This is a genomic window from Flavobacterium akiainvivens (assembly GCF_001278115.1).
GTDB lineage: Bacteria > Bacteroidota > Bacteroidia > Flavobacteriales > Flavobacteriaceae > Flavobacterium > Flavobacterium akiainvivens.
This window is the reverse complement of record NZ_LIYD01000005.1, coordinates 1579593-1637263: the sequence shown is the minus strand read 5'-3', so window position 1 is coordinate 1637263 and position 57671 is coordinate 1579593. Positions and strand designations below refer to the sequence as shown.

Annotated in this window: 31 protein-coding genes (2 of these 31 cut by a window edge); 19 read left to right on the top strand and 12 right to left on the bottom strand. The window is 45.1% G+C overall.

Features of this window, described 5'->3' with window-relative positions:
• Both AM279_RS07205 and AM279_RS07200 read left to right on the top strand, forming a co-directional pair.
• On the top strand, positions 1–1449 hold the 3' portion of the coding sequence (locus tag AM279_RS07205; RefSeq protein WP_054407118.1) for a glycoside hydrolase family 95 protein. Its footprint begins 888 nt before the window's first position; 1449 of the gene's 2337 nt are visible here — the last part of the coding sequence; its start codon lies off the left edge, out of view; its stop codon occupies positions 1447–1449.
• 3 nt (positions 1450–1452) lie between these two features.
• Positions 1453–2658, top strand: a complete 1206-nt coding sequence (locus tag AM279_RS07200) for a glycoside hydrolase family 27 protein (RefSeq protein ID WP_054407116.1) — start codon at positions 1453–1455, stop codon at positions 2656–2658.
• Between the two features lie 51 nt (positions 2659–2709).
• Here the strand turns inward: AM279_RS07200 and AM279_RS07195 are convergent, their stop codons facing one another.
• From AM279_RS07195 to AM279_RS07180, 4 genes are all read right to left on the bottom strand, one after another.
• On the bottom strand, positions 2710–3177 hold the full coding sequence (locus AM279_RS07195; RefSeq protein WP_054407114.1) for a YcxB family protein: 468 nt from the start codon (positions 3175–3177) through the stop codon (positions 2710–2712).
• Between the two features lie 85 nt (positions 3178–3262).
• On the bottom strand, positions 3263–6574 hold the full coding sequence (locus AM279_RS07190) for a DUF5107 domain-containing protein (protein ID WP_054407112.1): 3312 nt from the start codon (positions 6572–6574) through the stop codon (positions 3263–3265).
• An 11-nt stretch (positions 6575–6585) separates the two neighbouring features.
• A complete protein-coding gene (locus tag AM279_RS07185; protein ID WP_054407110.1) occupies positions 6586–7995 on the bottom strand; it encodes a sugar porter family MFS transporter in 1410 nt (469 codons plus the stop codon).
• A gap of 129 nt (positions 7996–8124) precedes the next feature.
• Entirely contained in the window at positions 8125–9012 is an 888-nt protein-coding gene (locus AM279_RS07180) for an AraC family transcriptional regulator (protein ID WP_054407108.1), read from the bottom strand.
• A 262-nt stretch (positions 9013–9274) separates the two neighbouring features.
• Between AM279_RS07180 and AM279_RS07175 the strand changes: the two genes are divergently transcribed.
• The 7 genes from AM279_RS07175 to acs all read left to right on the top strand — a co-directional run bounded on the left by AM279_RS07175 (position 9275) and on the right by acs (position 23484).
• Positions 9275–10285: an aldose epimerase family protein gene (locus tag AM279_RS07175; protein ID WP_054407107.1), complete on the top strand. Its 1011-nt coding sequence runs from the start codon at positions 9275–9277 to the stop codon at positions 10283–10285.
• A gap of 1061 nt (positions 10286–11346) precedes the next feature.
• On the top strand, positions 11347–13539 hold the full coding sequence (locus AM279_RS07165) for an alpha-galactosidase (RefSeq protein WP_054407103.1): 2193 nt from the start codon (positions 11347–11349) through the stop codon (positions 13537–13539).
• Positions 13540–13614: 75 nt separating this feature from the next.
• Positions 13615–14631, top strand: a complete 1017-nt coding sequence (locus tag AM279_RS07160) for a GntR family transcriptional regulator (RefSeq protein ID WP_054407101.1) — start codon at positions 13615–13617, stop codon at positions 14629–14631.
• A gap of 5 nt (positions 14632–14636) precedes the next feature.
• On the top strand, positions 14637–16229 hold the full coding sequence (locus AM279_RS07155) for a solute:sodium symporter family transporter (RefSeq protein WP_054407099.1): 1593 nt from the start codon (positions 14637–14639) through the stop codon (positions 16227–16229).
• Positions 16230–16484: 255 nt separating this feature from the next.
• Positions 16485–19511: a SusC/RagA family TonB-linked outer membrane protein gene (locus AM279_RS07150; protein ID WP_054407098.1), complete on the top strand. Its 3027-nt coding sequence runs from the start codon at positions 16485–16487 to the stop codon at positions 19509–19511.
• A gap of 18 nt (positions 19512–19529) precedes the next feature.
• Positions 19530–21059 carry a RagB/SusD family nutrient uptake outer membrane protein gene (locus AM279_RS07145; protein WP_054407095.1) on the top strand — a complete coding sequence of 510 codons (1530 nt, stop codon included), beginning with the start codon at positions 19530–19532 and terminating at the stop codon, positions 21057–21059.
• A 514-nt stretch (positions 21060–21573) separates the two neighbouring features.
• Positions 21574–23484: an acetate--CoA ligase gene (gene acs, locus AM279_RS07135; protein WP_054407092.1), complete on the top strand. Its 1911-nt coding sequence runs from the start codon at positions 21574–21576 to the stop codon at positions 23482–23484.
• Positions 23485–23511: 27 nt separating this feature from the next.
• Here the strand turns inward: acs and AM279_RS07130 are convergent, their stop codons facing one another.
• The 8 genes from AM279_RS07130 to AM279_RS07095 all read right to left on the bottom strand — a co-directional run bounded on the left by AM279_RS07130 (position 23512) and on the right by AM279_RS07095 (position 42233).
• The gene (locus AM279_RS07130; protein ID WP_054407090.1) at positions 23512–25119 is read right to left on the bottom strand and encodes an alpha-glucosidase; all 1608 of its coding nucleotides are present in this window, start codon (positions 25117–25119) and stop codon (positions 23512–23514) included.
• Positions 25119–26831 (bottom strand): hypothetical protein, encoded by a 1713-nt coding sequence (locus AM279_RS07125; protein ID WP_054407088.1) that lies wholly within the window; start codon positions 26829–26831, stop codon positions 25119–25121. Before AM279_RS07125 ends, AM279_RS07130 begins: the two co-directional genes overlap by 1 nt.
• A 13-nt stretch (positions 26832–26844) precedes the next feature.
• On the bottom strand, positions 26845–28137 hold the full coding sequence (locus AM279_RS07120) for an MFS transporter (RefSeq protein WP_074961580.1): 1293 nt from the start codon (positions 28135–28137) through the stop codon (positions 26845–26847).
• On the bottom strand, positions 28137–29195 hold the full coding sequence (locus tag AM279_RS07115) for a glycoside hydrolase family 130 protein (RefSeq protein WP_054407087.1): 1059 nt from the start codon (positions 29193–29195) through the stop codon (positions 28137–28139). The genes AM279_RS07120 and AM279_RS07115 overlap by 1 nt, the downstream gene beginning before the upstream one ends.
• A gap of 77 nt (positions 29196–29272) precedes the next feature.
• Complete coding sequence (locus AM279_RS07110; protein WP_054407085.1) at positions 29273–30745, bottom strand: RagB/SusD family nutrient uptake outer membrane protein; 1473 nt, start codon at positions 30743–30745, stop codon at positions 29273–29275.
• Between the two features lie 12 nt (positions 30746–30757).
• Positions 30758–33835, bottom strand: a complete 3078-nt coding sequence (locus AM279_RS07105) for a SusC/RagA family TonB-linked outer membrane protein (protein ID WP_054407083.1) — start codon at positions 33833–33835, stop codon at positions 30758–30760.
• A gap of 183 nt (positions 33836–34018) precedes the next feature.
• The gene (locus tag AM279_RS07100; protein ID WP_236688506.1) at positions 34019–38149 is read right to left on the bottom strand and encodes a hybrid sensor histidine kinase/response regulator transcription factor; all 4131 of its coding nucleotides are present in this window, start codon (positions 38147–38149) and stop codon (positions 34019–34021) included.
• Between the two features lie 184 nt (positions 38150–38333).
• Positions 38334–42233 (bottom strand): hybrid sensor histidine kinase/response regulator transcription factor, encoded by a 3900-nt coding sequence (locus tag AM279_RS07095; protein WP_236688505.1) that lies wholly within the window; start codon positions 42231–42233, stop codon positions 38334–38336.
• Positions 42234–42649: 416 nt separating this feature from the next.
• Between AM279_RS07095 and AM279_RS07085 the strand changes: the two genes are divergently transcribed.
• The 10 genes from AM279_RS07085 to AM279_RS07040 all read left to right on the top strand — a co-directional run.
• Positions 42650–45676 carry a SusC/RagA family TonB-linked outer membrane protein gene (locus tag AM279_RS07085; protein ID WP_054407075.1) on the top strand — a complete coding sequence of 1009 codons (3027 nt, stop codon included), beginning with the start codon at positions 42650–42652 and terminating at the stop codon, positions 45674–45676.
• A gap of 19 nt (positions 45677–45695) precedes the next feature.
• Positions 45696–47225 carry a RagB/SusD family nutrient uptake outer membrane protein gene (locus AM279_RS07080; RefSeq protein WP_054407073.1) on the top strand — a complete coding sequence of 510 codons (1530 nt, stop codon included), beginning with the start codon at positions 45696–45698 and terminating at the stop codon, positions 47223–47225.
• A 62-nt stretch (positions 47226–47287) separates the two neighbouring features.
• Positions 47288–48325: a glycoside hydrolase family 43 protein gene (locus AM279_RS07075; RefSeq protein ID WP_054407070.1), complete on the top strand. Its 1038-nt coding sequence runs from the start codon at positions 47288–47290 to the stop codon at positions 48323–48325.
• A 103-nt stretch (positions 48326–48428) separates the two neighbouring features.
• Positions 48429–49613 (top strand): glycoside hydrolase 5 family protein, encoded by a 1185-nt coding sequence (locus AM279_RS07070; RefSeq protein ID WP_054407068.1) that lies wholly within the window; start codon positions 48429–48431, stop codon positions 49611–49613.
• Positions 49614–49688: 75 nt separating this feature from the next.
• Complete coding sequence (locus AM279_RS07065; RefSeq protein WP_054407066.1) at positions 49689–50714, top strand: glycoside hydrolase family 43 protein; 1026 nt, start codon at positions 49689–49691, stop codon at positions 50712–50714.
• Positions 50715–50725: 11 nt separating this feature from the next.
• Positions 50726–51820: a glycoside hydrolase family 2 TIM barrel-domain containing protein gene (locus tag AM279_RS07060; RefSeq protein ID WP_082344191.1), complete on the top strand. Its 1095-nt coding sequence runs from the start codon at positions 50726–50728 to the stop codon at positions 51818–51820.
• A 3-nt stretch (positions 51821–51823) separates the two neighbouring features.
• Entirely contained in the window at positions 51824–52996 is a 1173-nt protein-coding gene (locus tag AM279_RS07055) for an aldose epimerase family protein (RefSeq protein ID WP_054407065.1), read from the top strand.
• Positions 52997–52999: 3 nt separating this feature from the next.
• On the top strand, positions 53000–53935 hold the full coding sequence (locus AM279_RS07050) for a glycoside hydrolase family 43 protein (RefSeq protein WP_054407063.1): 936 nt from the start codon (positions 53000–53002) through the stop codon (positions 53933–53935).
• Between the two features lie 269 nt (positions 53936–54204).
• Positions 54205–56970 carry a carboxypeptidase-like regulatory domain-containing protein gene (locus tag AM279_RS07045; RefSeq protein ID WP_143090390.1) on the top strand — a complete coding sequence of 922 codons (2766 nt, stop codon included), beginning with the start codon at positions 54205–54207 and terminating at the stop codon, positions 56968–56970.
• Positions 56971–56979: 9 nt separating this feature from the next.
• Positions 56980–57671: the start of a TonB-dependent receptor plug domain-containing protein gene (locus tag AM279_RS07040; protein ID WP_054407058.1), read on the top strand. 3823 nt of this gene lie beyond the right edge of the window; the window shows 692 of its 4515 coding nt (coding positions 1–692); the start codon lies at positions 56980–56982; its stop codon lies beyond the right edge, outside the window.

Sequence of the window (57671 nt, the reverse complement as noted above, 5' to 3'; positions counted from 1 at the left end):
AACCATATTAAGAACTTCCAAAAGCTGTTTAGCCGTGTGAGCGTTAACCTTGGCGGGAACACAAAGCAAAACCTGCCTACCAACGAGCGTCTTGATGCTTACATGAAAAACCCGGATGCCGATAATGCGCTTGCGGTATTGTTCTACCAGTACGGTCGTTACCTGGGTATTTGCAGCACGCGTGTAGGGCTGTTGCCACCCAACTTACAGGGGCTTTGGGCGCCACAGATTCAAACCCCTTGGAACGGCGACTACCACCTTGACGTAAACATACAAATGAACCTGTGGTCTATGGAAACCGCCAACCTGGGCGAACTGAATCTGCCGCTGGTTGACCTTATGGCGGGTATGGTGCCATACGGCGAAAAGACCGCAAAAGCCTACTACAATGCAGAAGGATGGGTGGCCCACGTAATTACCAACGTATGGGGCTTTACCGAGCCGGGCGAAAGTGCCTCATGGGGCATAGCCAAGGCAGGCAGCGGCTGGATGTGCAATAACCTGTGGCAACATTACCAGTATACTAACGACAAAAAATACCTCAAGGAAATATACCCCATAATAAAAGGGTCGGCGCAGTTTTACAACAGCATGCTCATGAAAGACCCTGAGAGCGGCTGGCTGGTAACATCGCCATCGGTATCGCCGGAAAATTCGTTTAAGATGCCCGATGGCAGCGGCGATGCCCACGTGTGCATGGGGCCTACTATTGACAACCAGATTGTACGCGAACTGTTTAATAATGTGATAACGGCTTCTGAAGTTTTAGGTGTGGATGCTACCCTGCGTGCCGAGCTTCAGCAAAAGCTGAAAGAACTACCGCCTCCGGGTGTTGTAGGTCTGGACGGGCGCGTTATGGAATGGTTGAAACCTTATGGCGAACCCGATCCGCAGCACAGGCACATTTCGCACCTGTACGGGCTGTATCCGGCATCGCTCATTACGCCTGAAGTCACTCCTGATTTGGCTGAAGCCGCCAAGAAAACCCTTGAGGTGCGTGGCGATGACGGCCCAAGCTGGTCTATTGCCTACAAGCAGTTGTTCTGGGCAAGGCTTAAAGATGGCAACCGTGCCTACAAGCTCCTGAAAACCATACTAAGACCTACACTGGCTACCGGAATAAATTATGGCGCTGGTGGCGGGGTGTACCCCAACCTGCTTTCTGCCGGGCCGCCGTTTCAGATAGACGGTAACTTTGGCGCTGCGGCAGGCATTGGCGAAATGTTTATACAAAGCCATGCCGGATTTATTGAACTGCTGCCAGCAATCCCAGATGCGTGGGCAACAGAAGGCACCATAAAAGGCCTTAAGGCACAGGGCGGCTTTACTGTAAACTTTGCCTGGAAAGATGGTAAGATAACCAGTTATGAAATACGCTCTGAAAAGAAACAGCCCGTTACCGTAAAAGTAAACGGCGAACTGAAACAACTAACCTCAAAACCTTTATAAACAATGCATAAATTCACAAAAGTGGCAACGGCTGTACTGGCCGCGCTGCCCTTATTGGCTACAGCCCAAAAGTTTGATAACCTGGCGCAAACCCCGCCCATGGGCTGGAACAGCTGGAATAAATTCCATTGTGATATAAACGAGCAGCTTATCCGCGAAACGGCCGACCAGATGGTGGCAACCGGTATGCGCGATGCTGGTTACGTGTACCTTAACCTTGACGATTGCTGGCAGGGGCAGCGCGATGCACAGGGCTTTATTCAGCCTGACCCGGTTAAATTCCCCAGCGGGATGAAGGCATTGGTAGATTATGTACACTCAAAGGGGCTGAAGTTTGGCATTTACAGCGATGCCGGTGCCAAAACCTGTGCGGGCTATGCGGGTAGCCGTGGCTACGAATACCAGGATGCACTGCAGTATGCCGCCTGGGGTGTGGATTACCTAAAGTATGATTGGTGCAACACGGGCGAGCTTAACGCCAAAGAAGCATATAAAACCATGCGCGATGCATTGTATGCAGCCAAAAGGCCGGTGCTGTTCAGTATGTGCGAATGGGGCAGCAACAAGCCGTGGGAATGGGCCGGTGATGTATCGCACATTTGGAGGACTACAGGTGATATACACAACTGTTTTGACTGCGAATCGCCAGCTACCTATGAGCACGGCGTAATGCAGAATTTCGACAAACAAAAGGAACTGCGCCGCTATGCAGGCCCCGGCCATTGGAATGACCCTGATATGCTTGAGGTAGGTAACGGTATGATGGTTGAAGAAGACCGCTCTCACTTTACAATGTGGTGCATGCTGGCTGCCCCGCTTATTGCCGGTAACGACCTTACTAACATGACTAAGGAGACCAAGGCGATATTAATGAATAAAGACATGATAGCCGTAGATCAGGATACACTGGGCGTACAGGGTTTTATGCACAGGTATGACAACGGACTGGAGTACTGGCTTAAGCCGCTTAGTGGCGACCGTTGGGCAGTGGTATTCCTTAACCGCAATATTGGCGAATACAAGCTTAGCCACAACTGGGCTGATGACAAGGTTATTAAAGACGAACTTTCTAAAACGGAAATAGATTTTAGTACTACCTACAACATTTACAACATTTGGCAGGGTAAAAACGAAGGTACTACGGCCAAAGCATACAAAGCCACGCTTGCAGGCCACGGTGTTGTGGCGCTGATACTGGAAAAGAAATAGTTCTTGTTTAAGTTATAGAAAAAACCGCGTAGGAAACTGCGCGGTTTTTTGTTACCATTTTTTTAATGAGGCAAGTATCTTGTTTTCAAACCAAAGCTTGTCCTGTAGAGTACCAAAACAGTCTTTTGGTATATAAATAAACTGTGTTTTTGAAACGTATAGCATGTAACAATGCTTCAGTTCAATATACTTTATAACCGTATGCAGTATTGTGCGACTCTCTGAGCCATCGTTTATGTAGCCTGTGATTTCACTTTCAGTCATTTCATAATACCTTGCAGCATACAGTATTGCATTTTCCTTATCATTTGCAAACCGCCAAATTCGGTATACAATAAGTACGGGATATAAAACAGCTATTACAATAAGAGGGGTTCCACCTTGAACATCAGGCGAAGAAACTATTGCTGCCCATATCCAAACAAGTACAAGCAGCCACCACCTTTTTTTAAGGTAAATAGATAGTAAGGCTTTAAGAAGGTTATTGGGTGTAAGGCTGAATTGCTTTGTAGTAACCATATGAGGATTTTAAGTGTGGCAAATATAAAAAAAATCCCCTCCTGTGCTGATAGGAGGGGATAAAGGTGTTAACACCAAACCAAACTTAAACCTTAGCGGCTTCTTCTTTTTTAAGCATATTGTTGTGCACTGTTACGCCCGAGTGGCTTTTTTCCTGGCCTAACACCTGCTGAAAGTTATCTTCAGCGGCGTTGTTTTTGCCAAGGCCAAAGTAGCCCAGCCCCTGCATGTACAGGCAGTGTATGCGGTTACGCTTGTCCAGGTCGTCTTCCCAAATCATAAGGTCAGGCAGCGATACGGCAAAGTAATCTATAGTAACGTGGTCGTTTATGTGCTTTTCGCCATAGGCGGCCAGCTTTTCAAAACGGGTATTTGCCTCATCAGGGCGGTTTAGCTTAAGCAGCGCAAGCCCCTGGTAGAAAATCTTATCCGGCTGCTGGTCGTTGTAGAAAATAGCGGCAGCGGGCTCACTAAGGCCTTCGCTGGCTTTTTGCCACCATTCGTTAGCCTGCTCGGTATTGCCTGCTTTATCATACGCCACGCCCAGCCAATAATGGATATCGTTTTCCTGTGTGCCGTGCAGTTTGCCTTCGCCCAGGTTATCAGGGTAGTACTGTGCCTGTGCCAGGTAGGTAATGGCAGTGTCATATTCGCCGTTTGCAATGGCTTCCTTGGCCATTTCGGTAAGGGCGGTTAGGTACTGGCCGGTAACCTTGCCTTCACCACCTTCCCATGGGTGGAAAATACGGTTTTGCAGCAGCGTAAATGCCTTTTGGTGCTTGCCCAACAGGTTGTACAGGGCAATCCTTTCAAGGTACACGTCATCACGCTGTATAACAAGCTCCAAATGCTTTTCAAGAAAAGCCAGGCGGTACACAAGGTCTTTGTTAAGGCGCTTGTACAGCTGGTCGAGTTCCATTAAAATGCGGGCATCCTGTGTATCTAATGCAAAGGCTTTTTCAAGGCTTGCAAGGGCTTTTTCAGGGTCGTTAAGCTTGTTGTAATAGGCCAGCGACAGGTTGCGGTGTACGGTAGGGTAGGTGTCATCTATTGAAACCGACTTCTCCCATGCGGCAATGGCATCGCTGTATTGGCGTGTGGCGTACCAAAAGTTACCCAGGTAATAATGTGCCTTGGCATCAGCCGGATTATTGGCTGTAGCCAATGTAAGTGCCTGCACAGCCTCAACCTGGTTAGGGAAACAGTATTCAGGGTTGGCAACTGCGGCTTTTTGCCAGGCTTCATTTGCTTTTGTTGTATCGCCTTTGCTGTTGTAGAAAGAGGCAAGGTAATAATACGCCAATGGATATTCGGCGCTTACGCTGATACCCAGTTCCAGCAGCTTGACGGCTTCATCATAAAAACCGGCAGCAGCATAATCAAGCGCATATTCAATGTAATTGTGTATGTTGTTGCGTAGCAATTCCTGTAGCGTTTGTAGGACTTTGTTATCATTGCTGATGAGGTATTTTTCAAACAGCACGCCATAATTAAAGTGGTCCTCAATTAAATGCACATCAGCCAGCATGATAGTTTTTTTCAAACCAAGCTTACGCGACAGCACAACCTGCAGGTGCAGTGCCTTGTGGTCTTGCGTGTTTTTAGAAATGGCTTTTTCCACGTGTGTAAGTGCTTCTATATAATCTCCGTTAAGGGCATCAAGCTGTGCCACATTAAAGTAAGCCTGGTTTTGCCATGCGGCGTTCCACGCTGATTTATAAAAATGGTCGTATGCCTCGCTGTTCTTGCCCTGAAACTTAAGGCTTAAGCCGAGGTTGTACAACGGTTCGCCATCATACGGGTTAGGATTGCGCTGGGTCATGGTTTTAACCGCCGCCCGGAAGTAGTGTTCCGCTTCGGCAAACTTGGCACGGCGCATCAGCCAAAGGCCCATGGCGTTGTTGCAACGCACGTCTCCCGGGTCGCGGCGCAGCGCTTCTTCATAATACGGAATAGGGCTGTAGGTAGCGTGGCGGTACTGCTCCAGGTGCTGTGCAGTAAGGAACAGCTGCTCTGCGTGCTCAATATCAGCCGGGGCAAGGGCAGGCTTGGCAGGCTCCGGAATTTCATTGGTGTTTTCACCTTCCCACTGCCAATCTACCAGTATATTGCCTTTTTCATCGGTTACCGAAATTGAAAGGCCTTCAAGGGCATCGCTTCCGGTAAAGTCGATTTCTTTTTCGTAAGATGTTTCAGGAGAAGCATCATATTGCTTTTTAAGCAGGATAAGGTCGCCATCCTTAACCGTAACGGTAGCGTTAGGGTAAACGCCTGTTGTGTAGGCTTTCACTACCAGCTTGCCGTCAATCTTCTCAAGGTTAACCATGGCATTTTTGGTAGCGTTTTTCACTATGCCAAGGTCTCGGTAGGGCATAAAGTACTGAACGAAATCCTTTTGTTCGCCCGGCATCAGCCATGAAAAATCCGGCTGGTTATCGGTATACACACCGCACATTAGTTCGATGTATGGCCCGTCTTCATCGGTAAGGTTACGGTCCCATGCCTGGCCGAAATCGCCGTGGCCCCAAGTCCACTGTTTTTTACCGGGTGAAACATGGTGGTTGGCCACGTGCAACAGGCCCCCTTTTGAGTCGTTTTCATAGCCGCCCACAAAGTTATACTTAGAGGTTATGGCCATGTATGATGTAGGAACCGGGATGTTTTTGTAACGCGAAATATCGGTGCCGGGAGAGTAATCTACTTTGTAATACGTGCCTTTTGCTATGGGGAACGACGATACATCGCGTTTACCGTGGTCGAACACCGCATTTACATCGGGCGGGAAAACCGACTGGTAATTGTCGTTAACCTTAACGGCTGGGTTGGCCCACCACAGGAATGTTTGCGGGAACGGTGTGCGGTTGTACAGCTTGGCCTTTATTTCAAGGTATGATTTATCAGGGTGCAGGGTAAAGCCCGCCATACCCTTAGTGCGGAACATACGCTCCAGCTCACTACACCAAATGGTGGCGCTGCCGTCAGGGTATTCTTCAATAGTAAAATCTACCGGGTCAAATGTGCTGGGGCGGTGGTGCTGCGGCCAGTTGAACTCAATACCGCCGCTTATCCACGGGCCGGTAAGCCCCACAAGTGCGGGCTTTACTACCTGGTTGTAGTATACAAAGTGGCGCTGCTTAGTTTTGTCATATGCCATGTGCACGCGGCCGCCAAGTTCAGGCAATATCATGATTTTTACAAAGTCGTTTTCAAGAAAAACGGCGTTGTAAGCTTTGTCGGTTTTTTCATCGGCAATCTTCTCAATTACAGGATATGGGTATACCGAACCTGAGCTGCCCTGGTACACGCGCTTCTCGATAAACACCGGGTTCTTTTCAGGTTTGCCTACCTCATATGTGGGAAGGATAACGGTTTCCTTCCAAACATTTACTTTTTTCATAACAGGGAATTTTATTTTTTAGAAGTGTTGTTTTTTCCGGAAAGCAGCTCTTCTTCAATCTGCTCAAGCGATTTGTTTTTGGTTTCGGGTAGTTTGGCCCATACAAAAAGGAAGCCCAGTGCGCAGATTACGCCATATATCCAGAAGGTGCCATAGGTGCCCAGGCTTTCGTTAAGGAAAGGGAAGGTTTGCACCAAAAGGGCCGAGGCTATCCATAAGGCAAAAGTGGAAATAGACATGGCAAGGCCACGGATTCGGTTAGGGAAAATTTCCGACAGGATAACCCAAACAATAGGTGCCAGCGACATGGCGTAAATAGCTATGGCAAGCAGTACCAGAATCATAAGTGGCATGCCGGTTACGTTTGTGTAATACAGGTAACCCATTACAGCATAAATGATTGCAAGTCCGCCCGAGCCTAAAAGCATGAGTTTTTTGCGTCCAAGTCTGTCTACCGTGCCCATGGCTACTATGGTGAATACCAGGTTGATGCTGCCGGTAATAACGATGTTCATAAAGAGGTCGTTAATGCCATAACCCGCCGATACAAATATTTCCTGAGCGTAGTTAAAGATGATGTTGATGCCGCACCATTGCTGGAAGGCTGCTAAAACTATACCGATAAGTAGTATGCCTAATGTACGCTTGTCAAACAGCGTTTTAAGGCTTGTACTATGGGTTTCGTCTTCAAAGGTTTCTTTGATTTCGCTAATGGCTGCTGAGGTGTATTCTGCACCGCCTATTTTGGTAAGGATAGCACCGGCTTTATCGTACTTGCCTTTTTTTGCAAGGTAACGTGGGCTTTCGGGTATCAGGAACATCAGTACAAAAAACAACACAGCCGGGAATAATCCTGCCCAAAACATCCAGCGCCAGCCGGTTTGGCCGTTCCATGATGCAAGTATCTGGGCTTGAGTAAAGCCGTCAGGTATCTCTTCTGTAATAAGCATATTAGTAATTTGTGCCCCAAGGATACCTAAAACCACTGTTAATTGGTTGATAGACACAAATAAACCACGGTATTTAGGCGGGGCGATCTCTGCAATATATAGCGGCGAAATGGTACTGGCAATGCCAATGCCCACACCACCTATTATACGCCATGCAATAAAGCCATTGAAGGTTTCTACAAGGCCGGTGCCCAATGCACAAAGACTAAATAATATGGCGGCTATGATTAGCAACGGTTTGCGCCCGTAACTATCAGCCAGACGGCCTGCAACAGCAGCTCCACCCACACAGCCCACAAGGGCGCTACTCATAGCCCAACCCTGCAATGCGGGCGACTTGGTTATACCAAAATAGACTTCATAAAAGGGTTTTGCGCCTCCAATTACTACCCAGTCATACCCAAAAAGCAAACCGCCGAGGGCTGCTACAAGGCTGATAGACAGTAAGAAAGCGTAGTTGTAATTTTTCATACCAATATTTTTATCACTTTTTGGTAAAATTACACCCCTACAACCTTTTCGCTATGGACATTGTTTTTACATACATGGACAATAATATGGTTTTAATATAACTTTGTCAAAATTCCGAAAACGGTTGCGTTAATGACGGTATTCATTACGGTATTGCAGGGGAGGAGTGCTCATGATTTTTTTGAACAAACGTGAGAAATACAACGGGTCGTTAAAGCCCAGGGCAAAGCTGATTTCTTTTACGCTCATGGTGGTAAAGCTCAGGTATTGGCAGGCTTTCTGAATTTTTAGATAATTGAAGTAATGTATGGGCGAATACCCCGTGCGCTTCTTGAATAGCGTAAAGAAATGCGACGGCGAGTAACTGAAATTTCCCGCTACATCGTCTATCTTCAATGGGGAGTCGAGGTGTTTCTTCATGTATTCAATAGCGGCTTCAACAGTATTATTCTCTGACAGCTGTTTACCCACCTCTGTAAAGAACCGGTCGTACAAAAAGGCATTAAGCAGTTGTGTGAGCGACAGGTTAACAAACTCCAGGTTGGCCTCGCTGTAGCCGCTTTCCAGTACACCTATAAGGCTTTCAAACAGGCTCAGGCGGCGCTCTTCAAGCGAGAGCAGTGGGGCGCTTTCGGCAAACCGGGAACTGAATTTATCATAAAAATGAACGGCCTGCGCACCGGTAAAGTGCACCCAGTAAATGCTCCAGGGGTTGGTTTCGAGTGCATAATAGGAGTGCGGCACCCCCGGTGGTATTATATAATAGGTGTTGGCTTTAAGCGTTACCACGCTACCGCCCACCTCAATAATACCCTCACCTTTGTAGCAGTATATTAATATGTGCTGCTTGCTGCCATTCTTGCGGCGCACCTCATGATGGCTGGCGTGCGGAAAGAACCCAATATCAGTAAAATACAGCGGCGCTATAAGTGGGTTCTTTTTAATGCCCTGGGTAATGTTTTTGGGCAAAACAATCATGCGTTGGCCCAAAAAGCCCTGTTTTATGGAGGTATCCATTTCTTTGGATTGAAAGATTTAAAAATTTAATGATTGAAAGGTCCGTGTCATCCGTGTTTCTACATCAAATATCGGAATTTAATCCATATTTTTAAAACGAAAGTCCATTTTGCCTATAAAAATCAAAAGTATTTTTGAATTTACTAAAACGATTGAAGGAGCACAAGCTTCTAAGCCTCTGAGCTACTTAGCTTCTTAGCTTTAAGAAGTGCTGAAGTTTAGCTAAGTAGCTCAGGGGCTTAGAGGCTCAGTAGCTATCTCAATGACAACATCAGAATACATAGCCCATCATAACGGCAAGGCGGTGTTTGAGTTCCGCCTCACAAATATACACGGCAATTATGTTGAGCTTACCAATTATGGTGCCATAGTAAAATCCATAGTAGTGCCCGATAAGTATGGCGATAAAGCCAATGTGGTGCTGGGATATCCTACCTTTAAAGGCTATTTTTTTGATAAATGCTATATAGGTGTTACCGTGGGCCCATTTGCCAACCGCATTGCTAATGCCTGTTTTGAGGTTGACGGCCAGGTGTTTAACCTCGACAGGAACGATGGTCCCAGCAATAACAACCACAGCGGCAGCGCGGGCTGGCACAACAAGGTGTGGGGCTTTACTGCGGCTGATGATGCCGTAACTTTTACGCTGCGCAGTACCGATGGCGATGGTGGTTTTCCCGGGAATATTGAGGCTAAAACCACGTATCGTTGGACAGATGATAACCAGCTTTTGATTGATTATCATGTGGTTACTGATAAGCCCACGCATGTTAACCTCACAAATCATTCCTACTTCAACCTTTCGGGCTGTGCCGAAACCATCCACAACCATAAGCTGGTCATAAGGGCGGAGCAAATGCTGGAAAGCACGCCTCATTACATCCCCACAGGGCAAATACTACCTGTTGGCAATCAAGGTTTTAACGGTACTGCCATGGCTGAGGTTATGAACGGTGGCGGGCTGAATAACTACTATATTTTTGATAATCAGTTGCTTGAAAATGAGCCGCTTTGCACACTGTGGCATGAATGCTCTGGCCGCGTTATGGAAACCTACACCACCTATCCCGGTGTGCAGCTGTACACCGGCGATTACCTTGGTGGCGACTGCAATTCGGCGCACGGCAGCCCCTACAAGCCGTTTGACGGGCTTTGCCTGGAGTGCCAGTTTTACCCGGATAGCCCTAACCACGGGCATTTCCCGAGTACTTTGCTAAGGCCGGGGCAGGAGTACAGGCACTCTATTACATATAAATTTGATGTTTTATTTTAAATTTTGAATTATAAATTTTTTGAAGACGCTGTGCTTGGCATTTAAAATTTATAATTCAAAATTTAAAATAATTATATGATGATTTTCGACCCAGTAAAATCTTACATTTTAACAATATTTTAACGCTAATTTTTCACTTTCGGAGTTTGAAATTCAGTTTTTGTGTAAGATGGTACTGATTTCCTTATTAAATGTCAATTTATGGACTATAGTGCTATTTTGTATCATGCATATACTTTTGTCTAATTGCTAAAGTTACCCTCCGCCTTTTAGATGTTTTTTAAACGCAAGGTTCACAAAGCCGTCAAAGTTTTGTTTGCCATTATAGGAACAAGATTTACTGGCCTCCAGGACTAAAAACAAGAGTGTCCGGAAGATCATATTTTCTATTCATGAACCCCGTAGGGGTGGCATATTTATAGAAACATTGGTGGTATAGTTGCCAGAGCTCCGTAGGAGCGGCATATAAGCAACATCTATATGCCGTCCCTACGGGACTCAAATTCGTTTCGTATTACGTTATGATATAAATATGCCGCTCCTCCGGAGCTTTGAGGTTGTATCCCTTTTATACTTGTATCTGTGTGAATCTGTGAAATTTGTGGCGAACCTCTATCGGGTGTAAAAGAAATCATTTTGGTTTCAACCGTTAAATCATCCACATTCCATAGTAACCTCAAAATCTTTGTGAATCTTCGCGCCTGCTTTGCGCATCTTCGCGAAACTGCCATCTGAAAAAGTTTCATTTCGAAGCAAAAGGAATCATCATCAAAACACACTCCTTATTAAGTATTGTGCAAATTTTACTGCCAATAATCGCATTATCAAAAAAATAAATCCGCTTAAATTTTCAAAAAATTTAACCAACCCTTTTTTTATAAAGAAATTGTTGTATTATTGTAGAATAGAATAGTATAATAAAAAATACTGTTTTTATGGGTTAAGCCGGCACATTCACAGTTTGCATTTCAATCGTTATCGTCTTATTACACAGTTGGGTAGCTTGCAAATAAGGCGGCAATTGTAACGAATAGTATAAACCAATAAAACACAAAACATCTATGAAAAATATAAAGCAGTCGGTAGCGACGTTGCTCTTTATTCTTTCAGGCAATGGGGCTGCGCTCCTCGCGCAGCAGCTAATACCGGTAAATACCAAAACCAATGCGGTGGTATTTGAGGTAAACAACAACAAAGAGGTAAACACCATATACCTTGGCCAGAAACTGGCAAACGAATCTGATTATAAAAACGTGGCAGGGCAATACCGCCAGGGCACTGATTATACCGGTATTTACAATTCGGCCTATACACCTTCGGGTTCTAAAAACCTGTTAGAGCCTGCCATTGCGGTGCGCCATGCCGATGGTAACCTGTCGCTAAGCCTTCAGTATGTTTCGCATAAAACCACAACCATAAGTGCAGGGGTTTCGCAAACCGAAATAGTGCTTAAAGACCCTGTATATCCTGTAGAAGTGCACCTGTTTATCAAGTCGTTTTTCGATACCGATGTAATAGAGCAGTGGGCCACCATACAGCACCAGGAAAAAGGCAGCATTACACTAAACAAGTATGCATCGGCCAACCTGTACCTTAAAGGTAATAACGATTTTTACCTGTACCAGCACCAGGGCGACTGGGCGCGCGAAATGAACCCAGAAGAAACCCGTCTTACACACGGCATCAAGGTGCTGGATTCTAAGCTGGGTACCCGCACCAACCTGTTTCAGCCTACCGTATTTATGGTGTCGCTCGAAAAACCGTCTACCGAAGACGAGGGCAAGGTGCTTATGGGCGGCATAGAGTGGGCCGGTAACTTCCGCAATGAGTTTGAGGTAGATGCCCTAAACAACCTGCGCATTATCTCGGGCATAAACAACGCTGCGGCGGCCTATACGCTTAAAAAGGGCGAGGTATTTACTACCCCTAAATTTTGGTATACGCTATCGCAAACGGGCAAGGGCACGGCCAGCCGCAACGTGCACAACTGGGCGCGCGACCATAAAATTCTTGATGGGCGCGGCGACCGTATGACGCTGCTAAACAACTGGGAGGCAACCTATTTTGATTTTGACGAAGCCAAGCTGAAAACGCTTATTGCCGATACTAAAAAACTGGGTGTAGATATGTTTTTGCTGGATGACGGATGGTTTGGCAACACTCACCCGCGCAACGGCGATAATGCTGCACTGGGCGACTGGGATGCCAATAAGAAGAAGCTGCCTAACGGCGTAGCTTCGCTCGTACAAACAGCAAAAGATAACGATGTTAAGTTTGGTATATGGCTGGAGCCCGAAATGGTTAACCCAAAAAGTGACCTGTATAAAAACCACCCGGATTGGGTACTGAAAGAAGATAAAAGGCCGGAATATTACTTCCGCAACCAGCTGGTGCTCGACCTTGCAAACCCTAAAGTGCAGGATTTTGTTTTTGGCGTGGTAGACGGCCTGTTTACCAAAAACCCGGAACTGGCCTATATTAAGTGGGACTGTAACGCTGTGATTTACAACGCGCATTCGGCATACCTTAAAGAAAACCAGGGCAACCTGTATACGGATTATGTAAAAGGGCTATACAAAGTGCTGGAGCGCATAAGGGCCAAGTACCCTAAAGTGCCTATTATGTTGTGCTCAGGCGGCAGCGGCAGGGTAGATTATGGCACCCTTGAGTATTTTACCGAGTTCTGGGCCAGCGATAATACCGACCCGTTTGAAAGGATTTTCATTCAGTGGGAATACAGCCACTATTATCCGGCACTGGCTGTGGCAAACCATGTGACAGACTGGGGCAAGCAGCCGCTTAAATACCGTACCGATGTAGCCATGATGGGCCGTATGGGCTTTGATATTGTGGTAAGCCACCTTAACGAAGATGACCTTACCTTTGCACAGGAAGCCATTAAAAACTATGATGCGCTGCGCAACACCATCTGGCAGGGCAACCAGTACCGCCTGCAAAGCCCTTATGGTAACGATGCCATGAGCGTGTCTTATGTAAACAACCAAAAAACTGAGGGTGTGGTGTTTACCTACCTGGTAAGCAACCGTTATGAGGCCGGTACGCACAACCCGCTTAAGCTTAAGGGGCTTGATGCCAATGCTAACTACAAGGTTGAGGAAATTAACGTATATCCGGGCAAGCAGGCCACGGTAGAAACAGCTACTTACAGTGGCGATTTCCTAATGAAAGTGGGGGTAAACCCCAAAGTATCGGCCCACCATACCAGCGTGGTTTTAAAACTAACAAAGGCATAGGGTAGTATACGTTAATAAAGTATATTTGTAACTCTTTTAACAAAATAACAGGACACTGTTTAAGTACATAAATGTATGAAGGAAATCATAAGCCAGATCAAAAGCCTTGAATCTGTAAATTCCCTCTCAAAGCATGAGCAGTTAGTGCAGGGCATTATCAATGCCATAGACGAGAAAGTGGTGGTAAAGGGCGACCTTTTGCCATCGGTCAATACCATAATTGGCGAGCTGGGCTTTGCCCGCGAAACCATTGCCAAGGCCTACAAAGACCTTGTGCACCGCGGTATTATAGAAAGCAAAAACCGCCTGGGCTACTTTGTGGCCACTAATGATGTGCACCAGGAGCTTAAGGTGGCGCTTATTATTTATGCGTTTGATATTTTCCAGGAAACGTTTTATGAAAACTTCCGCCGTGGGCTGGGGGCTAACGTGCACCTTGATATATTCTTTCACCACAATAACTTCGATACGCTCGAGCATACCATACAAACCGTAAAAGGCAAGTATGGCATGTATGTAATAGCCCCCATTCCGGGGGTTAAAACGGCTGATTTGCTAAAAGTGCTGCCGTCTAACCGCGTACTGCTGGTAGACCGCCACCTTGATACTGACGAAGATTATAACTATGTGGTGCAGGAGTTTGGCGATTCATCTTACCAGGCATTTGCAAAACTGGCCGATAAGATTAAGAAGTACAACGAGATTGTGTTTTTCTTTAAGCCTTCATCGGCAGAGCCAAACGAGATTTTAAATTCGTTTAAGCGCTTTATGGAAGATTACAGCATAAAAGGCGTAATCAAGCAGGAATATGAACCCGGCTCGCTCGAAAAAGGCAAGGTGTATTTTACCATACACAATCTTGAGCTTTGGGAAATGCTTAAAGATACCAAGCTTAAAGGCTTTAAAATAGGCCAGGACATAGGCTTTATATCGCATAACGACGATATTGTGAAGGAAATCATTTTTGACGGCGTAACCACCTTTAGTACAGATTTTGCCAAGATGGGCAAACGCGCAGCCGAGTTTGTGCTAAACCGCGAAAAAACGCAGGAGGTTATACCCACCGTTTTAATTGAAAGGAATTCGCTGTAGGGGCCATGGGCATTGCTACTATTATCAGTTTTTTGCTGTTTACGGGGCTTGTGGCTGTGGTGTCTTATCTTAAAACACGCCGCAGGCTGCAGCACACTACAGAAGCCCACTTTTTTGCTGGGCGCAAAAACAACTTCTGGATTGTGGGTGGTGCATTGCTGCTCAGCAACATAAGCGCCAACCAGTTTATAGGCGAAAACGAATCTATTTACATTAATAACATGAGCGTGATAGCATGGGGGGTAGCCTCCGTGCTTGCCATGCTTATTGTAGCTGAGTACTTCCTGCCCATATACATGCGCACGGGCGCCATGACCATACCTGACTTTTTAGGCAAGCGCTATGACAATGATACCCGCCGCCTCGTGAGCTTTGTGTTTCTGGCGAGTTACCTGGTCAACCTGCTGCCATCTGTACTGTATGGGGGCGCTGTAGCCTTTACAGGGATGTTCAACTTCCTGGAGCCGCTGCATTTAACCTATTGGCAGAATATATGGGTAATGGTGTGGGTAATAGGTATTGTTGGTACGCTTTATTCGGTATTAGGGGGGCTTAGGGCCATAGCCATATCAGACAGCCTGCTGAGCCTTGGGCTTGTGGCTGTGGGGGTATTGGTGCCCTACTACGGGTTTAAATACCTGGGCAATGGAAGCTGGCAGGTCGGTTTACAGCAGGTGCTTACCATAAAAACAGAACACCTTAACTCTATTGGCGGGCCGGGCGATGAAGTGCCGTTTGACACCATTTTTACAGGCATGTTTATCATAAACCTGTACTATTGGGGCATGGAGCAGTTTATTGTGCAGCAGGCGTTATCAGCTAAAAGCCTAAAAGACAGCCAGAAGGGTATGGCCCTTGCCTGTGTGGGCAAGCTGTTGTGCCCGTTCCTTATCAACCTGCCGGGTTTAATAGGCATACACCTGTATGAAACCCTGCCCAATACGGCAGAGGTTTTTCCGCGGTTGGTAAAAGATACGCTCCCCGCCCTTATAAACGGGATTACAGCAGCTGTGGTGCTGGGTGCAGCCATAACTACCTTTAATGCAGGGCTTAATAGCAGCAGCACGCTTTTTACACTAAACATTTACAAGCCGCGCGCAGAGCGCAAAGGCAAACAATTAACCGATAAACAGCTCTTAACCGTAGGCAAGCGCTTTGAAATTACCATAGCCGTTGTGGCCATGCTGGGTGCGCCGTTTATCATCTTCTCGCAAAGTGGGTTTTATACCTATTTACAGCAGCTTTCGGGCATGTTTAGTGTGCCGGTGTTTACCATAGTGCTTATAGGCTTTTTTACTAAAAAAGTACCGCCTGTGGCAGCCAAGGCCGGTATTTTGTTTTTTATAGCATCATACTTTGTGTGTAATTATATTTTAGATATTAAAATACATTACCTGCACATGCTGGCCATACTGTTTTTACTCACATCGGTATGTATGTTTGTGGTGTCGTGGTTTGCTCCAACGTTTACGTATGACGAAATTAAACTGCAAATGGTACCCCTTGAACCCTGGAAAAACCGCGGTTGGGCCTATGCTTTACTGCTTATAGGCATGCTTGCCGTTTTTGTGCTATTTAGCAGGTGGGGAGTGGCTTAGTGTTAAATTTTGAGCATTTCTGTATTATATTACTTCTTAAATATCAATCCGAAAAAATTAGCGTAAAAAAATCTTAAAAATCCTAAATGATAAATTTGGAGGTAAGGGAAATATTTGTATGTTTGTACTCAATAGAATAGTATAGTATAATACAAAACCCAACACTTGCAAACTGTTATGCGCTATTTGAAACTAAACCCTATTAAAAATTTAATTAACCCTTTAAACATTTATTAACCAAATCACAAAACACTTATGAAAAATGTAATACGATATTTATGTTTTTTAATTACACTTTGTGCTGGTACAGCGTGGGCGCAAAACGTTACAGGTACTGTGACTGATGCACAAAGCCTGCCCGTGCCCGGTGCCACCATACTGGTAAAAGGCACGCAAACCACTGCGGTTACTGATATAGACGGTAACTACAGTATTGCCGCACCTGCCGGTACCACACTACAGGTTTCTTTTATGGGCTACATTACGCAATCGATTGAGGTTGGCCCAAACACAACTGTGGCAAATGTTACCCTTGTAGAAGACAGCCAGGAGCTTGACGAAATTGTGGTGGTAGGTGCCGTGGTAAAACGTGGCGACATAACCGGTGCAACTTCAAGCCTTAGTGGCGAAAAGCTGAAGGAAATACCTACACCTAACGTGGTTAGCGCCATGCAGGGCCGTATGGCGGGTGTTTACATTCAGCAAAATGCCAACCCGGCCGGTAGCGCCTCTATCAAAATCAGGGGTACAAACTCTATTACAGCAGGCGCCAACCCTATTTTTGTGGTAGACGGCCTTATTATGGAAGGTAACTTTGAAAACATTAACCCTAACGATATTGCCAGCATAGACGTGCTTAAAGATGCTTCTGCTACAGCAATATACGGTTCGCGCGGTGCAAACGGTGTGGTTGTAATTACCACTAAAAAAGGTTCGCGCAGCGGCGAGGGCAGGGTAGAATATGATACCTGGGTAGGTATATCTGAATTTACCAAGCAAATCCCGCTTATGAATGCCCAGCAATTGTTTGACCTTAGGGTAGATGCTTTTGCAAACCGCTACATTCAGGAAAACCCGGGTGCAGACCGCCAGGCTTACATTAACCAGATAACGGCTGACGGTTCTACTGTTTTTGCACAGTATGAGCTTGATACCTACAGGAGTGGCAACAGCTACAAGTGGCTTGACGAAGTGGTGCGCACCGGTGTGCAAACCAACCACAACATTGCGTTTAGCGGTGGTGGCGAAAAAGGCAGCTACTATGCCAGCTTTAACTATGTAGATAACGAGGGACTTCTTAAAAACTCTGATTTTAAAAGGTATAATGCCAAGGTTAACCTTGTGCAGGATGTTAAGCCATGGTTGCAAATAGGTAGTAACACCACGTTTTCTCACAGTGCATCAAGCTACCAGGAGGGCAGCGCCTTTGGCGTAGCACTTGGCGGTAACCCGCTATTGCCTATAAACGGAGACGATGTTTACCTGCGTTACGGCGAAGCGCCAGACCAAAACCTGTACAACCCTATAAAGAGCCTTACCATTAAAAACGACAGTAAGCGCAACAGGTTAACAAGCAGCAATTATGTAAACATTAAGCCAATAGCCGGCCTGAACATCAGGTCTACGTTTAATGCTGATATAACAGAGCAGAAAAACTTTGACTATACCCCAATGGGCACAGGCCAGTCTTTAAGGAACAGTATGGATGGCGAAGCACACCACTGGAGGTACAGCGAACTTAACTATCAGTGGGATAACACCATTAGCTACAATAAGGTATTTGCCGACAGGCATGATGTAAGCCTTCTTTTAGGTTCTACCCTTATGAAAAACTACAACGACTATACTGATGTAAGGGCGCGTGGTTTTGCCAGCGACGACTTTAACTACCAGTACCTTAACGGGGCTTCTCAAAGGGAAAACTTCCAGCTGGGTTCTGATTTTGTTACACAAACCATGCTTTCATACTTTGCCCGTGCTAACTATACATTAGATGGCAAGTATTCAATTACCGGTACCATCCGCCGAGACGGTTCATCTAAATTTGGCCCTAACAACAAGTGGGGTACATTCCCATCGGTTTCGGCAAGCTGGGATATTGCTAAGGAAGATTTCCTTGCAGAATCTCAAAAAATCAACCAGCTTAAGCTGCGTGCAGGCTATGGTGTTGTGGGTAACCAGAACATACCAAACTACGGCTACCTTACACTATACCGCCCAACGGTTTCTAACGGCCAGGTAATTTACCAGAATGGCGGCCTTATGGGTAACCCTGACATTAGGTGGGAAAAGCAAAAGCAGTTTAACGTAGGCCTTGATGCTGCATTCTTTAACAACAGGCTATCGGTTAGTGCCAACTACTTTAATATAGATAACGAAGACCTTTTACTATCGCGCAACATTTCTCCGTCACTTGGTTTCTCAAGGATGATAGAAAACGTAGCAGCGCTAAACAACAAGGGTATAGAATTTACGGTAAACGCCAACATCATTGATAACGAAGATTTCCGTTGGGATGTATCGGCAAACATATCTTCTGCAAAAAACAAAATTACCAAGCTTTCGGGCGATAACTCACCCATCTACTCATTTGGCGGCTTTACAGGCACTGAAATTCAGCGTACCGGCAACCTTATTGTGGGCCAGAGCGTTAACTCAATCTATGTGTTTGAATATGACGGTATAGCACAGGAAGGTGAAGACCTTAGCGGTATAGACTACGGCGGGCGCACAGTGTCTCCGGGCGACATAAAAATCAAAGACCGCAACGGCGACGGTGTTATTAACGACAGCGACCGTTATGTGGTGGGCAACGTAGACCCTGATTATTTTGGTGGTTTCTCAACTGATTTTAACTACAAAGGATTTGGCCTTAATGCCGTGTTTGCCTATTCAATTGGCGGCCGCAGGACAAGCTGGATTTATGAAAGCTACATGGGCAGCGGCGGTATGAGCGCAGCACACACTGACCTGCTTAACCGCTGGACCCCGGATAATACCGATACTGATATACCAAGGGCTTACAACGGTGGCGGCAGGTTTAGCCTGGGCGAAACAGACCACGCTATACAAAACGCATCGTTCTTAAGGCTTAATACCCTTACACTGTCTTACTCATTGCCAAATGATGTTGCAGAGAAAATTTACCTGAAAGGTGTTAAAGTATATGTTACAGGCTCTAACCTGTTTACTGCTACCAAGTACAAAGGGTATGACCCTGAAGGTGGCGACTCTTACCCTATGTCGAGAATGTTTGTAACGGGTGTAAATATTTCTTTCTAAAAAAATATAGTAATAGTTATGAAAACAAAGATTTTAGCCTTTATGGCATTCGCTATACTGTTTACGTCTTGTTCGGATTTTCTGGACGAAGACCCTACAACGGCCCTTGCCGAAGCAGACGCGTTTTCGAAGATGGACTACATTGAGCCGCTTTTGCTGGGTAGTATTACCTCTTGGCGCAACCTGCAAAAAGACCGCCCGGGGCTTTATTTTAACCTGGGTACTGATGAGGCACAACAAGGCACATACCAGATTATTACCGATGCCAACCAGGCAGGTATTGACCTTTATAACGGCTTTTTAAGCCAGGAAAACAATGCTCTTGCCGGGCAGTGGAATGGCCGCTGGCCTATTGTAAACGTAGCAGCACTTGCTATTTTTTACCTGGAAAGCAATACTGAAGAAGACACAGCACGCCGCGATGTACTACTCGGTGAAGCCAGCTTTATAAGGGCAGTACTTATGTATGAGCTTGCCCGCTATTGGGGCGAAGTGCCGGTTAACGACAAGGCGCGCACACTGGAACTGGGCTTTGGCCGCCAGCCGCTTGATGTAGTGTATGAGCAAATTGTTACCGACCTTCAGCGTGCTGCCGAGCTGCTTCCTGCCACACAGGAAAACCGTTCGCTGCCTACAAAATGGGCTGCACAGGCCATGCTGGGTAAAGTATACATGAGCGCCCAGGAAGAATCAGGCTACCGCAATTATAACCTTGCTGCCGAGGCTTTCCAGGCGGTTATAAACTCAGGCCAGTTTAGCCTAACCAGCTCTTATTCGGCACTGTTTAACCCTAACACGCCTAATACTACCGAGTCTATTTATGAATGGCAGTTTAACAACACATGGCCTGATAACAACCAGATTCAGTGGCAAACCGGCTCGCGCGCGGTGGCAAACCTTGACCAGTATGCTTACTTTGGCGGGTACGACCTTATACTGCCTACACAGTACTGCTACAGGGATAAAGCAAACGGCGGTATCTGGGAAACCGGCGATACCCGTAAAAACGAGAGCATCCGTTATGATTTTACCTATCAGGGGCAAACACCTAACCCTCCTGCCGGTTTTGGCGGAGACGAGGTAGACCCGCACATTAAAAAATATGAAGACGTTCGCACACAGGGTTCCCAGTCTTTCTGGAACTCAGGCAAGAACAAGCCTTTCTTAAGGTATGCCGATGTGCTGCTTAGCTATGCAGAGTGCCTTAATGAGCTTGGGCAAACCGGCCAGGCCGAAGGCTTTGTAAACCAGGTGCGCACCCGTGCTTTTGGTGGCACGCTACCGGCCGGTATGGCATGGAGCGGTTTATCTGCACAGCAGTTCCGCGACCAGATACTGGATGAGCGCATGCGCGAACTGGCTTTTGAAGGCTGGAGAAGGATAGACCTGCTGCGCACCGGCAAACTGGTTCAGCTTGTAGGCACACGCAACAAGTGGGCACAGCAAAACGGTACTATAGCTGATTTTCACAACAGGTACCCTATACCTCTAAGCGAAATGAGCCAGAATGACGAAATTAACCCTGAGGACCAAAACCCGGGTTACTAAAAACTGAGTTTTTTCATTTTTTCATACTCCTGGGCCGTGCCCACAGCACCGCCCGGGATAACGTTGAGTTAGTTACAGTTTGGGTTATTGCCAAAACAGCCTGGCCACGGTGCAAAATTTGCGAGCATTTTGTATACTGAAGCCACCTGAAAAATTTGGCACACGTTTCGATTTGGGTAAAGCCTTCCGCTAAAAAGCGGGAGGCTTTATTTTTTTGCCTGATTTGATATTTCACACCGTAAATACAAAATCCGAAAGTGAAAAATTAAGCACTTTTTGGGTGTTGGCTGTAGGATTTTCTGCACTTAAAATGGTTTTTTGCTGTGCATAAATTTTCCCGCCAAAAAACTGCCGGTTTTTTATTTCAGCAAAACCCGAAATGGCTATTTTAGAATGGCTTACAAAAAAATAGCGACTTAAAAATGTAAATATCACATATAATTTCACGAAAAATTATACTATAAAGAAAAATCCTTGATATCTTTACATACAGTTTATATTAAATCCATACAAAATGAGCTATTACCAGGTACAGAGCCTTGAGCAATACTTTAAGCACTACAATAAATCAATACGCGAACCCCGCAAATTTTGGGATAAAATAGCCGACGAAAATTTTACCTGGTACCAAAAATGGGATAAAGTGGTTGAATTTGATATGCAGGAGGCTGATATCAAGTGGTTTATAAATGCCAAGGTTAACATTACCAAAAACTGTATAGACCGCCACCTTGCCCGCAGGGGAGAAAAAACCGCCATACTTTTTGAACCCAACAACCCCGGAGAGGAAGCCCGTCATATAAGCTATAACGAGCTGTATGCCGAAGTCTCTAAAATGGCTAATGTGCTTAGGGATCAGGGCATTAAGAAAGGCGACAGGGTGTGTATTTACCTGCCCATGATACCTGAACTTGCCTTTGCAGTACTGGCCTGCGCCAGGATAGGCGCCATACACTCGGTTGTTTTTGCAGGGTTTTCGGCATCTGCCGTGGCTGCAAGGATAAACGACAGCGAATGCAAAATGGTAATAACATCAGACGGTGGTTACCGTGGCAGCAAAACAATAGACCTTAAAGGTATTGTAGATGAGGCACTTAAAAACTGCCCATCGGTAGAAAAGGTACTGGTGGTAAAACGTACCAATGCCAATATAAACATGAAAGAAGGCCGCGACCAGTGGCTACAGCCGCTTCTTGATGAGGCTATGGCAAACAGTGTTGCCGAAATTATGGATGCCGAAGATCCGCTGTTTATTCTATATACTTCAGGTTCAACCGGTAAGCCTAAAGGCATGCTGCATACCACAGCCGGTTACATGGTATATTCTGCCTACACCTTCAAGAATATCTTTGCCTATGAGGAGAACGATATTTACTGGTGTACGGCTGATATAGGCTGGATTACAGGCCATTCTTACATACTTTACGGGCCACTTTTAAATGGCGCTACTACAGTGCTTTTTGAAGGGGTTCCGTCATATCCTGACTTTGGACGTTTTTGGGAAGTAATTGACAAGCATAAAGTTACGCAGTTTTATACCGCGCCTACAGCCATCCGCAGCCTTGCCAAGCAGGACTGGAAATGGGTAGATGGGCACGATCTTTCTTCACTTAAAGTGATAGGCTCTGTAGGAGAGCCAATTAATGAGGAGGCCTGGCACTGGTATAACGACCACGTGGGTAAAAAGAAGTCGCCGGTGGTAGATACTTGGTGGCAAACCGAAACAGGAGGCATCATGATATCGCCAATTCCGTTTGTAACGCCCACAAAACCAACCTATGCCACATTACCATTACCAGGCGTACAGCCGGTGCTTATGGATGAGCTTCGCAACGAAATAGAAGGTAACCAGGTAGTAGGCAGCCTGTGTATAAAATTCCCGTGGCCGGGTATAGCGCGCACCATTTGGGGTGACCACCAAAGGTTTAAAGATACGTATTTCAGCACGTTCCCGGGTAAATACTTTACCGGAGACGGTGCCCTGCGCGATGAAGTAGGTTACTACCGTATTACGGGTAGGGTAGACGATGTTGTTATTGTAAGCGGGCACAACCTGGGCACAGCGCCTATTGAAGATGCCATTAACGAACACCCATCGGTGGCAGAATCAGCCATTGTAGGCTTCCCGCACGATGTTAAGGGCAACGCGCTGTATGGCTTTATAACGCTTAAAGAGGCAGGCTCATGGCGTAACCAGGATAACCTTGTTAAGGAGATAAACGAACATATTTCCAGCCACATAGGGCCTATTGCCAAGCTTGACAAGATACAGTTTGTATCGGGCTTGCCTAAAACGCGTTCGGGTAAAATCATGAGGCGTATACTGCGCAAAATTGCTGAGGGCGACTTTAGTAATTTTGGCGATACAAGTACCCTGTTGAACCCTGAAATAGTTGAAGAAATTAAAAACGGAAAGGTAGAATAATTTCCTTTCCGCTTGTAAATAAGAGATTTACTCTCCCGTAGTGTATAATATAAAACTATTTGGTTTTAGGTTTATGCTGCCGGAGAGTATTTTGCTTTTAGCCGGAAGCGTAACTTTATAATCGTTACCAAAATTAATAATAACGGTTATATCCCTGCCGTTGTAGCTGCGGGTAAATGTAATCCTATCATCTTTAAAATCAAGGTTTTTGTAACTGCCATACTGTAAAACCGGCTGGCTGTTGCGCAGGGCTATAAGGGCTTTGTAGCGTGCCAGCATACTGTTTTTATCCTGCTCCTGCAGCGCTACGTTATTGGATGAATATCCTTTATTTACTGATATCCACGGTCTACCGGTTGTAAAGCCCGCACTTGCTGAACCATTCCACTGCATGGGGCTTCGTGATTTATCGCGGTTGTGGCTGTTGGCAATGGTAAGGGCTTCATTTTCAGTTTTTTCTTCGGCAATAGCTAGCTTGTAATGGGTTTTGCCTTGTATGTCTACAATTTCATCATAAGAGTTTGCCAGTATGTTGTGCATACCTATCTCTTCGCCATAGTATACAAACGGTACGCCGCGTGCGGTAAGCATCAAAGCTGCCAGCGCCATGGCTTTATCCGGGTTACCGTTGGCCAGCCTGTTCATCATGCGGGGCATATCGTGGCTGCCAAAGAACAGGGTTGGGTAGCTTTCCATTTGCTGCTCCATGCTATGCAACTCACTGAATATCTTTTGTGCCGAAAACTCAGCTATGCTGCCAAAGTTAAAATTAAACACCACATCCATCATTTCGGGCGACTGGTATTGCTTTAGTACTTCTACCTTATCGCTTCCTATTTCACCCACGGTAAAACGGTTAGGGTAGCTGTTTACAACGGCTTTAAGCTGCTTTAACGCGGCTTTTACACCCGGTTGGTTAATATCATACAAATGCTCCTGACTGCCGTTTTTAATGGGGTTATCTTGTAAAATACCATTGGTAGTCAGGAAATTGATGACGTCAAACCTGAATCCGTCTACCCCTAAGCTGAGCCAAAAACGCAGTACCTTTTCCACTTCGGCTACCACTTTGGGGTTAGACCAGTTCAGGTCGGCCATCGTTACATCAAACTTATGGTAATAGTATTGGTTGGTCGTTTCATCTAATTGCCAGGCTGTTCCGCCAAAAAATGACTCCCAGTTGTTGGGCTTGTCTTGCCAGATGTAGTAATCGCGGTAGGGGTTGTCTTTAGATTTTTGTGCTTCCTTAAACCACTCACATTCAGTAGAGGTATGGTTTACCACCATGTCCATAATTACTTTTATATCCCGTTTATGGGCTTCATGCAAAAAGTTTTTAAAGTCATCAAGGGTTCCATAAGTAGGGTCAACGGCATAGTAATCAGCTACATCATAGCCGTTATCTACCTTTGGTGATCTGAGGAAGGGAGTAAGCCAGATACCAGTAATGCCCAGTTCTTTAAGATAATCGAGTTTGCCGGTAATACCGTTAAAGTCGCCGTAACCATCCCCTTGGCTGTCGGCATAACTGGGCATGTATATCTGGTAAAATACGGTTTCTTTCCACCAGGTGTTTTCTTGTGCTACTGTATGTAATGCGCTGAAAATCATTAGTGAAACAAGAAACCTATTCATTATTTCTTAGCGTTATAGTCTACCACTACATTATTAACCAGCATTTTACTTCCGTTATGGGTTATTTTACCCTTGGCAGGAGCCATTACAATAACCGTCGAGCTTTTAGCCGGAATGGTAACTTTGGCAGAACCCTTAACTTTTTTGGCTACAAATGTGCCGGTAACGGTATCATAAAAGTCTACCTTTTGGCCTTTTGGTGGCGAAACAGTAATGGTTTTAGCCTCGTTATGAGGGTTGTAGTACAGATAAGTAGGGTAGGCTTCGTTTCGGAAAAAATCAGTAGCCAGCAGGTCAAGCTGCAAAATGCCCTCTACGTTTGTTTTTTGTATGATGCTGCCAAAGATGCCCACATGGCCGCTGCCGTACACGCTCAGCTGGCTTTCGGCAGGGTTTTGGCCCAATACCCATAGTGGCCCGTCGCCCTGTGCTACAGGGGCTTGTACGTTTTGATACTGGTCCATGTTTGATTTTTTGATGATGCCCTCATACGCTATCACGCCTTTGCTAACATCTGCCAGTTGCGGAATGGTTTCGTGCTCATCGGGCATATATTGAGGGTAAAAGAATTTAGAGGCATTGGCGGCATTAAGCATCCATTTACCCACGGCATTGGCATACGACTGATTGTAGCGCACCATAGGCACTATAGGCCAGGCCATATCATAGGTATTCATTAAAAAGCCATAGCCACCGCGGTCTACCGTGCTGCCCACCGTACCCGAAATGTCATAACCGTTCCAGTTGCCCACCAGCACGCCCCAGCCTTCGCGGCAAATGGCAGTGCCGTCAAAACTCCAGGCCAGCATTTTATCAATGTCGTATGTTTTACCTTCCTCGGCGTTTATGCGTGCGGCAAGGTAGGCGCCAAATGGCATAAGCAGCTCATATGTAGGGTTTATGGGTTGCGACTGCAACGCATTAAGTGCTGAAAGCGCGCCATCTAAATACTTTTTATCGCCAAATTTTTTATAAGCCGAATACAGTACCCACGCGTGCCCCGCAGCCGTGTCAGGCTGGGCACAGATGTTGTTTTTCATGGGCTGCATTTTGCCATAATCAAAAAACGAGTAGTCATAATTCCCTTTCAGGATAACATCGGCCTCGTAAAATTTATCGGCAATTGTCCTTGCCATTTGTTCCAATCCGGCCTCGTTGGGGTACTTTTCATAAATGGCATAAAACAGCAGGTTGGGGTACACGTCATACCACCAGTCGCGGCCGTAGCCACCGCCCAGGAGTGCCACTTCAGGGCAGGTGTTGTTCATCATGATGTTCCACCCGGTTTCGCTGTTAAAGTAGTTTTTAAGCATGGCCACATAGTTATGCCCGCGGTCGTTGGTTTTGTCTATGCCTACAAGCGTGGCGCCCAGGGTTGCGCCCATGTTCGCCAGCGCTTCATGAAACATCCCCTTATTGTTTGCAGGCCCCTGCCTTACGTCTCCTATAGCGGTATACATGCCCACAACATCCTGCGGGTAGTTTTTGTGCGATTTGTCTATCCACACCAGCGGCCAGAATTTGCCTTTGGCGTTAAAATCGAACACAGTTGTATTGAAGTTGTGCGCCAGGGTATTGTAGTCTATAATTTCAAAATGCGAAGGCATATCAGGCATTTGGTCAACACGCGGAATGTGTGTTTGGGTTACCTGTGCCGAAAGGCTGTAGGCAGATAGTAAAAATAAGTATAAGGCTTTAGAGGTCAATTTCATTTGTGTTTGGTTTTTAAATCAGGTTAGAAGCGGCTTCCTGCATTGCCTGTTCCGGTTCAACACCATCGGGTTCTGTGGCAATTTTGTTGCCCTGCTTAATAATGTTTTTGCTTATGAAGATAGAACATAACTGCAACAATGCAATAATGCCCACCGCATAACGTAGCGCAAAGTCTTCTGAAACAAAGTAAAACAGCAGCAGGAATGTAGCAGCGCCCATTAGCCTGCCTGCATACAGCCCGGCTTCGTGGTTAAGGATGTACACAAATTCGCCACGCTTTTCAATTTTAGAAACAATGTCTATAACACGCAACTGAATAGGGTAGTAGGCGAGGTCCATAAGCGGTTTGGCAATAAGCAGCAGCAGCAGGAACACAATAACGCTTGTCTGGTTAAACAGCGCCCCGTTAAGGCATGCACCCACGGCAAACAGCACAAGGCCTACCGAGAAGGTTTTAACCCTGTCAGACGGCTTGGAAAAGCGCCCTATAAAGTAAATAATAATCGCAGCCAGCACAGCGCCAATAGACTGAGCATTGCCCAGTGCGCCTTCTTCGCCTAAAATCTTGAAGATAAGCATAGCCGGTGCAGTAACCAAAAAGCCCTGTGCCAACCCCTTAAACATAGCAAGCGACAACAGCTTGTACCATAGCGGGTGGAACTTAAAGTAAATATATTTCTTCTCTGTCGGGTTTTTAAACCTGCCCCTGTAGCACACAGCCGATGCACACATGGTAATTACAAACACTACGCCTGTGATGATAACATAGGCATCGTGCTTGCCTTCCTCACCGGTTTTAGATTGTATAAACCAGCCTATGGCAACCGGTATTATAATGGCAATTAGGGTATAAAAAAACGTTTCGAGGCCGTAGTAGTAGTTACGGTTATCATCGTTAGTGGTAGATATGGCCAGGTAATCGCGGTTAGACCAGTACAGGCCAAACGACAGCCCCATGGTAATGCCCGCCACGCCTATGCCGGTAAGGCTAAGCGACTTGAGCGACATCATGATAATCATCGACACGCCGCTAAGCATCATGCCTATAGAGTACAGTTTCCTAATGTTCACGTATTTTAGCAGGAAACCGTTTATGAGGAAGGTAAGGGGTATGCCTGTATAAATAGCCAGCTGGTAAATAACCACTTTACTGGTGTCATCTGAATTGCGCATTATGTAAGCCGCCACAAAAATGTCTATAACGGGCTGTACAAGCGCATACACCAGGTTGGTTAAAACCAATATCTTAAAGTTGTGCGACTGGCTTTTAAAATGGTCAACCTCTTTTATTAGTTTCTTCAGCATTAGTTATATTTTAAAAGTGAGAGTATCTCTTTTACAGAGAATGTAGCACCACACACAAATTCATCGGCTGCGCCATAGTATAGGGTTAGCGTATCGCCGTCTTTGTCCAGAATATGCCCGTTTGTAAACACCACGTGGCCAAAGAAGCCTGTAAGCTCATATTCGGCAGAGGGCACCATAATAGGTTCTTCAGTCCTTGCCAGCACTTTAGAAGGGTCGTTAAGGTCCAGCAGTAGCGCGCCCAGGCAGTATTGGTGCTGTGCATTAGCCCCGTGATAAATTTCCAGCCAGCCTTTTTCGGTTTTAATAGGGGCGGCACCTGCGCCAATGCGCTTGCTATCCCACATATCTTTACGGGTGGTGGCTATGCATTTGTGGTTGCCCCAATGCACACCGTCCGGCGATGAGGCTATCCATATATAATTGCCGCCTATGTCTACGCTACTTGGGCGGTGCAGGGCATAAAACAGGCCGTTTACCTTTTCTTCAAAAATGGCGCAGTCTTTATTGTGCGCCGGGAAGATAAGCCCATGCTTTTCAAAGGTTTTCCAGTCGGTTGTAGTCCTTAAGCCCACACCCACACCCGTAGGCGATACCGATGTAAACGTAAGGTAGTACGTGCCATCAATTTTGGTTACACGACAGTCTTCTATGCCAAAGGTTTCCTGTATGCCTTCGCCCACAAGCCTTGGGTAACCTTCGGGCTCGTAAAAATTAATACCGTCTTCGCTGCACACAAGGCGCAGGTGAGACAGGGTGGTAAGGTAATCAGCCCCTTTATAGTTTATTACACGCGCATCGCTGGCATCAAGCTCCGGGTGATGTTTTTCAATCTCAATAATTTCTATGCCGCCGGTTTCCGTTAGTACGGGGAATGATATAACATCATCCTGTTGCTCAGGCCTTTCGGCTACCCGCACAATAAGCCAGGTTTTGCCGTCAAACTCAAAAGCACCGGGGTTTAAAAGGCAGGTAATTTCAAGCCCTTCGCGGCTTGGTTGCAGGTTAGATGGCGATAATAAAGGGTTTTGTGTAAAGCGTTTGGCAATGTCTTTCATTTGGGAATATTGTTGTCTTATCCGGGTGGCCCGGTGCCGGTTACAGCCGGCGCCCGGGCACTAACCCAAACAAGTAATTAGTAACCTTCGTTTTGTGTTAACAGTCCGGCAGAAGCATCTACTTCGCTTTGCGGAATAGGGTATAGCATGTGCCTTGGCAGGAAGTTTTTGCCATGTGCCTGCATTACCTCTTGTGCTATGCCCCAGCGCTTAAGGTCGAGCATACGCTGGTTTTCAAAGCCCAGTTCTACCCTTCGCTCATGTATAAGCCACTCTTTAACGGTAGCGGCATCAGCCCCGGTAGCCCTGTCGGGCAGTGTACCGGCAGGCACGGCATTTCCGTTGGCATCTACGCCATTCCTGGCTCTTTGCCTTACCTGGTTTATAATGGCAACGGCACCGGCAGTATCGCCTGTTTCAAGAAGTGCTTCGGCTTTCCACAGTATGGCATCAGCATAACGTATGTATACTTTGTTGTTAGGGGCGTCATCATTACCCTCGTTAGCGCCGTTAAGGCTGCCCAGCATTTTGTTTACATTTTGGTTTGGCGCGTCTACGGTATACAGCAACCTTGGGTCATTTGTTTCAAAAGCATTCAGGAAATCAGTGCTTGGCGCAAAGAAACCCCAGCCCAGCGGTGCACAAATACCGTTACCGCGGCGCGGTGTAGCATTAGTCTGGTGGTCAAACGAGAAGATAACCTCATTATCATTATATTCGGCTGTAAAGCTTTGAAAATAGTTGCTGTTAAGGCTAAAGCCAAGGCCAGCAAGCTGGTCTACAAGGCCCGGAACTGCATTCCAGTTTTCTGTATACAGCTCTGCTTTGGCAAGCAGCGCTATTGCAGCACCTTTAGATGCACGCCATTTTTCGCTTTCAGATGAATATTTGCTGTTAGGCAGTAGCCCCATGGCAAGGGTAAGGTCGCCTTTTATCTGTGCCCAGATATCGGCGGCAGGTACACGCACGGCTACATCAAAGGCTTCCTGGTAGCTTTCTACCGGCCTTAATATCAGCGGTACATCGCCAAAATTTGTAACCAGCGAAAAGTAGTAGTATGACCTTAAAAAGTAGCCTTCCCCTAACAGCTGGTTTTTTCTTTCGGCGCTAAGCCCCGGCACTTCCACATCCGGGTTGGTAAGGATATTCATGGCTATGTTAATCCTTTTTATACCCTCGTAGTTGTACTTCCACAGGCCGTTTGGCCCCCCGTTAGTAGATGTAAAGGTAAAATTGTTCAGGTCGTCCATCCATGGCTGGTCGCCGTCTATAACCCATTTTTTTTCCATGTCGTCAGATGCTATATCCTGCATTACATAGTCGTTCTGGAAAACAAGGCCACCGCCCCAGTCCCAGTCGGCCAGTATGTTAAGCCTGTTAGACAACATTTCATAAGATGACCTTACTGCCGTTTCTACAGTGCCCACGGTAGGGGTGGTATTTACCTGGTCCTGCGTTACAAGGCCTATAGGGTCTTTGGTAAGCTCGTCTTCACACGCGGTTAATGATAGTATACTTATTAGTATTCCGGTCTTTATATAATTTTTCATGATAGCTTTTTTTTAAAGATTGATTCGTGCACCAAAAATCACAGCCCTTGATTGCGGATAGGTACCCTTATCTATAAGCGATGTAGATTCCGGGTCAAGGCCTTTGTAATCAGTAATGGTAAGCAGGTTTTGGCCCGAAACATAAATCCTCATGTTGTTCAGCCCTTTTACCAGGTTGCTAAAAGTGTAGCCTATTTCTACGTTTTTAAGCCTTAGGTATGAAGCGTCTTCTACAAACTTGCTCGATACCTGGCTGCCGCCGTTGTTGTTAAAGGTAAGGCGTGGTGTGGTGTTGCTGGTACCTTCGCCATTCCAGCTGTTCAGCACATCTGTAGTAGAGTTAAACGGACGTGTGTCATAATCCAGGATCTGTATCATATCATTATATACATCTACATTGTTTACCCCCTGGAAAAGGAATGATATGTCGAAGTTTTTGTATGATGCATTAAAGTTTACACCGTATGTAATTTTTGGTATAGGGTTGCCTATAAACGTGCGGTCATCGGCATTTATCTGCCCGTCGCCGTTAATATCCCTGAATTTCATGTCGCCCGGCAAAGCGCCGTTTGCATTGTTGTACAGGTAGTTGTCTATTTCTGCCTGGTTTTGGTATATGCCATCAAAAATATAGCCGTAGTATGCGCTTATCGGCTGGCCTACCTCAGTCCTTGTATGCGTGGCATCGTTGGGGATATTCTGTACATATTCCTGCAACTTGTTTACCTTGTTATCAAGGGTAGCCATGTTGGCATTAATGCTGTATTTAAACTCGTTGTCGTTATCTTTCCAGCCCAGGTTAAATTCAAAACCTTTGTTTTCAACCTCACCGGCGTTTACATACGTCCTGCCTATAACACCCACTGCTACAGCAGGAAGGCCCACGGTTAGAAGAATATCGTCGGTAGTTTTGTTAAAATAATCGGCTGAAAAGGTTAGCTTATCATTTATAAAGGCTAAATCAACACCAAAGTTAGTTTGGGTAGTGGTTTCCCACTTAAGGTCAGGGTTGCCATAGCGCACTATATTTACAGCCCCGGCAGAGCTTGATACAAGCGTTTGGTAAGCATTATTTGCAATTTCCTGGTTACCGGCCTGGCCCCAGCTTGCCCTTAACTTGGCATAAGACAGCCAGCTTGCTTCTTTCATAAAGTTTTCGTTAGATATAATCCAGTTACCGGCAACTGAAGGGAAATACCCCCATTTGTTGTTAGGGCCAAACCTTGAAGAGCCGTCTGCCCTTAGTGTAGCAGTAGCATAATACTTGTCTTTATAGCCATAGGTTCCTGAACCGAAGAATGAAATAAGCGTCCACTCTGTAGCAGTACCGCTGCTGTATGGGTAGGGGGTATCTGGGCTTCCAAGCCCTCCGTAATCAAGGTATTGGAAGTTTGGCGATGTATCGCCATAGTTAGACCTTGCACCGCCAATGGCATCAACTTTATTCTTAATGATTTCTGAACCTAAAAGGAAATTCAGGTCATGGGTATCGTTTACAAGCTTTTGATAATTAAATGTGTTAGACCATGTAAAGGTTACATCCTGCCCGCGGTTTTCATTCAGGCTGTTAGGCCTGTTGTTGCGGCCAAGGCCATAGTAAACAGCATTAACATCGGCAATGTTAGGGTCGCCATAGTTTTCTGCAAAATTCTTGTTGTGGCTAAAACGGATATCAGCACCCAGGTTACTCCTGAATTTAAGCGATTTATCGGCCAGTATGGCATATTCGCCATATATGTTGCCAAATGTTTGGAACGTATTTCTCTTATCGTTTGTAAAGTGCACAATGGCTAGCGGGTTAGAGCTATACTCATAGTTCCTGCTCCAGCCGCCGTCCGGGCCTGTGTAAAACGGAAGGTCGGTATACGGGTCGCGTGCTGAATAGGTTGGGTCATTAGGGTCTTTATAAACCGATAGTACCGGTGGGCGAATAAGCGCATGACGAATTACACCCGGGGCATCTCCGCTTGAAGAAAGCTTGTCCTGGCGCTGGTAGCCTATTTGTATGTTAGTACCTACGGTAATCCTGTCGGTAAGATCGGCGCTTATGTTACTACGGAAGTTTACACGCCTGTAGCCGTCATTATCATCGGTTACAATACCGTTCATGTAGTAGTACCCACCTGAAATAAGGTATCTTACTTTATCTGTACCACCGCTGGCGGTTACCTGTACGTTTTGAGAGATACCTGTAGTAAAAAGCTGGTCAAGCCAATCGGTATCAGCAAGATCTGTCCTTGTTCTGCGGTCAAAAGCATAAGGACTTTCGGCATTAGGGTCGTTACCCAGGGTGTTGTGCCATGCACGGTCTTTTACCGTAAGGTACTGGTCAGCATTTAGCAGGTTAGGAAGGTTTGTGGCATTGTGTATGCCCGTAAATACATCTACATCAAAGCTTGACTTGCCTTCGGCACCTTGTTTTGTGGTAATTACAACCACACCACCTGCTGCCCTTGAACCATATATAGCCGCCGATGCCGCATCTTTAAGCACGGTCATAGACTTTACATCGTTTTGGTTTAGCCAAGTAATATCGCGGGTGGGCACGCCGTCTACAACATACAATACATCATTATTGCCTAATGTGCCTTCGCCACGAATGCGTAGCTTTATACCATCGCCGGGGGCACCGGTATTAGCCGCTACAAATACACCGGCTACCTGTCCCTGTAGGGCTTGTGCCACATCAGGAATACGGGTTTTAGCCATATTATCCATGTTTACCTGCGCCACCGCGCCCGATATTGAGCTTTTGCGCTGGCCGGTATAACCGGTTATAACTACTTCGTTTAGTTGCTGGGTATCTTCAGCCAGTATTACATTAACGGTACCTGTGCCGTTGTTGGCAACTTCCTGTGTGGCATAGCCTACATAGCTAAATACCAAAACATCAGTTGGGCCGGCAGTAATGGTATAGTTACCGTCAAGGTCGGTAGTAGTGCTTGTGGTAGTGCCTTTTATCACTACGCTTACAGATGGCAGGCCGCCATCTTTATCAGTTACGGTTCCTGATACAGTTTGGGCAAAAAGTGTAGCCCCGGTTAACATTGCCCACACAAAGAGCAACCTGTAAATAATTTTCCTGCTCATATAGCTAATGTTGTTTTGTTAATGGATAAAGTAAATTTTTCCATGTTCGTAATAAGGTTAGTTTTAAAATGGGTTATGGTTAATTTATTGAGTTACGAAAACGTTGTAAATGTAGATAACGCATAAAAAAACAGTGTACACTATTTCTTCAAAAGTGTACACTGCTGGTTAAAACTCTAATTATCAGTGTGGTTGAAAGGCTGCCTTCTTAGCCTTAAACTGTAGCTGGTAATTTTTAGGTGTGGTGTTGTATATTTTTTTAAACTCCCTGTAAAAGTATGAGCGGTTGTTAAAGCCCGATTTGTAGCATACTTCAGACACGGTAAGTATATTTTTGCGCAGCAGCTCAGCGGCGTATTTTAACCTTATGGTTCGGATGAGGTCGCCGGGGGAGAGATCAAAAATTTCTTTGGTCTTGCGGTACAGTTGTGAGTTAGAAATACCCAGTGCCTTTTCTATAAAGGCGCTGTCCAGGTTTTCGCTTTCTACATTTTTTCGGATGATGTCTATTACCTGCTTTATAAAAGCTTTCTCATCGTTTGTGATGGGCATTTCCGGCAGGCTTTCCACAAGGGTATCCTGTGCAAAATGTTTCAGGATAAGGTCTTTTTCCTCCAGCAGCTTTTGCACCCTTACCATAAGGTGGTCCGGGTAAAACGGTTTCGGGATATAAGAATTTGCGCCACTCTCAAGCCCTTCAATGCGGTGTTCTACCGAGCTTTTTGCCGTGAGCATAATAAACGGTATATGGCAGGTATGCACATTGGTCTTTACAAGGCGGCACAACTCAACACCGTCCATAACAGGCATCATTACATCGCTTATAATCAGGTCAGGAATTTCTGCTTCCATTAATTGCAGGGCTTCTGCACCGTTAAAAGCAAATGCAAGATTGTATTTTTCACCTAAAAGGTCCTGCAGGTAAGTGTGTATTTCTTTTTCGTCTTCTACCAGGAGAATCTTTTTACGGTTTTCCTGTGCTTTGTCAATTGCCAATAGCTTGTTGTGTACCGTTTCCTGTTGTTGTACCGGCTCTTCAAGAATATCTTTAAGGTGGCGCGATATAAGGCCTGATGTGCCACTATTATCTATTTCTTTTTCGGTAAAAGCCTCCTTTTTACACGGTATAAGTATGGTAAAGCTTGTTTCCTCGTCCGGTATGCTCGATACCAGTATTTCGCCCCTTAATACGGTTACCAGCCTTTTTACATATGCCAGGCCAATACCGGTACGGAACATCTCTGTGTCAGATACCTGGTTAGGGTCTGAAAGGAAAAAACGGTCAAATAATGATTCCAGCTTTTCTTTTGGTATGCCTTTGCCGTTGTTGGTTACTACAATCTTAAGGGTATCTGTATTGCCGTGCTCTATGCAGCAGCTAAAACCTACTTTGCCGCCCGCAGGTGTATACTTAAATGCATTAGACAGCAGGTTAAAGAGTATTTTTTCTACCTTTTCTTTATCAAACCAGCCTTCAATACTGTTAGGCATATCCAGCGAATAGCTTATGTTTTTATCGAGCGCCCAGTCGTCAAACAATTCGGCTATCTGCTCCAGTATGCTTACCAGGTCAAACCGGCGCACTCGTATTTCAAGGTGGTCGTGCTCGGCTTTCCTAAACTCCAGAAGTTGTTGTGTGAGGAATGAAAGGCGTGATGCATTGCGCTGTATCATTTTAATAAACTTGCGGCTGCGGTCGTCAAGGTTATCGGCCTCAAAAAGCTTTTGCACAGGCCCTGCAATCAGCGTAAGCGGGGTAAGGAACTCGTGTGCAATATTGGTAAAAAATGTAAGCCTGTTTTCATGCAGCTCTTCCTCACGCTGGCGGAAAAGTATGTTTTGCTTTAGCGATTGCTGTTTTAAATTGTAACTCCTTACAAACCAGATAAGGCAAAGGGTAAGCCCCGCGTATATAACAAGTGCAAGGTTAGACTGCCACCATACGGGTTTAATCCTTATGTCTGCCGTATGCACAGGCTCTGTCCATACGCCATCGGCATTAGACCATTTCATGTATAGCGTGTAATTGCCCGGCGGCACGTTTGTAAACGATATAAGCTTACGGTTGTCTATAGTGTTCCAACCTTTATCAAAACCTTTTAGCTGGTAGGCATAGTGGCATTTCTCGTTATTGGTAAAGGTTAATGCAGTAAGATAAATATCAAAGAAATTCTGATTGTGCTTTAGTTTTATTGAAGGGGCGTTTTTAGAGTTTGGGGCTATGAGCAATCCCTGGTAATAGGGCACAGGCTGGTTGTGGCCGCTAATGCGGTCTATAAACAGGTCGGGCAAAATGGGCGATTCGCTAATGGCCTGTGGGGCAAAGTAATTAAAACCTTTTATACCTCCCATAAATATGTTGCCTGATTGCGGGTCGCTGTAAAAAGCGCCATCGGCAAATTCATTGTTTTGCAGGCCATCTGTTTTTATGTAGTTGGTAAATTTATTTTGCCTGATGCTAAAATCTGAAAGGCCAAAGTTTGTGCTTAGCCATACATTTTGGTTTTTGTAAGGCACAATACCGTGAATGGTATTATTGGGCAGGCCATCTTTAACCGTATAGTTTTTAAAAGTGGCTTTACCACCCGTAAAGCTTTCCATTACATTAAGCCCGTAGCTGGTGCCTATATATAGATTTCCGTTACTGTGGGCAAGGCAAAGTATGTCGTTATTAGAAAGGCTTTTACCATCGCCCGGTTTGTTTTTAAAGGTCTGGATTGCCTCGGTTTTTGTATTAAAGAGGCTCAGTCCGCCAAGGCGGGTACCTATCCACAGCTCATCATTTCCTTTAGGGATAATTGAAAATATAATGTTGCTGTTCAGGGCATTTTGACTGTCACTTTTAGCTATATACCTTTTAAAATCAGTAATTTTTAACTGGCTCCCTTCGCGCTCAAGCCTTAGCTTTATCATACCGTAACCGTTTGTGCCCAGCCATATGTTTTTAGCGCTGTCCTGATATATGGCATAAACCGATTTAAAGTAATCAACACTGTTGCTGCCTAATATGTTTTTCCAGCTTACAGGCCGTGAAGTGTTGCTGTCAAATACCGTTAGCCCGGCGTCATCAGTGCCAATAAAAACAAGGCTGTCACGGCCTTTATACAGGGCATATACGGCATTATCTATAGGGCTGTTATCTTCGCTATAGTTAGTATATTTTAAAGGGGTAGGAACGGCTGTATTGAGTCCGGATGTAATGTGGAATAATCCCTTTCCCTTTGTACCTACCCATAGTGAGCTGCCATCTTTTAAGAAAGAACGGGTTATACCGCCGTCCATATCCGGTATCTGTGTTTTTGAGATGGTTTTAAAAAGGCGTTCCTGTGGCGATGCCTTAAGCAAACCATCACCATCTGTACCTATCCATACTATACCTTCGCTGCCTTTTAAGACTGATGTAACCTTGTGTTTTGATAGAAACCCCGTCCACGTACGTTGTACAACTTTGCTATGAATATCGGCTGTTATATAGCCGTTTTTGCCCGACAGGATAATTTCTTCATTTGTATGGCTGATGATTGCTTCAATGTTTTTGGCAATCTGGCTCTTCTCAGTAAAGTTTTGCTGAACTATAGAGGCACTGCCATTAACTGTAAGCAGGCAAATGGTTTTATTGGGTAGTATTTCAAACGCCTTTACATCATCAACCGCTTTTTCTATTGATGTATTGGACTTCTCTCCATCAAAGGAAATATCAAGCTTGTAAAGGCTGTTTTCTTCTGTAAGTGCGAGTAATGAATTGTCTAAAAACTCAATCCTGCGTATTGTTTTGCCCTGTAGCTTGGGTATATTGAGTTTTTTGAAAGCCGAACTGTCAAAATAGCCAATACCCCAATCTTTCACGGCACAAAACACCTCTCTCTTGTTGTTAAGGGCTATATTGAACTGCGATTCTGATAATGGGGCAGTAGCATCTGAAGAAAAAAAGTAGTTGTAAAATTTGTCGGAGGCCTTATCATAACGGTTAATGCCGTGCATGGTAAGCACCCAAATTTGCCCCTTTGCATCTTCAGCCACTTTTAATACTACCTGGTTACTGAGTGAGTTTGTATTATCGGGCTCCGGCCTGAAAATTTTAAAGCTGCTGCCGTCATAACGGTTAAGCCCATCCCAGGTGCCTATCCAGATGAGGTTTTGCGAATCCTGAAAAATGCAGTTAACAGAACTGTTAGACAGCCCCGCCGAGTTATCCAGCTCTTCAAGGGTATATTTTTGGTCGTTACTTGCCGGTTTCCTATCCTGTCTGGTTGCCTGTGCAAGTACAGCGCCATTTGTTTTGTTTTCTTTGTTACACGAAGCTAAAAAGCACAAAAGCAATAAGCTATATAAAATAGCAGCAACAGGTTTAGTGCATTTTTTTACCGTTTTAGTGTAAACAGCTTTAGCTTTTAGAAAACAATACATAGTGGGCAGCATAGCAAAATTAAATATAGGCAATATTTATTATATAACGTTATAGTTATATTTTAAAATACCTATCAAATTTTACTGTGCCTTAGTTTTCCTTCGCGGCCTTTTTCTCTGGTTTTTCGTTACTGTCGCTGCTTTTTTCAAATTCTGTGGGAGACATACCAAAGTGTTTCTGGAAGTTGCGCCCAAAACTGGTTTGCGAGCGGTAGCCTACCATCTCTGCCACCTCATAAATTTTCATATTAGTGGTTTTAATCAGGTGGGCTGCCTTTTTAAGCCTGCTCAGGTTAATAAGCTCATTAGGCGAAAGGTTTGAAATCTCGCTAATGTTGCGGTATAGGGTAGAGCGGCTCATGTTCATATAATCAGCCAGCTTGTCTACACTCAGGTTTTGGTCTTTCAGGTTTTCTTCAATAATCTTATCCAGCTTGCTCAGGAAATTCTTCTCATTGCTGTCAGACGTTAGCGACTTAAGGTGTGCAAGGGGCGAGCTTGAAAAATGCCCCAGTATGTTCTTCCTGTTTTCCAGTAGGTTAGAAATCTGAACCATGAGGTAATCAATAGAAAACGGCTTTGTAACATAAGCATCGGCACCGCTTTCAAGGCCTTCAATCTTGGCATTAAGCGCGCTTTTAGCCGTAAGGAGAATGACAGGTATATGGCTGGTTTTTTCTTCCTTTTTAATTTCTTTACACAATTCTATACCGTTTTTAACCGGCATCATCACATCGCTCAGCACCAGGTGCACTTCGTGCTGGGCAATTACTTTTAGTGCCTCTTCTCCATTGCCTGCCAGTATAATGTTATAATGTTCAGATAGTTCTGAGTATATAAAATCGGCCAGTTCTTTATTATCCTCAACAACAAGTATTACCGGGGCATGCCTGTCAAATTTTGCCGGTACATTTTGTTCTGCCCTTTTGCCCGATACAGCCGTTTTAAAGGCTTTAAACTCTTCGCTTTGGTGCAGGGGTAACTGCAGCACAAAAGCATTCATTTCAGCCTCCGATTCATCAATGGCAAGGGTGCCGCTGTGCAGTTCGGCAAGCGAATGTGCTAATGAAAGGCCTATGCCTGTACCGGTACTTTGGGTATCGGCCGGCAGGCGGAAAAACGGTTCAAAAATCTTTTGCCTTAAGGCCGCCGGTATCAGTTCGCCATCATTTTTTATGATAATGCTAAAGTCAGATTCGGTGCTGTTTAGTACTACTTCAACAGTACTTTTAGAATATTTAATAGCATTGCTAAACAGGTTGCTCAGTATTTTCCTGAAAGCCTCTTCATCTATAAAAGCCGGTATTTCCTCGCCGGGCAGTGTCATGTCAAACTTAATGCCTTTATTTTGAACCAGCTGGCTAAAGCGTAAGGCCGTTTCTTCTAAAATTTCGGTTACGTTAACTTCTACAAAGCTTAGCTTGACGTTTTTCATCTCGGCTTTCCTGAAATCAAGGAGCTCGTTGATCAGGTTAAGCAGCCTTGAAGTATTTTTATCCATAATTTCCAGATTTTTAGATACATCCGGAGCTTTATGCTTTTGCTTAAGGAGTTTTTCCAGCGGGCTTTTAATCAGGGTAAGGGGTGTGCGGATTTCGTGTGCCACATTAGTGAAAAACTCTATTTTAGCGTGGTAGATTTCCTTATCCTTCTCATTTTCAAGGTGAGCTATGCGCAGGTCATTCTTGTTGCGTGTGTATCGGTGGTAATACCTTAAAGAATAATACCCACCTGTTATAAGTATCAGAAAATAAATAAAATAAGCCAGTTTACTGGCATAAAACGGAGGCAGTACCTTTACCGCAAGCATACCGTGTTCTTTGCTCCAAACACCATCATTATTAAGGGCTTTTACCTTAAAAGTATAGTTACCGGCAGGTAGTTCGGTAAAGTTTACTTCGCGGTTTTTACCCAATGGAATCCAGTTATCATTAAGGCCTTCCATTTTGTACCAATAGCGCGTCATGCCAGCAGAGGCATAGCTTAAGGACGAAAACTCAAGCCTGAAGGTAGACTGGTTGTTTTTCAGTGTTATAGCATCAGAAAAAATAATGGATTTTTCAAGTGGGGAGTCTTTTTTATTTACCTGTACTTCCTGGTTATTGATAAAAATATCGGTTATAAACAGGGGCGGGTCAAAAGTGTTTTTTATAAAGGCAGCAGGGTTAAAGCTTATCATGCCCTTAACGCTGCCAAAATACATTTGTCCGTTAGTATCCTGAAAAGCAGAACAATAGTTAAACTGGTCGCTTAATAAGCCGTCTGATTTTGTGTAAACGCGAATGTTCTTGGTTTCAGGGTTAAAGTTTACAAGCCCGTTTGAGGTGCTAATCCATAACTCCTGCTTTTTGTCTTCCAGAATAGAATAAATTACATTGGCAGGCAACCCGGCTGACTTTGTATACTTGGTGAACGTTTGGTTTTTAGGGTTAAACAGGTTCAGGCCATTCTCGGTAGTTACCCAAAGGCGGTGTTTGCTGTCTTCAAAAATACCGTTAATAACATTACTGCTCAGGCTGCCGCTCTTGTTGTACTCATAACGGAAAAAGCCTTTCTTTTTTGTTTTGGGATTGTAATAATAAAGCCCATCCCAGTAGGTACCGGCCCATAGTGTACCGGTATGGTCTTCAATTATATAGGTATAATGGTAGGTTTCAGGAAAGCCTTCCACAACTTTAAAAGAATCAGTTTCGGGTATGTAAATGTGTATGCCTGATGAGGTTAGCACATAAACATCTTGGTTGCGGGTTTCGTGTATGTAGAAGATAAAGTCGCTCCTAAGCCCTCCTTTATCAGTACCATAATGCCTTATAATTTTGCCTGATTTTATATCCATAACATCAAGCCCATGCTCAAAAGTACCCAGCCACAGCTCATTACCGCGAGGTAAAAGCCCGTGTATGTTGTAATGCGCAAAACCGGCCGTATAGTTTGTAAACCTGCCGGTAGAAAGGTCCAGCTTGTTTAGGGCGGCATCTTCGGTACCTATCCATATATTGCCAAAGTTGTCTTTTTTAATTTCACGCACAGCGTTGCCGCTTATAGAGTTTTCACCTATTTGCGGAAAGTAGCGTGTAATGGGGGTGTAAGGGTTAGGGTAGTAGTTAACCCCACCAAAGTATGTGCCGGCCCACACGCCGCCTTCTTTATCTAAAACCTGTGTGTAGATGGCATTATCTGAAAGGGAGTAGGGGTTACCGTAATTTTTTTTAAGGTTCTGGTAGGTTTTAGTTTTTAAGTTATACACAAAAATGCCCAGTTCGCTGCCTATCCATATTTGGTTACCCTTTTTAAGGAAATTACGCACAAACAGGGGAGCATCTTTTGCCGGGAGTAAAGTTTGTACCTGATGACCGGCTAACAGGTACATAAAAGCACCGTGGTCTTTGGTGCCAATAAGTACACTTTTATTATCTATTGCAGCAATTGTAGTAATAACCGGCTGTATCCCGCCTGTAAAGTTTAATTGCAGTTTTTTAAACGAATTGTTTTCGGGCTCATATTTAAAGAGTTCGTTTGGCGAGGCTGCAAATACTTCACCTTTTTTATTATGGCAGATATAGTTTGCGAAAAATGAGCTGAATTTCTCCGGCTTAGCCTGGTTTGGGGCTACTTTGTACAGGCTTCCGGCTGCACTAAACCACAGGCTACCGTCAACATTACTTTTAACGTCAAGTATTGGAAGGTTTCGGGTAACTTCAATTAATGAGAATGATTCGGTTTTTTCGTCATACTTAAAAAGGCCGGTATCTGTACCCACCCATAAATAATCCTGGTATTCATACAGGCACCTTACAAAATTGCTGCCTATGCTTTGCGGGTTGCCGGGCTCGTGCTGAAAAATTTTAAAGCTGTAGCCGTCATACCTGTTTAAGCCGTCTTTAGTACCAAACCACATAAAGCCTTTGTTATCCTGTAGCATACATATAACAGAATTATGAGACAGGCCGTCTTCAACCTGAAGGTGCTTAAACGAAAAATTTTGAGCCATTGTGGTGGCCGTAACTAATAAAATGAACAGATATTGGCTTAAAAATTTCATTCTACAAAGTAAGTCAAGTAAACGTTTTCGCGAACATTCATAACGTCTCATTTTTCAACAAATCTGTTCATCAGGCGTTTTTATGTTTGCACAAATTTAACAATGACACGTTTTGTATAAAAATTGAAACATTTCCATACAGCCCTCAGCACACAAAACTGGCTACATTTGAAAACGTTATAGTTGTAAAAATTTCAGGCCTGAATTTTACATTTTATAAAAAAGACTATAATAAAGTGTTTCATTGTCAATTTGTATTTTGTAAACTAACCTAACCTTTATGAATAAATGATAAAAAACAAACAATTCTTTCATCAAATCGTTTCACTCAACCCAATTAAAACAAATTTCTTAAATGAAGCTTTATGAAAATCATTCCAAAACTAATTTTTAACGTTAAAACCCTGCTCTTTTTTGCGCTTATGAGCGTTCAGCTCATTTTTGCGCAAGATCCTATACAGGTATCGGGTACAATTACAGGCTCAGATGGGTTGCCGGCTGCATTTGTCAGCATCATCCAGAAAGGTACTACTAACGGGGTATCGGCAGATGACTCGGGTAATTATACCATTACAGTTCCATCTAACGCCACGCTCGAAGTAAGTGGTATGGGCTATGCTACACAGGAAGTAGCTGTGGCAGGCAAATCAGTAATTAATATTACTGTACAGGCAGAATCATCTCAGCTTGAAGAGGTGGTTATTGTGGGTTATGGTAGCCAGAAAAAAGCCGACCTTACCAGCGCCATATCAGTAGTAGATGCCAAGCAAATACAAAAGCGCCAGGCTACAACCGTTGCAGAAAGCCTACAGGGCCAGGCAACCGGTGTTACTGTACGTGGTGGCGGACAGCCGGGCAGCGAGGCCAAGATTGAAATCCGTGGCCTTAAAAACCTGCAAAGTGCTAACCCGCTTTATGTAATAGACGGTAACATTAGTACAGCTAACCGTGATTTTAACCCTAACGATATTGAGTCGATACAAATACTTAAAGATGCTGCTGCTGCTGCTATCTACGGTTCGCGTGCGGCTAACGGTGTAATTATCATTACCACTAAAAAAGGTAAAGGCGGCCCCCTAAAAATTGAGGCAAGCTCTAAAATGAGTATCACTAACGTGCCTACTTATGACCTTGTTAGCCGCGATGAGTTTATTGCCATTACCAATATGGCATATGACAATGCCGGTGCACCAAGGCAAAACTTTAACATGGATGTTAATACAGACTGGCAGAAAGAAGTGTTCCGTACAGGTATGATACAGGACCAGAACATTAGCTTTGCCGGCGGTGGAGAGAACTCAAGCTTCTTTATGTCTGCCAACTATTTTGGTAACAAGGGTACTGTTATAGATACTGATTTTGACAGGATTTCATTCCGTGTTAACACCAGTGGTAAAAAAGGTATACTTACTGTAGGTGAAAACCTTGCACTAAGCAACTCGGTTGCTAACGAAACTGGTGGCCCTGAAGCTATGAGGGGTAACCCGTTTATTGATGCCATAAGGATGTTCCCTACAATACCGGTATATGATTCTCGTAACCCGGGTGGTTTTGGCTATGGTGAGCAGGGTGTTGCAAATACATTTGCTGCTAACCCGGTTGCTATTGCAAACCTTATAGACCAAAAAGTAGAAAACTTCCGTATAAGGGGTAACGTATGGGCTGAGCTTAAGCCTTGGGATTTCCTTAAATACCGTTTTAACTTTGGTTATGAAGCCAGCTTTGACAACTATAAGTACCTGCGCAACAGGGGTAGCTGGACACTTAACCAGCCTGTAGACCCTGCTATAACAGAACAAAACAGGGGCCGTTGGGAAAGTAAACTTGTAGAACATACACTTACATTCTCTAAAGAGTTTGGCAAGCACAGTGTTACCGCCCTTGCCGGTACTACATACCAGGACTTTAAATTTGGCCAGATTAGCGGTAATAAAAGAAACCTGCTTATTAACCCAACTACAGGCCAGTATTTTGACGTATTAGACCAGGGTGATAACCCGGTAGTAAGGGGTTACAGGTCAGAATCTGCACTACTTTCTTACCTTGGAAGGTTAGAGTATAACTATGATAACCGTTACCTGCTTAACGCAGTACTACGCCGTGACGGTTCTTCTAAATTTAGCGATGCTAACAAATGGTCAACATTCCCATCAGTATCTGCAGGTTGGAGGATAAGCAACGAATCATTCTTTAAAGTACCACAAATAAACGACCTTAAACTACGTGTAAGTTATGGTGAGCTTGGTAGTGGTAACATTGGCGACTATGAATACAGGGCCTTTATAAACACTATGGGTGCAGCCGTATTTGGTAACAACCAGGACCTGCAAAACGCAGCTATACAGGTAAGGCTTGCTAACGAAAGGCTAAGGTGGGAAACCCTTAAGCAAACTAACGTTGGTTTTGACCTTGCTATGCTAAACAATAAACTTACTGTAAATGCAGATTACTTTGTTGCCCGTACAGAAGATGTACTATTTGGTTTCCCAATACTTTTAGTTACCGGTAACGACGGTGGTAACCCAATATCTAACGCTGCAACTGTAGAAAACAAAGGTTTTGAAGTTAACGTAGGATGGAATGACCAGATAGGTGAAGACTTCCATTGGAATGCTAACGTAAACCTTACAACGCTTAACAACAAGCTTGTAAAACTGGGCAACGGCCAAAACGAATCGTTCTCTGGTAATACAGTAACACGCGAAGGCCAGCCGGTAGGTATGTGGTTTGTACTGCAAACAGATGGTATATTCCAAAACCAGGCAGAAATTGATGCCCACGTTAACTCTCAGGGAGCTGTTATACAGCCACAGGCAGTACCGGGCGATATCCGTTACAAAGACATTAACGATGACGGACAGATTACAAATGAAGATAAAATTGTAGACGGCAGCCCTTGGCCTAAGTTTGAAATGGGCTTTAACGCCGGTTTTGACTACAAAGGTTTTGACTTCTCAATGAACTGGATAGGCTCTTTTGGCGCTACAGTATATAACGGTTACAGCAGTATAGTAAATGTTCTTAACGGAGACCACAACTATGCAGCCGGTACACAACCATGGACACCGGAAAACCCAAGCACAACTACACCAAGGGCTTACTACGGCACATCGCTTACAAACCGTGGCGATACAGACCGTTTCCTTGAAAGCGGCAGCTTTGCAAGGCTTAAATACATTGGTGTTGGCTACAACTTCCCTAAAGAATGGATGAAACAAATAGGTTTTGACAGTGCACGTTTAAGCGTTTCTGCACAAAACGTAATTACCATTACAAAATATGGAGGCCTTGACCCTGAGTTTGTTAACAACAACATTTTTGAAAGGGGCGTAGACTTTGGAGCATTCCCTAACGTACGCACTTACACAGTAGGTGTAGAAATTGGTTTCTAATCAGATATAAATTGCAACCATGAAAAAAATATTATTATACAGTACATTAATGGTCTCGCTCTTTGCTTTAAACTCGTGCAACGAGGAAGAACTTGACCTTAAAAACCCTAATACCCTGACTGTTGACCAGTTTTGGAAGACCCCGGAGGATGCACAAAAAGGTGTAAACTCTATTTATGCCATGTTTTATAAAGATGGTCTTTGGGCCAGGTGGATGTATTTCCGCCTTGACCTTACGTCTGACGAGGGCTTTAGTAAAAGCCCGTGGACTGACCTTGCAGACTGGACACGCTTTATATATGTAGACTATAAGTTTTGGGAAGGTAACGTTGTTACATTCAGGGATTCTTATAAAGCTATTTTCCGTTGTAACCAGGTACTTGCTTACGTTCCGGACATTGCGTTTGAAGATGAAAACCAAAAGCAGCAAATTCTTGCCGAGGCTAAGTTTTTAAGGGCACTGCATTATTTCTATGCTGCTGAACTATGGGAAAACATTCCGTTAGTACTTACGCCGCTACAGCCTAACGATACTCCTGAGCAAAACACTAAAGAAGAGGTATTTGCACAGATAGAGACAGACCTTAACGAGGCATTTAACGCACTACCTGCTTCATGGGATGAGTTTAATACCGGCAGGCCAGATAAAGGTGCTGCAAAAGCCATGCTTGCAAAGCTATATATGCAGCAACGCCGTTGGGCAGATGCCAAAACAGCTATGGATTACCTTATTACCGGTCCTGGTGCTACATACAGCCTTACCGCTAACTATGAGGATAACTTTACCCATAATACTGAAAACAACTCTGAGTCGGTTTTTGAAATCCAGTTTGGAGACCAGCGCCTTGGTGGTACAGGAGAAGACGCTAACGCGGCTGTATCTACTAACAGGCCTCAGTTCTTTGCCCCACGTGGCATTGGATGGTCAGACGGACAGGCACGTTTTTGGGTAGTTGGCCTGTTTAAGGAAGAAGCTACACTTAGCGGTGGTATAGATGAGCGTTTGCGCCATACATTATTTTACCCTGACCAGGGCGCTGACTTTGGTGAAACAACTTATGGCCGTAATTGGGAGTGGGATGCAGATGAAGCGTTCTTCCGCAAAGGCCACAGGGATTACTACCGTAATAACGAAGACTACTACTGCCAGGTTAACTACAGGCTTATACGTTATGCAGATATACTGCTAATGTATGCTGAAGCGCTTAACCAGCTTGGCCAGACTGCCGAAGCATATCAATATGTAGATATGGTAAGGGCACGTGCCAATATGGCTCCGCTTGCTACAGCCCACCCCGAAATAGGCAACAACCAGGCACTGTTCCTGGCACGCCTTAAAAACGAAAGGGTACTTGAACTATGTGGCGAAAGCGTACGCTGGTTAGACCTTAAGCGTTGGGGCGACCTGGAATCTCAGGCCGGTGTAGATGTTATAAAAACAAGGGATGCTGACTTTAACAACTTTGTTGTAGGTAAAAACATTCGTTTACCATTGCCACAACAAGAGGTTGACAACAACCCTAACATGACCCAAAACCCTGGTTATTAATAAATAATACTTCCCGGGGTGGTTTGTAAAACTACCCCGGGAATATTTTTCAAAACAACATTATGCTAAACAACAGGCTTAAAGCAGCTGTTATGGCGCTTGCAGGCACTGCCGCAATGGCCCAGCAGCCAGACCCGGCCGGGCAGGTAAAAGATGGCGATAAAGCCGTTAATCAGGCCTATCTGTTTGCCCACATGACCCATCAGGATTACGGCAGGCTTTACTATTCTGTTAGTACCGATGGTTTACACTGGTATCCGCTTAACAATAAAAAGCGTGTTTTTGAAGACTATAAAGGCCATCCGGATATTGTAAAAGGGCCAGATAACAAATACTATATAGTCGGTAATGACAGCGATGCCTCGCCGGATATTAATATATGGGTGTCAGAAGACCTTATTACCTGGAAAAAGCACAGCACCTATACTCCGGACCTTTCTAAAATACCTGATTATGCTGATGCTATGCAGCGCATAGGTGCGCCAAAGCTGTATTATGATGCGCCTTCGGGTAAGTTTATCATGACGTGGCACACACCGCATAAGGATGGTACAAAAGAAGACCCTGAGCGCTACTGGGCCAGCCAGCGCACACTTTATGTGCTGAGCAAAGACCTTAAGACATTTGAAGGTGTTCCGCAAAAACTATTTGAGTGGAGCTTCGGCACCATAGATGTAAGCATAAGGAAAGTGGGCGATAGCTATTATGCAATATTAAAAGACGAGTCGTACCCCACGCTGTACTGGACAACGGGCAAAACCATAAGGATAGCAAAATCGGCATCATTAACAGGGCCATATTCGCTGCCGCAGGAATCCATTAGCCCCAATTTCAGGGAAGCACCAACACTTATACCATCGCCAAACGGAAAAGCATGGTATATGTATTATGAGCAATACCCGGGCGTTTCATACGGGCTTTCAATAGCCGATAACCTAAACGGGCCGTGGTATCAGGCATCTGGCTATACCTTTTTTAGTGACTGGGACAAATACAGCTTACCGCAACACGTGAGGCATGGCTGCATGATTACCATTTCGCAAAAAGAATATGATGCACTGGTTAAAAAATTTGGTATAGAAAAAGAAGAGAAGAAATAAGAAGAATTCCATCCCAGGAAAAAGAAGTTTGTTTAAAAAATAGCCGTGTATGGCGGCAAAACCTTACTAAATCTGCACTTAAGCAGTATTATACTAAACAATTATGAACACAGTTAAAGTATTAAAAAACACTCCTTTTGCCCTTGCACTTGCGGCCGGGCTAATGCTTTTTTCGTGCAAAGACAACAAAGAAGCAGAGAAAAAAGACGAAAAAGCTACAACTGAAGTAGTTGAACGAAAAATATGGACTAAAGAAGAAGCCAATCAGTGGTATGCACAGCAGCCATGGTATGTGGGTGCTAACTTTACAAACTCTAATGCCATCAACACGCTTGAAATGTTCCAGGCCGATACTTTTGATCCCGCTGCTATTGATAAAGAACTGGGCTGGGCCGAAAGCATTGGTATGAACTGTATGCGTGTGTACCTGCACGACCTGTTGCACCAGCAAGACCCTGAAGGTTTTTATAAGCGTGTAGAGGAGTATCTTGCCATTGCAGATAAACACCATATTAAAACCCTGTTTGTATTGTTTGATTCTTGCTGGGATCCGTTCCCGGTACTGGGCAAGCAGCGTGCACCTAAGCCACACGTGCACAACTCAGGTTCGGCACAGGCCCCGGGCCAAAAAGCGCTACTGGACTCAACCCAGTACCCACGCCTTGAAAAATATGTAAAAGAAACCGTAGCCCGTTTTAAAGATGACAAGCGCGTTTTGGGCTGGGATGTATGGAATGAGCCCGATAACATGACAGGCCCTTCTTACGAAAAAGTAGAGATAAAAAACAAAGTTGAGCTTATTGGCAAGTTGCTTCCACAAGTTTTTGACTGGGCGCGTTCGGCTAATCCAAGCCAGCCTGTAACATCGGGCGTATGGCAAGGAGACTGGTCTGAAGGCAAAATCAACGATTTCCACAAAATGCAGCTTGAGCAGTCAGATATTATTACTTTCCATTGCTATGACAAGCCGCAGGATTTTGAAAACAGGATTAAGCAGCTGGAGCGTTTTGGCAAACCAATGATTTGTACAGAATATATGGCAAGGCCAAATGGCAGTACCTTTGAGGGCTTCCTTCCGGTAGCTAAAAAATACAATGTAGGCATGATAAACTGGGGCCTTGTAGACGGTAAAATGCAAACCAAGTACCCTTGGGACAGCTGGACTAAAACCTATACTGCCGAGCCGCCGGTATGGTTCCACGATGTATTCCACACAGACGGAACACCTTACATTAAAGCTGAAACTGATTTCATTAAGAAGATTACTTCTGAAGTGAATAAGAAATAGATTTGAGTTAATATTATGTAGAAAGGATTAAGCCGGGATGGCACTGTTATCCCGGCTTTTTCAAAACACATCCCAATGAAGAAGAAGTTAGTTTTACTCTCGCTACTTGCTGTTAGCGGCCTGTATGCCCAGAAAAAAACCTTTAACAACCCGTTGCTGCCCGGCGGTGCCGACCCATACAGCACCTACCACAACGGTTATTACTATTACACCCACACCCTGGGCGATAAGCTTATGTTGTGGAAAACCAAAAACCTGGCCGACCTTAAAAATGCCGAAAGTACCCTGGTATGGACTCCGCCAGCCGGAACTGCCTGGTCTAAAGAAATATGGGCGCCGGAATTTCATTTTATAAACAACAAATGGTATGCTTATTTTGCTGCCGATGATGGTAATAACAACAACCACCGCATGTATGTGCTGGAGAATACCTCAGAAGACCCGTTTAAAGGCAAATGGGAGTTTAAAGGCAAGATTGCAGCACCCATAGACCGCTGGGCTATAGATGGTAACGTGTTTACACTAAACAACCAGCTCTACATGATATGGAGTGGGTGGGAAGGCGATACCAACACCCAGCAAAACATCTATATAGCCAAAATGTCTAATCCGTGGACTATTGAAGGCAACAGGGTGCTGCTGTCTCAGCCTACACACAACTGGGAAAAACAGGGCGACCTTGATGACGCTGTTAACCCGCCACACGTTAACGTGAACGAAGGCCCGCAGTTCCTTCAGCACGGTAAAGATGTATTTATTATATATTCTGCAAGTGGCTGCTGGACCGATTTTTATGCACTGGGTATGCTGCGCCTAACGGGAACCGACCCTATGGTGCCGCAAAACTGGACTAAGAGCGAAAAACCTGTTTTTGCTAAAAGCGAAGAAAACGGCGTGTATGCACCAGGCCATAACTCATTCTTTAAATCGGCAGATGGCAAGGAAGACTGGATACTTTTCCATGCAAATGACAATCCCGGCGAAGGCTGTGGCAACAAACGTTCGCCACGCATGCAAAAAATAAGCTGGAACGCCGATGGTACCCCAAACCTGGGCACTCCGGTATCTAACAAACAAACATTACAAATTCCATCTGAATAAACAACTAAGCAATGAGAAAAGCTATTGTATCACTCGCACTTGTGGCAAGTTTAGGCGTTTCGGTGTTTAACCTTACATCAGGTACAGCTACAACTGAAAAAACAATAACCCTTGAAGGCCAGAAATGGAGCAAGGAAAAAGCCGATAAATGGTATGCCGAACACAAGTGGATATCGGGCGCTAACTTTATACCAAGCAATGCCATTAACCAGCTTGAAATGTGGCAGGAAAGCACTTTTGACCCTAAAACCATAGACCGCGAACTGGGTTATGCACAGGGAGTTGGCTTTAACACCATGCGTGTGTTTTTGCACAGTGTGGCCTATAAGGCTGACCCAAAAGGCTTTAAAAAGCGCATGGAGGAATACCTTAAAATTTCTGACAAACACGGCATATCTACCATGTTTGTGTTTTTTGACGACTGCTGGAACCCGAATCCCGCAGTGGGCAAGCAACCGGAGCCAAAGCCGGGAATACACAACTCGGGCTGGATGCAGGATCCCGGTTACCCGGATGTAGAACATGCCGATGATAAAGAGCTTGAGGCCTATGTAAAAGATATCCTTAAAACGTTTGGTACCGATAAAAGGATATTACTGTGGGACTTATATAATGAACCCGGCAACAGCAACAAAGGCGCTAAGAGCCTTCCGCTACTAAAAAATGTGTTTAAATGGGCACGCGAGGCAAACCCAAGCCAGCCTATTTCAGCCGGTTTATGGAACTGGAACCTGCCAGAGCTAAATACCTTACAGGCACAAAACTCAGATATTGTAACCTATCACTTCTATGAGGATATGGACGGCCACAAGCGCATAATTAACCTGCTAAAAACGCACGACAGGCCAATGATATGTACTGAGTATATGGCCCGTACAAAAAACAACAGCTTTTACAACCACATGGCGCTGCTTAAAGAGCAAAACATTGGCGCTATAAACTGGGGCCTTGTTGCCGGTAAGAGTAATACCATTTATGCATGGAGTACCCCGGTGCCAAGTGGTGATGAGCCTGATATTTGGTTCCACGATGTGTTCCGCCAGGATGGTACGCCATACCGCCAGGACGAGGTTAATATTATCAAGAAACTTAACGGAGTAAAGTAATTTATGAAGAAGTATAAAAGTATAATTTGCTGTTTAGCAGGGGTTTTAGTAATTGTTTCATGCAAAAACGAAACCCCTGCCAATAACGGCAATACCGAAAAACCAACCACTGAAAAGCAGGTTGCCGAACTGAAAAAAGCTGATTTTGAGAGTACTATAGATGGTAAGGCTACCGGTCTTTATTTTATTGAAGCCAAGGACATTAAAATTGCCTTTACCAACTACGGCGCACGCATTGTGGGTCTTTGGGTGCCTGACAGCAAGGGTGTTATGACCGATGTTGTGGTAGGCCACGGCAGTGTGTCAGACTTTAAAAACTCGAGCGAACCATACTTTGGCGCTACCATAGGCCGTGTGGGCAACCGCATTGCCAAGGGTACTTTTAAGGTAGACGGCAAAGAATACCATGTGCCGCTAAACAACGGCGTTAACAGCCTGCACGGTGGCAAAAAAGGCTTTCAGGATGTAGTTTGGGATGTAAAGCAAACCGATGCTAAAACACTTGTATTCAGTTACCTGTCGCCTGATGGGGAGCAGGGATTCCCGGGCAACCTTAAGGTTACGGTTACCTATTCGGTAGACGACAACCAAACCCTTAAAATGGATTATAAGGCCACTACCGATGCCAAAACACCGGTAAACCTTACGAACCACGCCTTCTTTAACCTTAACGGAGAGGGTAGCGGCACCATTCTTAACCACCAGGTTATGATTAATGCAAACAAATACACTCCTGTAGATGAGGGGCTTATACCGTTTGGCAAGCTTGAGGCTGTTGCCGGCACCCCGTTTGATTTTACCACATTCCATACCATTGGAGAACGTGTAGAGGCTGAAAACCAGCAACTTAAAAATGGTGCAGGTTATGACCACAACTATGCGCTTAACACTACAGGCAAAGGCCTTGAAAAAGCGGCTACTGTAGTGGGTGATAAGAGCGGAATACAGATGGATGTTTACACGGTAGAGCCTGGTTTACAGTTCTATAGCGGTAACTTTATGAAAGGCCAAAACACCTTTAAATCAGGTGCTAAGGATGATTTCAGGACGGCATTTGCCATGGAAACACAGCATTTCCCTGATGCTATAAACCAGCCTGCATTTGCACCCATAACCCTTGAACCGGGCGCAGCATACCACACGGTATCGGAGTACCGCTTTAGCGTAAAAAAATAAGGTATGAAGTTAGTTAAGTATTTGTATATCATGTTGTTTTCTGTGGTGATTTACGCGCAGGACAACAACCCGCTGCTGGCCGACCCTACCATTTTTGAGCACAACGGTACCTACTACCTGTATGGTACCAAGGGCAGCAAAGCCATTGAGGGTGAGGGATTTCTGGTGTATACCAGTACCGACCTCAAGACCTGGAGCGGCCCTGCCGGTGCGCACGACGGTTATGCCTTTAAAAAAGGCGACGGTTTTGGCACATGGGGCTTCTGGGCGCCACAGGTTTTTCAGCATAACGGCAAGTTTTACATGGCCTATACAGCCGATGAAAACATTGCTATCGCTGTGGCCGACAGCCCGTTAGGTCCGTTTAAAAACGATGGAAATGCCATAAAATCAGATGTTAGGCAAATTGACCCCTACATCTATTTTGAGGACGGCAAGGTCTATATGTACCACGTTAGGCTTGATAACGGCAACCGTATTTTCGTAGCCGAGATGGAGCCTGATTTCACCGCCCTGAAAACCAATACCTTAAAAGAGTGTATTACGGCTACAGAGCAATGGGAGGACACCGAAAAAGTGAAATGGACTGTAACTGAGGGCCCTACGGTGCTTAAAAAAGACGGTACCTACTACCTGATTTATTCGGCAAATGACTTCAGGAATAAGGATTATGCCGTGGGATATGCCACAGCATCAACACCTTACGGTCCGTGGAAGAAGGTCAGTACCCCATTTATCAGCCGCCATACGGTAGGCTATCCGGGTTCAGGGCACGGCGACGTGTTCTATGACAAGAAAGGAAATATGTATTATGTGTTCCATACCCATTTTAGCGATACAGAAGTAGCCCCGCGCAAGACTGCCGTGGTGCCTATCTCTTTGAAAAAGGGTAAGTTAACAATACAAAAAGGAAAAACTATAGTTTGGTTAAGTTTATAGTTTGGGTTAATTTTTACTAAAGCGGAAAGGGCTGCCCGATACATGGCGGCCCTTTCTTATTTTTCTTACAAAACCACTTCAAAAAGTGCTTAATATTTCACTTTCGGAATTCATTTTCACGGTGTGAAATATTAAAATGCAGTTTGGCTTCCGCAAAACAGGATTTCTAAAAAGAGGGCAATACATTTTCGGTAAAAAAGAAAATTTATTTCGCACCCTGTCCCAACCTTTTTTTGTTAAAGGATATCCTTATTATAAAAGCCAACCTCATGAGATACTTTTTACTCCTGTTCCTCTTTTTTCCCATTTTTGGCTATGGCCAGTTTTTTACCTACAAGGGCATAGTGAGCGATGCTGACGGTATGCCGCTGCCCGGTGCCAACGTTTGTGTTAAGAACACGACTAACTGCACCACGGCCGATATTGAGGGCAACTATACCCTGCAGGTTAAGCCCGGCGATATTATACAGGTTAACTACATAGGCATGGTAACGCGTGAGTTTACTATTACCGCCACAGGCAGCGTTATTGCTACCGGCACCGGCGAGGTAAAACCCATACTGAGCGATGATTTTGCCAACGCCCTTATTAAAGAGGGTAATGATACCCGGGTGCCCGAACCATCGGGTACAACCCGTACCTATTTTAAGGATCAATATTCTTATAACAATGTAGTGCTGGTTAAAAAGGATAAGGATAATGAGTATACGTTTGTCACGGCAAGGGACTACCACAAGCTGTTCCTGGAGCTGTACCACGATTTTACCATTGGCACACCCATTAGGCTGCACGGCTATCAAAACACATATGCACAGGGCAGGAGCCTTAATGGCGCTGCTACTTATCAAAGCCCCGAAACCGGCGAACCCTTTAGCTGGGGCCCTGCCATAAGCACCCTGCAAACCACTGCAAATGCCACCCCATACTACCCCGGCGGAGACATAACCCCCGGTGTGGGCAGCCCTGTGGCAACCTACAACCGCAATGGCTTGTTTCGCAACAGCTATGAGCAAAAAACCACCCTTTCGGCTAAATTGCTCATGCCAAAGCGCGATTACCTCAAGCTGGGCATGAGCTACAAAAGCGGCAACGGCATACTGCCCACGGCAACAAGCAATGAGGTTAATACTACCTTTACCTACTTTATACCGCTCACAAAGCACAACCTTACTGCCACGGCGGGTTACAACCGGTTTAACAACAACCTGAGCAACTTTAACTTTATATACAACAAGGCCATTTTTGCCAATGCCGTTACCCCGACGCACTTTAATAACGGCCTGGGCAGCGTGTTGCCCGGCGGCCTGCCCCGCAGCTACAGCAACCTTGAAAACAACCCCTACTACCTGCTGGATTACAACCTTGACGAAAACCTGAGCAACCTGTACACTTTTAAGGTTAGCGATGAATACCATTATGACCGCATTAATAACACAGCAACGGTTACCGCACAGTTTAGCAATATAGAGAACACCGGGGGCAACGTGCCTTTTGCCGCACAGGTGGCAGGGGGAGATTATACCCAGCGCAAAGAGATGTACAACAGTATTTTGGCTGAAAATAATTTTACCTATCAGGGGCATAATGGCCTTAGCCTGGGTGCCCGCCTGTTGCTTAACTACCAGGAGCGTGATTTGCAGCGCGATTACTTAGAAGGCTTTACCGGCCTTGATGCTTATCCGGCTGTGGCCGATGACCAATTCAGTATTTCACGCAGGCAAAGCAGGGCATCGGCTAACCTTAACCTCAATGCAAAATACCGCGTAAACAGCCTGCTGGGTTATTATGATGACCTTTTACTTAATGCCGCTGCCGATGCAGGCTATTCGTCAACCTATAAAAACAATATATACTTTGGCGGCTATGCCGGTTTTGACTGGGATGATGTTATAGAGCGCTTTGCCTTGTTTGGCAATGTGGCAGTTAAGCAGTATGAGCCTGTGCTGCAATACAACAACCTTGCTTTTAACAGCCTGTTGTATCGGGTTTCAGATTTTAAGCAAATGAGCGCCACCCAGGAACTTTTTGCCCCAAATACCACCCTGCTTACGCGGGAAACCAACTACAGTGTGGGTGCCGAATACAAATGGCCGGTATCGGCAAGGCTGGAGCTGTACAAAAAAGACATCAGCAACCTGTATGCCCCCGTTAACCAAGGTGGCACTTTTGCCTGGATGCCTGCTGCAGACTACACCCAGCGCGGGCTGGAGGTTTCGGCATCGTACGATCATTATATAAATGGCGACGATGTAATGTTTAGCCACACACTTAGCTTCAGTACCTATAAAAACAAGGTAACTGCCGTGCGCGGCGGGGGCAGCCGCATAGCCATTGCCGGTTTTGCCGATGTAAATAAAAACTATATGGTAGGCCAGCCGTTGGGCGCCATTGTGGGCAGCGCTTATGAGCGCGATGCGTATAACAATATTGTGGTGGGCAGCGACGGTTTTCCGCTCGTGGCGGCAGAACCAAAGGTTATAGGCGACCCAAACCCTGATTTTGTACTGGGTATTAACACCACCCTGCGCGTGCACCGCTTTAGCCTTAACCTGGGTTTTGACTGGAGCAGGGGCGGCCAGCTATGGAACGGCACCGGGCAAACGCTTGATTATTATGGTGTTTCGGGGCTTTCCGGGCAGCAGCGCAACGTTACCAATTATGTGTTTAACGGCGTTACCCAAAGCGGTCAGCCCAACACACAGCCTGTTAGCTTTTATGATGTTACCCAGCCCGTTACCCAAAACCGCTGGCAGCGCTACGGTGCGGCAGGCGTAGCCGAAAGCGCTATAGAGAGCGCCACCTACTTCCGCTTTAATAACCTGTCGCTAAGCTATTCTAACGAATACAGGTATAACTACAGCCATGCGCCGCGCTATACGGTTTCGGTATTTATAAACAATGTGTTTGTGGTAGCTAAAAGCAAAACGGCCTTTAGTGCAAACACCATGTTTAATGCACCCGAAACATCAGGACTCGACTATTTTAACTCACCCCTGCAACGCATGTACGGCCTTTCGGTAGGCATTAAATTTTAACCCGACATCATGAAAAAAATACTCACCATAATCCTCCTTATAAACGCGGTTGTACAGGCGCAGTCGCCCGATGCTTTTTACAAAGCCCGGCAGCAGGAAAAAGTATATGCCCACCTTAACAATGTGCTGTACCTGCCCGAAGAAACCGTGTATTTTACACTGTATGCAACCAATGCCAATAATACCCCCACTACACAAAGCGATTATGTGTATGCCGATGTGTATGATGGTGCAGGCAAGCCTATTGCCCGGCAGTGCTACCTGTTGTCGCAGGGTAGGGCACAGGGTTCTTTTACGCTTGGCAAAGAGCTGCCGGGCGGGCTCTACCGCATAAAAGCCTACACAAAAATGCAGCAGTTACTGGGCGAACCCGGTTTTGAAAAGAGCTTTTTTGTGCAGAAGGTATCGGCTGCAAGGCTGCTCATGACACTCGACTTCAAGAAAAAAGGCTATGGGCCGGGCGAGGTGGCTGAAGCCGATTTTACCCTGAAAAGCAACGATAACCAGCCCCTGGCGTGCCAGCCGTTTGAATATGATGCCTATGTAGAGGGCAAAGCGTTGGGCACCCTTACCGGTGTTACTAATGATGAGGGCAAGGCCGTAGTGCGCATTACGCTGCCCCGTGATATTAAGGTTAACGATGGTATTGTAAATGTAAAGGTAAGCTATGAAGGCATGCAGGAGTCGGTTACGCGCTCCAT

Coding starts and splice junctions, on each gene's coding strand:
- AM279_RS07145 (WP_054407095.1), top strand. CDS start 19,530: ATGAAAACAAAGATTTTAGCCTTTATGGCATTCGCTATACTGTTTACG.
- acs (WP_054407092.1), top strand. CDS start 21,574: ATGAGCTATTACCAGGTACAGAGCCTTGAGCAATACTTTAAGCACTAC.
- AM279_RS07055 (WP_054407065.1), top strand. CDS start 51,824: ATGAAGAAGTATAAAAGTATAATTTGCTGTTTAGCAGGGGTTTTAGTA.
- AM279_RS07095 (WP_236688505.1), bottom strand. CDS start 42,233: ATGGCTCAAAATTTTTCGTTTAAGCACCTTCAGGTTGAAGACGGCCTG.
- AM279_RS07150 (WP_054407098.1), top strand. CDS start 16,485: ATGAAAAATGTAATACGATATTTATGTTTTTTAATTACACTTTGTGCT.
- AM279_RS07180 (WP_054407108.1), bottom strand. CDS start 9,012: ATGGATACCTCCATAAAACAGGGCTTTTTGGGCCAACGCATGATTGTT.
- AM279_RS07075 (WP_054407070.1), top strand. CDS start 47,288: ATGCTAAACAACAGGCTTAAAGCAGCTGTTATGGCGCTTGCAGGCACT.
- AM279_RS07125 (WP_054407088.1), bottom strand. CDS start 26,831: ATGAAATTGACCTCTAAAGCCTTATACTTATTTTTACTATCTGCCTAC.
- AM279_RS07160 (WP_054407101.1), top strand. CDS start 13,615: ATGAAGGAAATCATAAGCCAGATCAAAAGCCTTGAATCTGTAAATTCC.
- AM279_RS07190 (WP_054407112.1), bottom strand. CDS start 6,574: ATGAAAAAAGTAAATGTTTGGAAGGAAACCGTTATCCTTCCCACATAT.
- AM279_RS07065 (WP_054407066.1), top strand. CDS start 49,689: ATGAAGAAGAAGTTAGTTTTACTCTCGCTACTTGCTGTTAGCGGCCTG.
- AM279_RS07130 (WP_054407090.1), bottom strand. CDS start 25,119: ATGAATAGGTTTCTTGTTTCACTAATGATTTTCAGCGCATTACATACA.
- AM279_RS07115 (WP_054407087.1), bottom strand. CDS start 29,195: ATGAAAGACATTGCCAAACGCTTTACACAAAACCCTTTATTATCGCCA.
- AM279_RS07175 (WP_054407107.1), top strand. CDS start 9,275: ATGACAACATCAGAATACATAGCCCATCATAACGGCAAGGCGGTGTTT.
- AM279_RS07110 (WP_054407085.1), bottom strand. CDS start 30,745: ATGAAAAATTATATAAAGACCGGAATACTAATAAGTATACTATCATTA.
- AM279_RS07165 (WP_054407103.1), top strand. CDS start 11,347: ATGAAAAATATAAAGCAGTCGGTAGCGACGTTGCTCTTTATTCTTTCA.
- AM279_RS07120 (WP_074961580.1), bottom strand. CDS start 28,137: ATGCTGAAGAAACTAATAAAAGAGGTTGACCATTTTAAAAGCCAGTCG.
- AM279_RS07085 (WP_054407075.1), top strand. CDS start 42,650: ATGAAAATCATTCCAAAACTAATTTTTAACGTTAAAACCCTGCTCTTT.
- AM279_RS07195 (WP_054407114.1), bottom strand. CDS start 3,177: ATGGTTACTACAAAGCAATTCAGCCTTACACCCAATAACCTTCTTAAA.
- AM279_RS07155 (WP_054407099.1), top strand. CDS start 14,637: ATGGGCATTGCTACTATTATCAGTTTTTTGCTGTTTACGGGGCTTGTG.
- AM279_RS07070 (WP_054407068.1), top strand. CDS start 48,429: ATGAACACAGTTAAAGTATTAAAAAACACTCCTTTTGCCCTTGCACTT.
- AM279_RS07045 (WP_143090390.1), top strand. CDS start 54,205: ATGAGATACTTTTTACTCCTGTTCCTCTTTTTTCCCATTTTTGGCTAT.
- AM279_RS07200 (WP_054407116.1), top strand. CDS start 1,453: ATGCATAAATTCACAAAAGTGGCAACGGCTGTACTGGCCGCGCTGCCC.
- AM279_RS07185 (WP_054407110.1), bottom strand. CDS start 7,995: ATGAAAAATTACAACTACGCTTTCTTACTGTCTATCAGCCTTGTAGCA.
- AM279_RS07080 (WP_054407073.1), top strand. CDS start 45,696: ATGAAAAAAATATTATTATACAGTACATTAATGGTCTCGCTCTTTGCT.
- AM279_RS07050 (WP_054407063.1), top strand. CDS start 53,000: ATGAAGTTAGTTAAGTATTTGTATATCATGTTGTTTTCTGTGGTGATT.
- AM279_RS07060 (WP_082344191.1), top strand. CDS start 50,726: ATGAGAAAAGCTATTGTATCACTCGCACTTGTGGCAAGTTTAGGCGTT.
- AM279_RS07105 (WP_054407083.1), bottom strand. CDS start 33,835: ATGAGCAGGAAAATTATTTACAGGTTGCTCTTTGTGTGGGCAATGTTA.